The organism is Amycolatopsis sp. NPDC004079, assembly GCF_040610415.1.
GTDB classification, from domain to species: Bacteria; Actinomycetota; Actinomycetes; order Mycobacteriales; family Pseudonocardiaceae; genus Amycolatopsis; species Amycolatopsis halotolerans.
Map to the genome: position 1 here is coordinate 1 of NZ_JBEXMH010000030.1, position 56512 is coordinate 56512.

Here is a 56512-nt window from a genome sequence, read left to right on the forward strand (position 1 = left end):
TTTCAGGTGAAGGTGCGGGGGCATCGGATCGAACTGGGCGAGATCGAGTCGGTCCTGGAAGAGGACTCCCGTGTGACGCGTGCGGTCGCGGAGGTTGTCGGCTCGGGGAGACTGGCTGCGGCGGTGACAAGTCATGGGTCCACTGTGGATGGTCTGCTGGAGCACGTGGCGGCTCGGCTTCCGGCGTACATGGTGCCCGAGCGAATTGTGGCGGTGGAAAGACTTCCGCTCACCGCTAACGGCAAAGTCGACCGCGACCGGCTGCGGCAGCTCCTCGGCGTCGATCCCGGGACCGACGCCGGATCGGAAGAACCGCGCGGCTCCTGGGAACGCACCCTCGCCGGGCTCTGGACGGAACTGCTGGGCATCCCGGAGATCGGCAGGCAGCACAACTTCTTCGCCCTCGGCGGCGACAGTCTTCTCGCGACCCGGATGGCGGAGACGTTGCGGCGGCGCTTCGGGATCGAACTCTCGCTGCGGCAGGTGTTCGGCGCGCCGACCGTCGCGGAGCTGGCCGCGCGCACCGCGGGCGGCCAAGACCTGCAGGACGTCGAGTTCGAGGAGGGCGTGGTATGACGGTCGGTGGACTCGTGACCGAACTCGAGGCTGTCGGCGTGCGGCTCTGGGAGGAGTCCGGCCAGCTCCGTTTCCGCGCCCCGCGAGGCGTGCTGACGGAGGAACGCAAGCAGGCGCTGCGCGCGCGGAAGGCCGAGGTGCTCGCCCACCTGCGCGCCGACGAGGTCACGGTACAGCCGCGGCCGGAGGCGTGGCACGAACCGTTCCCGCTGACCGACGTGCAGGCCTCGTACCTGTTGGGCCGGCACAGTTCGTTCGCCTACGGCGGCACCGGCTGCCACGGCTACGGCGAGCTGAGCTACCGCGAGCTGGACGCCGCCGCGCTGGAAACGGCCTGGCGCAAGGTCATCGAGCGACACGACATGCTGCGCGCCGTCGTGCGGGCCGATGGGGTCCAGCAGGTGCTGCCTCAGGTCCCCGAGTATCGCGTGGAGGTCGACGATCTGCGCGGCGCCGGCGAGGAGCGGCTGGCCGAGATCCGTGCCCGGATGGACCACAAGACCTACGACCCGGGCGTCTGGCCGCTGTTCGAACTGCGGGTCGTCCGCACCGGCGACGCGGACCTGCTGCTGTTCTCGATCGACTTCATGATCTGCGACTTCGTCAGCATCCAGCTGCTGCTGGACGAACTGCACCGGTACTACGCCGACCCCGCCTTCGAACAGCCGCCGCTCGAGATCACCTACCGGGACTACCTGTTCGCCGACCGGGGCCGGGGCGGCGGCAGCCGGTACGAACGCGACCGGGCCTACTGGACGTCCAGAGTGGGCGAGCTTCCGCCGGCCCCGGATCTGCCGTTGCGGGAGGATCACCGCTCGGCGCCGCCGCGTTTCCGCAGGCTGGCGACCGCCCTCGATCCGCGGGAGTGGGCGGAGTTGCGGCGCCGGGCCGGTGCGCACAGCGTCAGCCCGTCCGGCGCGGTCCTGGCCGCCTACGCGGAGGTCATCGGCCGGTGGAGCCGAAACCCCAGGTTCACCCTCGATCTGACGCTGCTGAACCGGCCGCCGGCGCATCCTCAGGTGAACAGCCTGGTGGGCGACTTCACCTCGGTGAACCTGCTGGCCGTCGACCCCGCTCCCGAGGCGGTCTTCGCTGAGCGGGCGGGCGCGTTGCAGGCGCGGCTCTGGCAGGACCTCGACCACGCGTTGTACTCCGGCATCGAGGTGATCCGGGAACTCGCCCGGCGGCGCGGGGCGGCCGAGGCGTTGATGCCCGTGGTGTTCACCAGCGCGATCGGGCTCGGCGCCCAGGACGACCCGGACGATCCGGCGGCCGACGGCCGCCTGGTCGGCGGGATCAGCCAGACCCCGCAGGTGTGGATCGACTGCCAGAACATCGAACGCGGCGGCGGCCTCTCGACGAACTGGGACGTCCGGGAGGGCGTCCTGCCGGAGCAGGTCGTCGAGGACATGTTCTCCGCGTACGAGGCGTTGCTGCGGCGGCTCGCGACCTCCGACGACGCCTGGGCGGACGTTTCGCCGCTGGAACTTCCGCGCGCTCAGCTCGACCGCCGCGCGGAGGTGAACAGCACCGCAGGCCCGTTGCCGGAAACCCTGCTGCACGAACAGGTGCTGGCGCAGGCGAAGCGCACCCCCGAACTGCCCGCGGTGATCACCGGCGGAGTTTCGGTGAGCTATCGCGACCTGAGCCAGCGGGTGCACGCCGTGGTGAACTGGCTGCGCGCGGAGGGGACCGAACCCGGGGACCTCGTCGGGATCGTGATGGACAAGGGCGTCGAGCAGGTGGCCGCCGCACTGGGCGTGCTGTGCGCGGGTGCGGCTTACGTGCCGATCGACACCGTGCAGCCCGCCGCGCGGCGGGACGCGATGCTGGCCAACGCGGGCATCCGGCGGGTGCTGACGCAGTCCTGGCTCGCGCCGGCCGGCGGCTGGCCGGAGAACGTCCGGCTGTGCGCGGTCGATTCCCTTGCCCCGCAAGCAGAACCGGAAGAGCCGCTGCCGCGGCGAAGCCTCGACGACCTCGCCTATGTCATCTACACCTCGGGCTCCACCGGGACGCCCAAGGGCGTGATGATCAGCCACCGCGGCGCCCGCAACACCGTGGACGACCTCAACCGGCGGTTCGAGGTGACCGAGCGGGACCGGGTGCTCGGCCTCGCCGGCCTGGGCTTCGACCTATCGGTGTACGACATCTTCGGCCCGCTGTCCCGGGGCGGCTGCCTGGTGCTGCCCGATCCGGGGCGGCGCGGCGACCCGTCGCACTGGGCGGATCTCGTGGCCGCGCACGAGGTGACGATCTGGAACTCGGTGCCGGCTCAGATGCAGATGCTCCTCGACTACCTCCGGGTGGCGCCGGGCCTCGGACTGCCGTCGCTGCGGTTGTCCCTGCTGTCGGGGGACTGGATCCCGGTGACCCTGCCTGCCGAGCAGCGGGCGCTGCTGCCGCGGACGGCCCAGATCAGCCTGGGCGGCGCGACCGAGGCGTCGATCTGGTCAATCTGGCACCCGATCGGGGAAGTCGGCCAGGACTGGCGCAGCATCCCGTACGGAACCCCGCTGACCAATCAGACGTTCCACGTGCTCGATTCCGCGCTGCGCCCCCGGCCCGATCTGGTCCCGGGGCAGCTGTACATCGGCGGAACCGGTGTCGCGCTGGGCTATCTCGGCGATCCGGAACTGACCTCTGCGCGGTTCATGCGGCATCCCCAGACTGGCGAACGCCTCTACGCCACCGGCGACCTCGGCCGCTACCGGCCCGACGGCGTCATCGAATTTCTCGGCCGGGAGGACTTCCAGGTCAAGATCCGCGGCCACCGGATCGAACTGGCCGAGGTCGAAGCCGAACTGTCCCGGCATCCCGCGGTGGGCGGCGCGGCCGCGCTGGTGCACGGCAGGCGCGAGGCCGAGCGCCGGCTGGTGGCCTTCGTCCAGACCGCGGTGGCCGCCGATTCCCCCAGCCCGGCCCCGGACTTCCGGCGGACCGTCCCGCCCGCCGGCGACCGGCTGCTGGCGGACGTCGATCTGGAGCGCTACCAGGAGTACATCGCGGCGCTGGACCGGGTCGCCCTGCTGACCATGTTCGACGTGCTGCGGGCAGCCGGTCTGTTCTCCGCCGCCGCAGAGGGACACACCGTCGACGAGATCCTGACGACGGCCAAGGTCACGCCCGCCTACCACCGCTTGGTGCGCCGCTGGCTCGCCGCTCTTCGCGAAGCGGGGATGCTGCGCCGGGAAGCGGAATCGGGACGGTTCTTCGCCGACACACCGGAACCCCGGTTCGCGCCGGACGCCGAATGGGCGCGCGTCGACCGGTTGCGCGAGCACTGCGGCGAGAGCGCGGCTCTAGTCGACTATTTCCGGCAAAGCGGCGATCGCCTTCCCAGCCTGCTGCGCGGCGAGCTGGACCCCGTGCGCCTGCTGTTCCCGGAAGGCCGCGTCGAACTGTCCTCGACCCTGTACGGGGAGGCGCTGTTCAACCGCTGGGCGAACGAGGCCGCCGCGGCGGCGGTCCGGGAGATCGCGACGGCCGCGCCGGGCGTCCCGGTCCGGGTTCTGGAGGTAGGTGCGGGCACCGGCAGCGCGAGCGCTCCGGTCCTCGACGCGCTGGCCGGTTTCGACGCGGACTACTTGTTCACCGACCTCTCGCAGTTCTTCCTGAACACAGCGGGCAAACGGTTCGCCGACCGCCCGTGGGTGAACTTTCAGGTGTACGACCTGGACTGTCCGTATCGGACTCAAGGGTTGCGTTCCAACAGCTTCGACGTGGTGTTCGCCGCGGACGTGCTGCACACCACGACCGACGTGGACCGCGTGCTCGTGTCGCTGCGGGAGCTGCTGGTGCCCGGCGGGTGGCTGGTGTTCGTGGAGATGGTCCGGGACCACAGCCAGATCATGACCTCGCTCGAACTGATGACCAGGGTGGACGAATCGGCCGGGGACTTCACCGACGAGCGGCGAGGGCGGGACCAGACGTTCCTGAGCCGGAAACAGTGGGAACGGGCCCTGGCCGCGGCCGGGGCCGAGCTGTGCGCGTGCCTGCCCGAAGACGGCGTGCTCGCCGAGCTGGGCGTGACCGTGTTCGTCGCGAGGATGAAGACCGATCGTGTGCCGCTCGAGGTCTCCGAGCTCGGCGAGCAAGTGGCCGAGCGGCTGCCCGACTACATGGTTCCGGGCGACATCCAGGTGGTCGACGCGCTTCCGCTGACCGGCAACGGGAAGATCGACCGCGCCGCGTTGCGGTCCTGGCTGCCCGGCGAAGGCGAGGCCGCCGCCCCCGCCGGAAGCGTGGAACCGCGGGGCGACCTGGAACGCCGGATAGCCCGGCAATGGTGCGAACTCCTGCGCGTCGACCGGGCGGGACGGACTGACGACTTCTTCGCGCTCGGCGGCGACTCGCTGCTCGCCGCCCAATTGGCGGGACAGCTGGTCGAGCGCGTCCCGGAACTGTCCGAAATGTACTTCGACCAGGTGCTCCGGCTGATCCTGGAGGGCCGGACGATCGAGGCGCTGGTCGGACACCTGGACGGGACCGAATCCGGCCCGGCGGTCGAGACGGGCGAGCCGCGCGATCCGCTGGTGACGCTCAACGAAGGCGACGGGGTGCCGGTGGTGCTGGTGCCGGACACGGCCGGCGGCCTGCTGCCCGCGACCGCGTTCGGGACGCGGACCCCGTCGCTGGGGCTCGTGATCACCGACCGGGCCGGCTGCCTCGCGCGGGATCCGGCGATACTGCTGGAAAGCCTGGCCGCGGACTTCGTCCGCGCGCTGCGGGAGGCCGGGCATTCCCGGGTGCGGCTGGCCGCCCGGCGGGCCGGCGCCCCGCTCTGCGTCGAGGTGGCGCGGCAGCTGGTCGAGGTCGGGGCCGAGGTCGAGCAGGTCGTCCTGGTCGCCGCCGATCCGCCGGCCTGCGAGGTCGACGACGAAATCCTCGCCGAATACTTGTTCGCCGCCGAGCAGGGGATCGCACCGGAGAAGCGGGGCGCCCCCCTCCCGGAGGCGATGGCCCAGGCGATCCGGACAGTACTGGCGGAGACCCCGGGACGGGTGCCCGCCGACCGGCTGCGGGACCTCGCGGGCACTCCGGAACTGGACGCGGTGGCAGCCTGGGCCCGCGACCAGTCGGCGCGGCCCCGGGAGGAGCGGCTGGCCGCGCTCGCGCCGGGAAGCGACGGCCTGGTCGAGCGCTGCGATCTGTTCTGGCAGTTGTGGTCGGCCGCGGTCGAGCACGAGATGTCTTGGTACGCCGGGGATCTGACGGTGTACTCGCCGCGGGAACCGGAGCCGCTGTGGCAGGCGGTGACCAGGCCGGCGGAGGGCTACTGGGCCGAGCGCTGTCTCGGCGACGTGCGGGAAACCGAAATCGGGGGCACCGCCTACGAGCCGCGGCTGCCCGAGGCGATCGGGGAGACGCGATGAACACGATCGGCATCGTCGGCGCGACCGGGGCGGTCGGCCGGGTCGTCGCCCGCACGCTGGACGCGTGGGGCCTCGGGCAGCTGCGGATCGGCGGGCGGGACGAGCGCCGTTGCCAGCGGCTGGTGCGGACGGAACTCGGCGGCCGGGGACAGGCGTACCGGGTGGACGCGCAGGATCCCGCTTCGCTGTCCGCGTTCGCCGAAGGCTGCCAGGCAGTGGTCAACTGCGCGGGCCCCTCGCTGCGGATCCTGGACCGGGTCGCGGGCGCGGCGCTCGCCGCGGGCGCGGACTACGTGGACGCTGCCGGGGACGACGCGGTGCACGAGTTGCTGCGGGGCCAGGTTCCCGCCGGACGCGCCGCGCTGATCTCCGCGGGCATGATGCCGGGGCTGTCCGCCCTGCTGCCGCGTTACCTCGCCGGCTCGTGCGGCGGATTGACCGCTCTGACCGGGTTTCAGGGCGGGCGGGACCGGTTCACCGCGGCCTCGGCAGCCGACTACCTCGCCGCGCTGCGCTCGGGCTACGGCGAATCCTTCGCCGCCTGGCGCGGCGGCACCCGGGTGGACAACGCACTGCGGCCGATGGTCGACGCGGTGATCCCGTTCTTCCCGCGGCCGGTGACCGCGCAGCCCTTCCTGAGCACCGAGGCCGAGCGCGTCGCGCGAAGCCTGCGCCTGGACGAACTGTCCTGGTACACCGTGTTCGACGGGCCGCAGGTGCAGCTCGCGCTCGGCCGGATGCCGGCGCGGGGTGCGCCGGCCGCGGTCTCCGAGCTCGCCGAAACCCTGTGCGCCGCCGCGGAACTCGATCTGTTCGGCCACGAGCCCTATCAGCTTTTCGTCCTGCACGCCGACGGGGAATCGGGCCGGCGGACCCTGATCCTGCGCGGTGGCGCCAGCGCTCTGACCGGCGCTACCGCGGCGGTCGCCGCCCGTTGCCTTCTGGAGGGCGAGCGGCCCGACGGCGTCCGGTTCGCGGGTGAGTTCCTCGACCCGGCGCGCACGGTGGACCTTGTCCGAGAAACCGGCGCGGTCGATGCCTTCGACGTGGTCGCGGCCGTACCGGGCGCCGAAGCCGTGGAGGAGGGGGCGCTGTGAACCGGCCGCTGCGCGTCGTGGTCTGCGGCACCGGGTTCGGCCAGCTGTACCTCGAAGCGCTGCGGGCTCCTCGCCTTCCCCTGGAACTCGCGGGCGTGGTGGCGCGGGGGAGCGACCGCTCCCGCGCTTGCGCGGCCGACCACCAAGTGCCGCTCTACACCGCGATCGGCCAATTGCCCGCCGACATCGACATCGGGTGCGTCGTGGTGCGCGGGGGGCTGGTCGGCGGAAACGGCAGCGAGCTGGCCAGGGAGCTGGCGGCCCGGGGCGTCCACGTCCTGCAGGAGCATCCCGTCCATCACGACGAACTCGCCGAAACCCTGCGCGAAGCCCGCCGGCACCGCGTCGCCTACCGGCTCAACTCGTTCTACGTCCACCAGGCGCCGGTGCGGCGGTTTCTCGCCGCCGCCCGCGAATTGCTGGCCCGGCAACGGATCCGATACCTCGACGTGGCCTGCGGATTCCAGGCCGCCTACTCCGCGCTCGACATCGCGGGCCGGCTGCTGGGCGCCGTCCGACCATGGGAACTGGCCGCGGCGGTCTCCGGCGGCGGGCCCTTCGGCACGATCGACTGCACCCTTGCCGGGGTCCCGACGACCTTCCGCATCCACCACCAGCTCGACCCGGCCGACCCGGACGCTTCCGCGCACCTGCTGCACCGGATCACCGTGGGCGCCGAGGGCGGCAGCCTCACCCTGGTCACCACGCACGGTCCGATCGTGTGGAACCCGCGACCCGGATTCCCGGCCCGCGTCCGCGCTTCGGCCGGAACGGCGAACTTCTACGCCGGCGGCGCGGGATCCGAGGAGGAGCTGGACGTGTCCAGTGGACATCTGGTAGGGCCCGCCGTGGCTCCCAGTCATCGGGAGATCTTCGGCGCGGTGTGGCCGGCCGGGATCGAGCACGCGCTCGGCGAGCTGCGCCGGGACATCGTGAGCGGCGCGAGCCCGATGGCCGACGGGCAGTACCACCTGATGCTGTGCCGACTGTGGCAGGACATCGCCGCGCGGCTCGGGCCCCCGCGACTGGTTCGCGAGGAACCGTCCGGCCCGTTGACGGCCGGGGATCTGCTGGCGATGGCCGAAGCGGGCGAGCGGGCGGTCTCCGCCGAGCCGGTCCGGGAAGGAAGTTCGCGATGACCGCCGGACTGCGCACGCTGCTCGCCGATCTGCAGCGGCTCGCCGACTACGCGGTCCCGCTGGCCCTGCGCGCGGTATGCGAGCTGCACGTGGCCGACCACCTCGCTGCCGCGCCGAGGCGCGTCGAGGACTTGGCCGAAGCCACCGGCACCCATCCCGCGTCGCTGTACCGCGTGCTGCGCGCCCTGGCCTGCCGGGGAGTGTTCACCGAGACCGAGCCCGGTCGCTTCGGGCTGACACCGATGGGACAGCTGCTGCGCGGGGACCATCCGCTGTCGGTTCGCGACGCCTACCCGCTGATCGGTGCGGACCTGCGGGCGTGGACGCGGCTGCCGGAGACGTTGCGGACCGGCCGGGCGGCCTTCGAGGAAGCGCACGGGCAGGGCTACTACGACTACCTCGCGGACCATCCGGAGGACAGCGCCCGGTTCGACGGTTCGGTGCGCGCGCAGAACGCCCTTGTCCTGCGCGCCCTGCTGAGCGCCTACGACTGGGCGGAGTGCGGGCACCTGGTCGACGTCGCCGGCGGGGACGGCACGTTCCTAGCCGGGCTGCTCGCGAGGTTCACTTCGTTGCGCGGCACGGTGTTCGACCTCCCGCACGTGGTCGCGCTGGCGCCGGAGGCGTTGCGGCGGGCGGGAGTCTCGGACCGATGCGAGGTCGTGTCCGGCAGTTTCTTCGACGCGGTGCCCCGCGGCGCGGACACCTATCTGCTCAAGACGATCCTGCACGACTGGGACGATCGGCGAGCCGGGAAGATCCTGCGGGCGGTGCGCGAGGCCATGCGGCCGGACAGCACGGTGCTGGTGCTGGAGGCGCTCCTGCCGCCGGGCGACGAGTTCCACATCGGGAAGCTGCTGGACGTGCATTCGCTGGTTCTGGCGGGCGGCCTGGACCGGTCCGAAGCGGACTACCGGGAGCTGTTCGCCGCTTCGGGCCTCGCCGCGGTCCGCATCCGGCCGACGCCGGTCCTGACCGTGCTGGAGGTGCGGCGAGACGACACGTGAACCCGGTGTCTCAGTGCCGCGGTGCCGCGTTGCCCGCGCCGAAGTACCGTTCCCGCAAGGTCTTCTCGGCCGGATCATAGGACGTCCGGAACAGGCCGCGGCGCTGCAGTTCGGGGATCAGGAGGTCGCAGACGTCGTCCACTCCGGATCCCGGCGGGCAGGGCAGCAGGTTGAACCCGTCGATCCCGGTGCGCTCCAGCCATTCCTCCATCCGATCCGCGACCTGCTCGGCGGTGCCGAACAGCGCGGTCGTCCTGGTCGGCGGCGGGAGCCTGCCGATGAACTCGCGCGCGTCGCCGACGGTCGCGACCCCGCTGCCGGAAGCCCGCTGCACGAAGCTGAGCGCGGAACGCACGGCATGGTGGGGAATCTCGTCCAGCCGAGTGTCGTCGGGATAGCCGTCCACGTCGATGCCGGTCCAGCCGCACCATTTCGTCAGCAACGCCTCGCGGTCGGCGAGCGAGGCGTAAAGCCGCGCTTTGGCCCGCGCCTGTTCCTCGGTCTGTCCGACCATGACGAGCATGCCCTGCAACACTTTGACCGAGGCGGGATCGCGGCCGCTCTCTCGCACCGCCTGGCGCAGTTCGGCCACCTGCGCGCCCCCGCGCGCCGGACCGGTGAGCGTCATGAACACCACTTCGGCGTGCTTCGCCGCGAAGGCAAGCCCCCGCGAGGAGGCTCCGGCCTGGTACAGCACGGGCGTCCGCTGCGGCGAGGGCTCGCACAGATGCGGGCCGCGTACCGTGAAGAACTCGCCCTTGTGATCGATTTGGCGGACCTTCGCCGGATCGGTGAACGTCCTCGCCGACCGGTCCCGAACCACCGCGCCGTCCTCCCAGCTCCGTTCCCAGAGTGCGCGGGCGACCTCGACGTACTCGTCGGCCCGGTCGTAGCGGGAGTCGTGGGCGAGGTGCTCGCCGAGCCCGTTCTTCGCCGCGGAACTCAGGTAGGAGGTCACGATGTTCCACGCGATGCGCCCGTCGGTGACGTGGTCGAGCGAGCTGAACAGCCGGGCACACTGGTACGGCGGGTGATAGGCGGTCGAGTAGGTGACCGCGAAACCGAGATGGTCGGTGACCGCCGCCGCGGCCGGGAGGACCGTGAGCGGATCGATCGCCGGGACCTGCACCGCGTGCTGGAAGGCGGGTTCCCAGGAATCGCGGTACACGTCGTAGACGCCGTGCACGTCGGCGAAGAACAACGCGTCGACGCAGGCTCGTTCGAGTTTGCCCGCCAGGTCCGTCCAGTACCGCAGGTTCCGGTAACCGGAGGCCGTGCGGTCCTCGGGCGCGGCCCACATGAATTCGAAGGTGGGGGCCGGGCAACACTGGGTGAGCACGTTCAAGTGCATGGGGAAAGGATATTCCGGCGGTCGCGCGCGCGGTTATGACAATGCGCGCGGCCGCTTTTGCATGGCCCGGACCCGATGTTCCTGCCCTAGTTTGGGAGCAACGGGATTCTGCGGGGTGAGCGATGTCGCGCAAGCTGCGGGTCGTGGTCTGCGGCACGACCTTCGGCCAGATGTATCTCGAAGGGTTGCGGCAATGCCGGGACCGGTTCGAGCCGGTCGCCGTGCTCGCGCGGGGCAGCGAACGTTCGCAGCGCTGCGCGCAGCGGTACGGGGTCAAGCTCTGCACCGGATTGGACGAGCTGCCCGGCGACATCGACGTCGCGTGCGTGGTGATCCGCTCGGGACTGCTCGGCGGCCGGGGCGCGGAGCTCGCGATGGCGCTCATGGAACGCGGAATCCATGTCGTTCAGGAACATCCGCTGCACCACGACGAGCTGGCCGCGTGCCTGCGCCAGGCGAGGGCGCACGGGGTGATCTATCAGCTGAACCCGTTCTACGTGCACGTCGAACCGGTCCGCCGGTTCATCGCCGCCGCCCGGGAACTGCTGCGCCGGCAGCAGCCGCTCTACATCGACGCGGTCTCCGGTTTCCAGCTGGTGTACTCGTTGTTCGATATCATCGGTTCGGTGCTGGGCGTGCTGCGGCCGTGGAAGTTCTCGCCCGGCCCGGTCAACGAGGAACTGCGCAGGCTGTCGGCGACCGGGGAACTGCCGTTCCGCACCGTCGACGGAGTCGTCGCCGGAGTGCCGATCACGTTGCGCCTGCAGAACCAGCTGAACCCCGCTGATCCGGACAACCACGCACACCTGGACCACCGGATCACCTTCGGCACCGAGGGCGCCAACCTCTCCCTGCTGAACACGCACGGCCCGATCGTGTGCGGACGGCGCGCGCGATACCCGCACGAGCCGCGGGATCCGGCTTCCCGCCCGCATTTCGAGACCTCCGCGCTGGCCGGCGATCCGCCCGGCGCGGTGCTGCTCGGCCCCGCGCGCGCCCCCGGGTTCCTGGAGAGTTTCGAGCGGCTGTGGCCGTTCGCGATCCAGCGGGCGCTCGGCCGGCTGGACGAGGCGATCCGGACCGGTGCGGATCCGTTGGTGCTCGGGCAGTACCACCTGACGCTGTGCCTGTTGTGGCAGCAGCTCACCGCGTCGCTGGGGTCGCCGGAGCTGATCTCGCGCGAACTGCCCGAACCGCTGTCGGCCGCGGACGCCGACGCGCTGGCCGCGGCCGCCGCCGGCGCGACATGACGAGCCGAGAGGAGCGACCATGACGGACGTTTCGCTGCTGCCCAGATTCGATCCGACGGATCCGGCCCTGCTCGACGACCCGTACCCGATCTACGCCGCGCTCCGCGCCGCCGGGCCGCTGTCGCGCGGCGCGCCCGGGCAATGGGTGGTGCACCGGTACGACGATGTGCGGGCAGCGCTGCGGGACCGCCGGCTCGGCGCTGAGTTTCCCGCGCGCTACCAGGAGATCTCCGCCGGCACCGGTCCGAGCTTTTCGTTCCGCCGCCGGATGGTGCTCAACCTCGACCCGCCCGAGCACACCCGGATCGTGCGGATGATGTCCAAATCGGTCTACAGCAACCTTTCGCACGACGGGATCCGCGTTCTGGTCGACGACCTGCTGGAGCACGCGCTCGACCGCGGCGAGCTGGACGCCATGGCCGACTTGGCGCTCCCGCTGGCCTCGACGGTGATGTGCGAGCTGATCGGCATCCCGCAGATCGACCGCGACCAGCTGCGGCAGCGAGTGCTCGACCTCGGCGCCGCGTTCATCCCGTACGTCCCGCCCGAGCGCCGGGACGCCGTCGACGAGACGGTGACCTGGCTGCGCGGCTACCTCAGCGAACTGCTCCGGCAGCGCCAGCGCGACCGGCGGGACGATCTGCTGTCCAACATGGCGCAGCTGCAAGCCGACGGTGCCGAGCTGACAGACGAGGAAGCGGTGGACCACGCGGCCTTCCTGTCCTTCGCCGGGTTCGAGACGACGGTCAATCTGATCGCCGCCGGATGTTCCTTGCTCGCCGGCGATCCGGACTCCTGGCGGCTCCTGCGCGCGGATCCGGCGCTGGTGCCCGGGGCGGTCGAGGAGATGCTGCGGTACGAGTCGCCGATCCAGATGACCGGGAGGTTCGTGCGCGAACCGGTCGAGGTCGGCGGCCGCACGCTCCGGGCGGGGCGCATGGTCCTGCTGCTGCTCGCGTCGGCGAACCACGACGAAAGCAGGTTCCCGGAACCCGGGCGGTTCGTGGTGGACCGGGATCCGAACCCGCATCTCGGCTTCGGCGGCGGCGCGCACGTGTGCCTCGGCGCGCAGCTCGCCCGGGTCGAGGCGCGGACGCTGTTCGGCAGGCTGGTCGAACGGGTCGCCGAACTCGGGCAGCCGGGACCGCTCGAACGCGACCGGCGGCCGGTGTTCCGGGGCATCCGCCGGGCCCCGGTGGTGGTCCGCCCGGCCTGACCGGAAGGGGTCAGAGGGCGGTCCAGACGTTCTTGGGCCGGGTGAACTCGCGGATCCCGGCCGCCCCGCCGACCCGGCCGTGCCCGCTCTGCTTGGTGCCGCCGAACGGCATCGAGGGCGGGATCCCGGCGAACCCGTTGACCCAGACGTTCCCGGCGTGCAGGGCCTGGCTCACCCGGTGGGCACGGCGCACGTCGCCGGTGTGGACATAGCCGGCGAGGCCGTAGGGCGAGGCGTTGGCCAGTTCGATCGCCTCCCGTTCGGTCTCGAACGGGAGGAACGACAGCACCGGTCCGAAGATCTCGCACTGCGCCAGCGGACTCTCGTTGTCCACGTCGGCGAAGACGGTCGGCTCGACGAAGTACCCGCCGGCCAGCTCCCCGTCGAGCCGCCCGCCGCCGCTGACCAGCCTGCCGTGCCCGGCTCGTCCGGCCGCGTCGATCGTGGACAGGATGCGCAGGCAGGCGGCCTCGTCGACGACCGGGCCCATCGAGGTGCCGGCGGCGAACGGGTCGCCCATCGGGATGTGCCGCAGGCGGCCGCTCGCGAGCCGCAGCACCTCCTCGTAGACCGCTGCCTCGACGAGCACCCGAGTCCCGTTCGCGCATCCCTGGCCGCTGTTGATCACCAGCCCGGCCAGCGCCTGGCGCGCGGCCATGCCGAGGTTCGCGTCGGCGAAGACGAGATGCGCCGATTTGCCGCCGAGTTCGAGGCCGACCGGCGTGAGGTTGTCGAGGGCCGCGGCGAGGACCTTCTTCGCGGTGGCGCCGCTTCCGGTGAAGTGGATCTTGTCCACCATCGGGTGCCGGACCAGCGCGTCCCCGCCCTCGGGCCCGGCCGGAACGACGTTGACCACGCCCGGCGGCAGACCCGCCTCGAGGCACAGTTCGCCGATGCGCAACGCGGTGAAGGGCGCGCGTTCGGGCGGCTTCAGCACCACCGTGTTGCCCGCCGCGATCGCCGCTCCGGCGATCTGCGCGAGGGAGACCATGGCACCGTTCCACGGCACGATCACGGCCACCACGCCGTACGGTTCCGGCAGCGTGTAGTCCAGAGCGCGCGAGGGCCAGGTCTCGATCAGGTCCCCGGCGAGTTTGTCGGTCCAGCCCGCGTAGTAGCCGAAGAAATCCGCGGCGGCGACCGGAAAGGACGCGGCGAATCGTTGCGGCACCGAGGTTTCCAGCGTCTGCAGGGCGCTGAGAGTTTCCGCGTGACCGGTGACGAGCTGGGCGAGCCGGAACAGCGCCGCGCGTCGCTCGTTGGCCGGCATCGCGCGCCACCGGGGCAACGCGCGGCGGGCGGCGCGCACGGCGGCGTCGATCTCGTCCGCGCCGGACAGCCGGACCTCGACCGTCGGGCGGCCGGTCGCCGCGTAGACGTGCTGATAGCTGCCGCCGCCGGTGCTGTGCAAGCGTTCCCCGCCGATCAGCGCGGCGGGGCCGGGCAGCACGTCCAGCGGGGGCTCGGTGATCGGCACGAAGCGCTCCTTTCCCGCGCCGGCGCGATGCTCAGCCTTGCGGGTTCTCCGACAGCATCCGCACCACGATGTCCTCGACGTCTTTCACCGTGGTGATCCCGCGCGCGGTTTGCTCGTCGATCGGCTGCAGGTCGAATTCGTCCTCCAGCGTGAACGCGAGTTCGAGCAGCGCCAGTGAGTGATAGCCGAGCCCTTCGATCAGCACGGTCTCCGGCTCGCAGCTCTGGTCTGATTCCGGCGCCATCGACACCACGATTCCGCGGATCTGCTCGCGCAGTTCGTTTTCGGAGCGATTCTGCACGCCGGTCGAAGTGGCCGAGTCGGTCATGTTCTTTCCTCCAGAAGGGGCCCGCCTTGCCTAGCCTGCGTCCAGGCTAATCCGTTCCGCGCCCGAGGCAGGAATGCCGAATTCCCTTTTCCGGGAGCGTGAAGAATCATGACTCGGGCCACCCCGCCGGCCGGCGGGAACTGCGAGACTGGCCGCACGCGGACGAGACGGCGTCGGAGGGCGTTCCGGATGGACTTGGCGGGCGACTGGCTGCGGATCTACCGGCCCCGGCTGCGGGGCGGGATCCGGTTGGTGTGCTTTCCCCACGGCGGGGGCAGCGCGGCCTTCTTCCGTCCGTGGCTGCGGGACCTGCCCGACGAGGTCGAACTGGTCGCCGTGCAGTACCCGGGCCGCGCCGACCGGTTGTCCGAGCGGCCCCGCCACGAGCTGGCGCCGCTGGCGGCCGAGGTGGCCGGTGCGCTGCGCCGGTACCTCGACCGGCCGATGGTGCTGTTCGGCCACAGCCTCGGCGCGGCGGTGGCCTTCGAGGTCGCTCGCAGGTTGCGCGGCCGGGTCCGGCTGCTCGCGGTGTCCGGACGGCAGCGGCCCGCGGTCGCGGGTGTCGTGCACCGGCAGCCCGACGAAGTGGTGTGGAACGAACTCCGGCGGCTTGGCGGCACGGACGCCGAGCTGCTGGAGAATCCCGAGCTGCGGGCGATGATGCTGCCTGCGCTGCGCGGCGACTACGCGATGAGCGAGACCTACCGGCCCGGCACCGGAAAGGTCGACTGCCCGGTGCTCGCCTGCGTCAGCGACGCCGATCCGGAGGTCGGGGTGCCGGCCGCGCGGGCATGGGCCGAGGCGACCGGATCCGATTTCGAGCTGAAAGTCTTTCCCGGCGGCCATTTCTACCTCGTCCCCGAGCAGTCCCGGGTGATCGCGGAAATCCTGCGCGCCTCCGGCGTCCGGTCGGTGCTCTGGTCGGCCACGCCTTAAACGCCGAGTCGTTCGGCAAGCACCGCGCGCTGGGCGACCGGACCGCCGAGCAGCTGGGCGCCCGCTCGCGCGCGCCGGTAGTGCAGCTGGGCGTCGTGCTCCCAGGTGAACCCCAGCCCGCCGTGCAGGTGCACGGTATCCGCAGCGATCCGGCAGTAGGCATCGGCGGACCGGAGTACGGCCACCCGCGCGGCGACCGGGGCTTCGGCGGGCAGCAGATCGGCGGCGCACGCGGCGTGCCAGGCCGCGGCCTCGGCGAGCTGCGCGGTGACATACATGTCCGCACACCGGTGCTGCACGGCCTGGAAGGACCCGATGGGGCGGCCGAACTGCTCGCGGCGGCGCACGTGCGCCACGGCGAGGTCCAGACAGGCGGCGGCACCGCCGATCTGTTCGGCGGCCAGCAAGATCGCGGCCAGGTCTTCGATCTCCTCGACCAGGCGCGCGGGGTCGGCGGCGCCCAGCCCGCGCGCGGGAACGCCGGACAGTTCGAGCGCGCACGCCGGGCGGGTAGGATCCATTGTGGACAGTTGAATCCGGGTGAGCCCGGGACTCTCGCCGGGCACCAGGTACACGTCGCGGGCTCCGGGCACCAGCAGGACTTCGGCAGCCGCGCCGTGCGGCACCAGACGGACCCGGCCGTGCAGCGCACCGTCCCGTTCGGACACCTGCCCGCCCGGAGCCCAGAGCACCAGCGACCGGCCCGCCAGCAGGCCGGGCAGCAACCGGTCCCGGTCGGCGCCGCGCGCGAGCGCCCGGGCCGCGAGCGCGGCGCCGAGAAACGGCACCGGTGCCAGCGCCCGGCCCAGTTCGGTCGCCACCACGGCGAGTTCCCGGACTCCGCCGGGGAATCCGCCGTATCCGGCGGGGATCCCAGGGCCGAGCACGCCCAGTTCCCCAGCGAGCCGTTGCCACAGCGGACGGTCCCATCCCGGCGGTTCCGCTATCACCTCGCGCATTCGGGCGCTGGGGCAGTCCGCGCGGAGCAGGCCGCGCAGCGTGTCGCCGAAGCTTCGTTGTTCCGCGGTCGGCAGGAGATCCATGGTTTTCACCGTCCCTTCGGCAGTCCGAGCACGCGTTCGGCGATCAGGGTGCGCTGGATTTCGTCGGTGCCGCCGGCGATCCCGGTGGACAGCGCGACGGCCATCGCGGTACCCCACCGGCCGCCGTCCGGGTCGTCGGCGGGCCAGCTGACCGCGTCGGCGCCGAGAAGCTCCGCGGTCAGTTCGGCGGCGAACCGGTCCAGCTCGGCCCAGGCGAGTTTGGCCGCCGAGCCGCGGGCCCTGACCGGGCGACCGGCCCTGATTTCCTGGTCCAGCCGCACCCGGAACAGTTCGAGGGCCCGCTCCCGCGCCGCGAACTCGGCCAGCCGCTGCCGGGTGTGCGCGTCCGCCGGCCGCCCGGCCCGCCGGAGGGCGTCGGCGAGCCGGCCGAAGGTGACGCTGCCCCGGTCGGCGCGCAGCCCGGTGCTGGTGCCCCGGCGCTCGTGCTCGAGCATGGACATCGTGGCCGCCCAGCCGCCGCGGAGTTCGCCGATCACCTGGCCCGCGGGAACCGCGACGTCGTCGAGGAAAACCTCGTTGAACACCTCGCGGCCCGCCATGTCGCGCAGCGGCCGGACGGTGACGCCGTCCGCGTGCATGTCCACGATGATCAGGCTGAGCTGCCGGTGGCGGCGCGTCTGTCCCGGTTCCGGAGTGCGGGCCAGGAGCACCCCGAAGTCGGCCCACTGCGCCCGGGAACTCCAGATCTTGTGCCCGTTCACCCGGAAACCGCCGGAGTCGACGGCGGCGGCCGTGCAGGACACCGCGGCCAGGTCCGATCCCGCGCCGGGTTCGGACAGCAGCTGGCACCAGATCTCGTCCCCGCCGAGCAACGGCGGCAGGTACCGGCTTCGCTGCCGCGGGGTGCCGAGGTCGAGCAGGGTGGGGCCGACCATGCTCAGCCCGATGGCGAACGGTTCGGTGGGCAGGCGGTGCCGCCCGGCCTCCTCGTCGAAGATCCGCCGGTGGCCGGTGTCGAGGCCGCGGCCGCCGTACTCGGCGGGCCAGTCGATCCCGGCCAGCCCGGCGCGGTGCAGTTCGCGCTGGAAGCGCCGGGCGGAGGTCAGTTCGGGCACGTCGTCGCGGAAGGCGGCGGCGGCGGTCGCGGCGTGCTCGCGCAGCCAGTCGCGGACGTACGCGCGAAACGATTCGGTCATCCGGCCCGCCCGCGGCCCAGCCGGATCGGCAGCGACTTGATCCCGTTCATGAAGTTCGACTCGAGCCTCGCCGCCGGTCCGGCGGGCCGGAGTTCGCGCAGCCGGGGGCGCAGGAGTTCCAGCACGGTGGCGATCTCCAGCCGGGCGAGCGCGGCGCCGAGGCAGAAATGCGGGCCTACCCCGAAGGCCAGATGGGGGTTGGGGGAGCGGCCGACGTCGAACCGGCCGGGTTCGGCGAAAACCGTCTCGTCCCGGTTGGCCGAGACGTAGTACAGCACCACCTTGTCCCCGCCCGGAATCGGCTGTCCGGCCACCGTGACGTCCCGGGTCGCGGTGCGCCGGAACTGCATGATCGGGGTCGTCCAGCGCAGGATCTCCTCGGTGGCGGCGGGCACCAGCTTCTCGTCGGCGGCGAGCCGGTCCCGCTCGGCGGGATGCTCGAACAACGCCTGCAGGCCGCCGGAGAGGGCGTGCCGGGTGGTTTCGTTGCCCGCGACCACGAGCAGCATCCAGAACTGGCCGTACTCCTGCTCGGTCAGCCGGCGCCCGTCGACCTCGCTGGTGACCAGCAGGCTGACCACGTCGTCCGCGGGGTTCCGGCGCTTTTCCTCGGCCACTTCGAGCGCGTACCGGATGGCTTCGGAGAAGGTCGCGCGATAGACGTCCACGTCGCCGCCGCCGAACTCCGGATCGTCGAATCCGACCAGCCCGTTGCTCCACCGGTACAGCAGGTGCCGGTCGGCGCGCGGGATGCCGAGGAGATCGGCGAGGACGACCAAGGGCAGTTCAGCGGCCAGATCGCGCACGCCGTCGAATTCCTCGCGCGTCAGCGCCTCGCGCACGATCCGGTCTGCGTTGCGGCGCACGGATTCCCGCACCGCGCGGACCGCGCGCGGGCCGAAGGCGGCGCTCACCAGCTTGCGCGCGCGGCTGTGTTCCGGCGCGTCCATGTTCACCAGCAGCCGCCGTGTCCGCTCCAGTTGTTCCGGTGTGCTCGGATCGGCGAGGAACGCGCCGCGCGCGGCCGAGGAGAACGTTTCGGGCGCGCGAGAGGCCGCGGCGACGTCGGCGTGCCGGGTGAGGGCCCAGAAACCGCTGCCGGCCGGACGGCCCGCCCTGGCCGGTTCCTCGACCCACGCGACCGGCAGATCGCGGCGCAGCCTGGCGAATTCCGCGTGCGGCACCCCGTGCGCGAATCCCGCCGGATCGGCCAGCGGATGCCCGGCGTCGCGCGTGTAGCGGTCGGTGAGCCGCGCGCGACGCAGTTTTCCGGTCTGCTCGCGGGGAATCGAGTCGACGAGCCGGAACCGGCGGGGGACCTTGAACCCGGCCAGATGCGCGCGGCAATGCCGGTCCAGCGCCTCGGGCACCTCGTCCTCCCGGCCCGGTTCGGCCTGTACGAGCGCGAGCAGCCGTTCGCCGAATTCCTCGTCCGGCACGCCGAGGACCGCGGCGTCGGCCACCGCGGGATGCCGGAGCAGCACCGCCTCGATTTCGCTGGGATAGACGTTGACCCCGCCGGTGACGATCTTCTCCGAGGAGCGTCCGGTGAGGAACAGGAAGCCGTCCTCGTCGAGGAAACCCTCGTCGCCGTAGGTGAAAACCCCGGGTTCCAGATGCGCGGCGGCGGTCTTCTCCGGTGCGTTGTGGTAGCGGAAGTCTTGTTCCGCCGGCCGGCGCAGGTAGATCCGGCCCGGTTCGCCCGGCGGCAGCGGTCGGCCGGCCGGATCCGCGACGAGCAGTTCGTTCGGCGGGATCGGCTTGCCGACGCTGCCGGGTTTGCCCAGCCAGGTCTCCGAGTCGATGAGCGTGGCGATGCCGCCCTCGGTCGCCGCGTAGTACTCGGTGAAGACCGGGCCCCACCAGTCGATCATGCGGCGCTTCACCTCGACCGGGCAAGGACCGCCGCCGTGCCAGACCCGGGTCAGGCACTTCGGGCTGAACCGCGCGCGTTCGGGTTCGGGCAGCCGCAGCAGCCGGACGAATTGGGTGGGGACCAGATGGCAGCTGCCGACCCGTTCGGCCTCGATCGCGCGCAGCGTGTCGCTCGGCGAGAAGCGTTGGCGCAGGATGAGCCGGTTTCCGGCGAGCAGCGGGAACATCGAGAAGAACAGCTGCGCGGAGTGGTGCCAGGGCCCGACCAGCAACGCCGGGCCCGCGCCGGCGAATCCGAGCCTGGAGCCCAGCCGGTCGACCAGCGCGGCCACCCGGGCCAGCGGCGCGCCGAGCGTGAACAAGCCGTTGACCACGCCCTTGGCCGCCCCGGTGCTGCCCGAGGTGTACAGCAGCACGCCGCCGCAACGCTGGTCTTCCGGTTCCTTGTCGTCCACAGTGGACAGCAGCGGTTCGGCCGCGGCGAACCCGGCGGTTTCCCCGGCCCCGGTCACCAGCCGGGCGGCCGGGGCGACGCCGGTGCGGCGCACGGCCTCGGCGGTCGCCGGTGCACAGGCTGGATCGGCGAGCACGCCCTTGGCCTCGCAGTCGCGCAGCAGGTAGCCGATCTCTTCGGCGGTCAGCTGCCGGTTGACCGGCACCGCGACGATGCCGGTGTGCAGACAGGCGAGCACCGCCGCGAAGGTGTCCCGGCCGTTGCCGGTCACCATGGCCAGCCGGTCGCCGAGCCCGAGTCCCTGCCCGCGCAGCACCGCCGCCCAGCGGTTGACCCGTTCGTCGAGGGCGGGCCAGGCGAGCTCGCCGGTCTCGTCGCCGAGCGCGGCCGTGTCCGGCCGGAGTTCGGCGAAGCCGCGCAGCAGTTCGGCCATCGGGATCGCGCCTCCTGATCAGTCGAGCAGATCGGGTTGTTCGTGGACGATGTGGTCGTAGAGCGGCCGGAAGTTGAGCCGGGCGAGGTCGTGGCTGCCGATCTGCGCGCGGGTTTCCCTCGCCCGCTCCGGATCGATGAGCACCGGGGCGCCCGCCGCCTCGACGAGCAGCTGGGCGTGGCAGCAGCCGTCCATCGACATGAACCACCAGGCGGCCTCTTCGACGGTGTGCCCGACGGTGAGCAGCCCGTGGTTGCGCAGGATCGCGGCCTTGCCGCCGCCGAGGGCGCGGGCGATCCGGTCGCCCTCGGCGGTGTCGAGCACCACGCCGGCGTAGTCGTCGAACACGACGTGGTCCTCGAAGAACGCGCAGGCGTCCTGGCTGATCGGGTCGAGCGGCCTGCCCAGTGCGGACCAGGCCCTGCCGTGCAGTGAGTGGCTGTGCGCCGCGGCGACCACGTCCGGGCGCGCGAGGTGGATCCGGGAGTGGATGGCGAAGGCCGCCGGGTTGATCTTCCGCTCGCCCTCGACCACCCGCCCGGTGTGGTCGACCAGCAGCAGGTCCGAGCAGCGGATCCGGCCGAAGTGGACGCCGAACGGGTTGACCCAGAAATGGTCGTCGAGGATGGGGTCGCGTGCGGTCAGGTGCCCGGCCGCGCCCTCGTCGAAGCCGTACGCGGCGAACAGCCGGAGCGCCGCGGCCAGACGCTGGCGGCGGCGCAGCCGTTCCTCTTCCGGGGTGCGCTCTCGCATGCAGCCCGCCTTTCCCCGCGGTTTCAGCCGCAGCCGCCCGCGGTGTCGGTGTCGTAGGCGCCGACCGGCACCTGAGCTTCCACGAACTGCACCCGGTCCGGCGCCGGCGAGGACGAGGCCGCGGCGCGGTACTCGGCGACAAAGCCCTCCAGCCGGTCGAGACCCCAGAAACGGTGCCGGCCCAGCCGGAAGTACGGGATGCCGAAGATATCGTCAAAGTAGGCCGCGACCAGGCAGTCCGCCGCCTCGTCGCGGATGCTCGGATCCTTGGTCGCCCCCGCGAGCAGCGCGCCGTCCAGCCCGATCGACGCCGCCAGTTCGGCCACCGCCTCGAGGGTGCAGACGTCCCGCCCGTGCCCCCACCGCGCGTCGCACACCGCCCGGTAGAACTCCTGTGCCGCGCCGAGGCGGCGGGCCCGCAGCCAGGCCAGGTGCGGCACCTCCCACCACGGGTCGCGGTCGACCGGCCAGCGCATGGAAAGCCCGAGCCGCTGCGCCTGGCGCTTGGTGTCCTGCAGGATGTAGAGGTGCTTGGCCTTGCTCATCTGCACGTAGTGGAACTCGGCGTCGCGTTCGGCCAGCATCTCGGCGGTGCACGGGTCCGGGTCCCAGAACGGGATGAATTCGAGGGCGGCGAAGGCGTCCGGGATCTCGTCGAGCAGCCGCTCGATCGCCATCCAGCTGAACGGGCTGCGGAAGGAGAAGTGCACCCGGGGCCTGCCCTTCACGATCGGCTCCCGGTCAGCGCGCCGAGCACCCCGGGGTCGAGCCGGGCGAGCGTGCCCGCCTGTTCGCCGCGGCTGATCGCGTAGCCGTGCTGGATTCGCGCGGCGGCAACGCGCAGCAGCCGCGGGCCGCGGCGCACGTAGCAGTCCATCGTGGCGTCGTAGGTGGTCTCCTTGAGCACGTCGCGCACCTGGAACGCGGTGTGCACGATCTCGTCCATATGCGCGTCGGCGGTGAGGGTCACCCGCGCTTTGGAGACCACCGGGATCCAGCCGCGCTCGGCGAGCATCCGGCTGACCGACAGGCCCCGCGAGTGCAGGAACCGGTCCACCACGTCCTCGAGCGTCCGGACGTAGGCCGAGTGCTGGACGCGGTCGGAATAGTGGCAGTACACATAGGACGCGCGGAAGGAATGGCGGAAGGCCGGGGCGAGCAACGCGGAAACCTCCTCGTCCGTTCCGGCCGGATGCTCGACCCGCTCCGCGAGATCGTCCACAGCGGACACCGCGAGCGGAGCCAGCTCGGCTGGCGGCGGCCGGTCGCCGGGGGCGTCGCGTTCGCGAACCAGCGCGACAGTGAGCTTGCCGCGCAGCGCCACCTCTTCGCCGCCGGCCCGGCGCACCCGCAGTCGCACGGCGAACCGGCTCGGCGTCTGCCGCCGCACCTCGGCGGCGACCGAATCGTCCACGTCGAGCACTGCGGGCAGCAGCACCGAGGAATCCACGATCTCCAGCCCGAGGCCGTGCCGGTGGTAGAGCGACCCCGGGGCGAAACCGTTCTGCCGGAACCATTCCAGCACCGCGTCCTCGGCGAGGTACATGAAGTGCTTGAAGCCGATCCAGGTGCGGATGTTCGCACCCTCGTAGCGCGGCCGCGCCGTGGCGGTGATGGCGCGTTCCTCGACCGTGGTCATCGGGTTCCGTCCTTTCGTGCCAGGGGCTCGGCCGGCCCGGAGAGGCTGTCCTCGACGAACTCGACGACAGCCAGTGCGAGATCGTCGGCTTGCCGTACGTGGCAGAAATGCTCGTAGTGCTCGCGCATCCGGAGGGTCGCGCTGGGCATGCGCGCGGCCAGCGATTCGGCCCGGGCTCCGCTCAGCGCCGGATCGCTGGCGCCCGCGGTGATCAGGGTCGGCACCGTGACCGGCTCGAGCGCCAGTTCGGCGCTGTCCACGAACTGCTCGAAGAGGGCGAGGAAGCCGACCGGGCCGATCCGGTCGATCATCTTCCGCGCGATGGACCGGCGCAGTTCCCCGGAGACGCTCGCGGCGCGCTCGCCGAGCCGCACCGTGAGACTTTCCCGGATGACCTGGTCGAAGCTCTCCTGGGAACGTTCGAACGTCCGCCAGGTCACCGCGAGTTCCGGTTCGCGGACGAACGGGGCGATGGCCACCGCGGCCCGCGCGCGTTCCCCGCCGGGCAGGGTCAGCCGCTGCAGGACCGCGTTGGCGCCGAAGGAATGTCCGATCAGCACGTCCGCCTGGGCGCCGAGCAGGTCCTCCGCGCGGCGCAGCCAGGCCCCGCCGCAGGCCTCGCGGCGCCACCGGTAGTCGTTGCCGCCGCGCCAGGGCAGGTCGGCGGCGGCGATCCGCCAGTTCGCGGGCAGCCGGTCGCGCAGCGGCAGCCAGCTCCGCCAGTGGTCCTCCATCCCGTGCGCCAGCAGCACGACGGGGCCGTCTCCGTCGGGCGCGCCGAGTTCGTGCAGACCGATCGCGGAGTTCATCGCGGCGCCCCGTGAACCTCGGCGTCGCCGGTCTGCCGCGGACAGGGGAGGTTCGCCGTCCGGGCCACGGTGACCGCCAGTTCCAGCACGCCTCGTGCGCCGTAGGTGTCGGCGGCGAAATCCTCGTCGACTGAGGGTGCGGGATCTTCCGGCAAGACCATGATCGGCTCGTGGGCGTGGTCAGCAGGCCGCAGCAAGACCGCGGCCGCCGCGGCGCGCAGGACACGCCCGGGGCGGCTCGCCGCATACAGGGCGGCTGCCACCGGGTCGGACGGCTCGCAGCCCACCACGACGACCTGCTCGGCACGGTTGGCGCGCAGCAGCCGTCCGCCGATCGCGAGCGCGTCGAATCCGCTGCGCTCGCCGGAACACACCAGCAGATTCGGGCCGCCCCAACGGAACCACATCCCGACAGCGCTGGCGACGACGTTGCTGGACGCGTTCGGCGCCTGCAGCGGGCTCACCTCGTGGCCGCCGCGCGCGCGGACCGTGTCCGTCACTTCCCTGACCAGGCCGACGTTGCCGAGGTTGCAGCTTGCGACGACCGCCGTGCGCGGATCCGGCGGCCCGGCCGGCCGCGGCGCGCGAGGCGGCCGGCGCAGCAGCCGGTGCACCGCGCAGAGCGCGAGCCGGGTGGCCTCGTCCTTGTAGAGCAATCCCTTGCGGCCGAGCAGTTCGTGGGCGCGACCGGCCGGTTCGGCGGGGGAGGAGCCGAGACCGGGAGCCAGTGTCGCGCCCGCGACGCCGGGGAGGTGCACACTCCACGCGGCGACCCCTGCCCGCTCCGGACCGGCCGCGGTCATGCCGCCGCCTCGAGCAGGGTCACCGCGTTGACCCCGCCGAACCCGAACGCGTCCACTTGTGCCAGCCGGGCGCTCGCCGGGATCGCGCGGTCGCGGACGAGGCGCAGCGCCTCCGCTTCCGGGATGGGGCGGCGCAACCCGGCGATCGGCGGCACCACGCCTTCGCGAAGACAGCGCAACGCGACGTCGAGGCTGTGGAGGGCGGAAGCGCCCGAGGTGTGCCCGATCGCGCCTTTCAGCGCGGTGACCGCCGCGCCGGGCAGCAGGCCGCTCAAGACGGTGGCCTCCGTCGGATCGTTGAGCGAAGTGCCGGTGCCGTGCGCGAAGACCAGTTCGACATCCCCGGGTTCCCGGCGGGCGCGGCGCAGCGCGTCCTCCATCGCGCGCCGGATTCCGGCGGCGTCCGGAGCGGTTTCGTGGAACGCGTCGCAGGACAAGCCCGTGGACAGCACCCGGCCGAGGCCGCCGCCGCGGCCCTCCCCGGCCAGGACCAGGGCCGCCGCGCCTTCGCCCAGGAGCACGCCCTGACGCTCGACGTCGAACGGGCGGATCCGGTCGGCGGGCCGGTCGGCGACCCGGCCGATCATGCTCAGCATGGACTCGGTCATCCCGTCGGCGCCGCCGACGATCACGATTTCCGCGTCGCCGAGTTCGAGCAGATCCAGGGCCAGCGCGAGCGCGTGCCCGCCGGCGCTGCACGCGGCGGACACCGTGAGCACCGATTCCAGCCCCGGGGCGACCTCGCGCAGCGCGCTCTCGAAGTGCAGCCGTTCGGCCGGGACCTCGCGGGAGCGTTCGACCTCGTGCAGTTCCCGCAGCCCGGTGCCGACGATCGCGGCGGCGCGGTGTTCGTCGAGCCGGAGGCCGGAGGCGGCGACAGCCTCGGCCACGCAGCGAGCCAGCCAGTGCGTCGCGCGAAACGGCCGTTCCGGGTCGTCGAGGACGTGGTAGCCGCGGCTGACGTTGAGCCGTTCCGGAGCTCCGCAGCGCAACGGGCCAAGGCCGTCGCGGCCGTCGAGCAGCGCGCGGAAGGTGGCTTCGCCGTTGCCGAGGCAGGTGCGCACCGCGCTACTCAGAATCGCTGCCGGCACGGCTCCACCCCCTCAGCACGGCTGCGGCCATCCCGCCGTCGGCGTCGTGCGCGACGAGCAGGGACCGTCGCCCGTCGCGGCCGGGGTCCTCCCGGTGCAGCGCGAGCACCGCGGCGGCCTGCAGGGCTCCGCTGGCGGCCTGGCATTCGCCGAGAAGTTCGTTGACGTCAAGGCGTTCCGGTCCCCGGGGGCCCAGTACCGCGTCCAGTTCCCGGTCCTCCGAGGTGCCGGAGGTGACTACCAGATCGAGTTCGTCCGGGCGCGTCTCCGCGAGGTCGAGGGCCTGCCGGAGGCAATTCGCGACCACCGCGGACGCCTCCGCGCCACGCGACTGGAACGCCGTGGCGACGCTGAGGACCTCGGCGTCCGCGGGCCGTCCGCGGGCTTGGGCGTCTTCGGCGCGTTCCAGGGTGAACACCGCGGCGCCCTCTCCGGCCGGACTGGAACCGTCGGGGTGCAGATGGTGGGCGAGCCACGCCGACAGCGGGCTCAGCTCTTCGGCCGCGCCGGCGAGCATGGCGTCCACGGTCCGGGTGCGCAACGCGTTCGCGGCGTAGCGCAGCACGTTCAGGAAGGTCGTGTGCCCGCCGGCGACGGTGGTGTTGGCACCCTTGAGCCCGAACCAGATCGCGGCCTGGCCGCTGGCGCAGTTGATCACTGTGTTCGGGAACAGCACCGGGTTCACCAGATAGGGCTTCTCCTGTTCCAGAGTTTCCCGGCTGTAGTCGCTCGTGGAACGAAAACTGCCCAGGGTGGTGCCGAGTGTGATGCCGACGCGGTGCCGGGACGAGTCGTCCAGCGGGAGCCCGCTGTCGCGCAGCGAGGCGCCGCAGGCGGTCAGCGCGAACGCGGTGACCCGGTCGAAGAAGCGGGTTCCCTTGCGGCCCAGCGCTTCCCGGCGGTCGAACTCGCTGAGGACATGCGGGGTCGGCCGCGGCAGCGCCGCGCCGTCGAGCTCGGCCACCGGCTCCCGGGAAGGTCCGGCACCGTCGCGAAGGCACCGGGTCCACGCCTGGTGGTCGAGCCCCGCCGAACTGAGCCCGCCCCAGCCGGTCACCACGATGCCGGTCATGAGCACGCCCCCAGGATCGTGATCGCGTTGTTGCCGCCGAAGGCGAACCCGTTGTTCTGCACGATCCGCACCTTCGCCGCCCGCGCGGTGTTCGGCACCGGATCGAGACCGCCCAGCTCCGGATCCGGGGTGTGCCAGTTGATGGTGGGCGGCAGGAAGCCGTAGGCGATGGCCAACGCGCTGGCGATCGCGCCGAATCCGCTCGCCGCGCCCATGGTGTGGCCGAGCATCGATTTGATCGAACTGATCGGCGGCATCCGCGCGCCGAACACCTCGGCCGCCGCGCGCGCCTCGACCGCGTCGTTGGTCGGCGTGCCGGTGCCGTGCGCGCTGATGTAGTCGACCTCGGCCGGTTTGACTCCCGCGTCCCGGTGCGCCAGGCGCATGCACTCGGCGATCGTCTCCGCGTGCGGGGCGACCATGTGGTTGGCGTCGCAGTTGATGCCCTTGCCGAGCAGTTCGGCGTAGATCCGGGCGCCGCGCGCGGTCGCGTGGTCGAGTGTCTCCATCAGGAGCACGGCGCCGCCCTCGCCGGTGATGATGCCGGAGCGGTTGAGGTCGAACGGCGAACAGGCGTCCGCGGTGAGCGCGCCGAGCCGGTAGAAACCGGCGTGCGCCCACCGGCACACCGAATCGGCGCCGCCGGCGAACATGACGTCGGCCTCGCCGTGGGCGAGGCAGTCGTAGGCATAGGCGATGGCGTAGTTGCTCGCCGAACAGGCGGTCGCGAGCGTCAGCGATTCACCGGTCAACCCCAGTTCCTCGCACACCGCGGCGGCGAGACGCCCGGCGGGAGCCTGGGCGAACAGCTCCCCGGGGACGGCTTCGAAGGAGTTCTCCAGCAACTGTCCGGTGATCGCCTCGACCACCTGGGACTCCCCGCTCGTGGTGCCCAGCACCGCGCCGCCCCGGCCGGCGCGGATCTCCCCGGCCGGCAGCCGGGCGTCGTCGGCGGCCAGCCGCGCGGCGGCCGCGGCGAACTGGCTCGACCGGCCCCAGCGGTCCGGGACGAGCCGCCGCAGCAGCCGGTCCGGGGCGAAGCCGGGGACCTCGCCGCCGTTGACATGCGGGAAACCGCTCGGGTCGAAGCTGGTGATGCGGCTGATCCCGGACCGCCCCGCCCGCAGGGACCGGCGGAACGCGCTCGCGCCGATCCCGATGCTGGACACGGGGCCCAGCCCGGTGATCACCACCCGGTGCACGGCTCAGGCCTGCCATCCGGCGTGCCGGGCCAGCACGTCGTACACCTGCCGCAGGTTCCGCATCTCGGCCAGCTCGGACTGCGGTATCTCCACTTTGTACTTCTTCTCGATGCGCGCGAGGATCTCGATGGCGCGCAACGAATCGCCCTCGTACTCGTCGACGAAGTCGCCGGTGTCATCGAGTTCGCCGGGCTCGAGTTCGAGCACCTCGGTCACGATCTCCCGGAGCTCGCCGAGCCGGTCGGTCACGTGTGTCATCTCTTGCTCCTATCGGGTCGAACTGTCGATCGGCAGGCCGCCGGGCGCGGGCAGCCGGCTCGCCGGTCTGGTGACCGCGGCGAAAGAACCCATCCGCGCGATGCGCCGCCGCCCCGCCCAGGTCTCGCCGGTCGCGAACGCGGTGCCGGGCAGCACATGGTCGAGCCGCACCTCGTGCCGCAGGACATCGCCGGGAAAGGCGCTGCCCTCGAACTCGCAGTCGCGGGCCACCGCGAACATCAGGACTTCGTCGGGCTCGCGTGCCTCTTCGCCGAGCAGCCACAGCACCGCGGCGGCCTGGCCGAAGGACTCCATCAGCAGCGAGGTCGGGTACGCATAGCCGGACGCGGGGGTGCCGGCAGGCAGTTGGGCGAAGCATGGCTCGCAACCGGAGATCGCCTTGACGGCACTGAGCGACGCGCCCGGGACGTGGTCGAGCACCTGGTCCAGCAGCACCACCGGCCAGCCGTGCGGCAACAGCGCGCGGATCGCGTCGTGGCCGAGGCGGGGGAGTTCAGCCATCGCGGTCACCGGCGCGGCCGAACTCCACGGACAGGGTGGCGACCTTCCGGTCGTCGCGGAAACAGCGGGCGCGCACCTCGAAGACAGCCCCCGGGCGTTCCGGTTCGACCATCGCGTCGACGCGCACGGTGTGCCCCTCGAAGACCGGGCTGAGGCATCGGATGGAGCGCACGCGCCGGATCCGCGGCAGCGCGCCGTCGTGTGTCTCGAGCACAGCCTGGTGCAGGGTTTCCAGCAGGAACAGCCCGGGGTAGATGGTCAGCCCCGGGAAGTGGCCGCCGAGATAGGGATCGGCCGCGGTGACGAGCTTCCAGGCGCGGACGAGCCGCCCGCCGGCCGCGACCGGCTCGATTTCCAGCCGGTCCACCGCGCGCAACGGCCGGGCCAGGTCAGCGGCGGTCACAGCGTCATCCCGCCGTCGACCCCGAACACCTGACCGGTGATGTATCCGGCGCGTTCGGAGGCCAGGAACGCGACGAGTTCCGCCACGTCGGCCGGCGAGCCGAAACGCCGCAGCGGAATCTTCGCCAGCGCCTGATCGCGCTTCTTCCCGGAAAACTCGTCGGTCATGTCCGTCTCGATGAAGCCGGGGGCGACCACATTCACGCGGACGCCGTATCCGGCGACCTCTTTCGCCAGGGATTTGCTCATCCCGATCAGACCGGCTTTGCTCGCCGCGTAGTTGCTCTGGCCCGCGTTTCCGTACAGCCCGGCGATGGACGACATGTTCACCACCGTGCCGCGGCGCTGTTTCAGAAAGGCGAATACCGCGGTCCGGCAGAAATTCCAGGAACCGGTGAGATTGGTGTCGAGAACGGTCCGCCAGTCCGTTTCGGACATCAGGACCAGCGACCGGTCCCGGTGCACGCCGGCATTGTTGACCAGCACCTCGGGCGTCCCGAGTTCGGCGGACGCGGCACGGAACCACTCCTCGACCGCGGCGGAATCCCGTACGTCGCAGGGTGCGAAATAGGTGCGTACTCCCAGTTCCTCGATTTCGCCCCGGGTCTTCTCCGCCCGTACGCCCGCGGCGGTCGAACACCCGGCGACGTGGTAGCCCTCGCGCGCGAGGCGGAGGGCGACACCGCGGCCGATGCCCCGCGAGGCACCGGTGACGATCGCGAATCGTCCTTGCACAGTGTCCCTCCAGACCAGTCGTTCTCCGCGCACCGCAAGGAAAAACGGTCGAATTCGCGGTGATTCCGACTGTAACGAGCGGCGGGAGAAGCCACCAAGGAGCGAATCCGATCGTCATATGGGCGGCGCCTGTTGTCATACGTCGAACCCTGTGGGGTCGCGAACGCATGGCCTAACGTCGTCGGCGGGCGAGCCGAGAAGACGACGGCCGGGTGGGAGTCCGATGAGCGAACCGGTGACCCCGGCCGATCCGCGCGCCGCGCCGGAGAGTTCCGGGCTCGGCCGCCTCGCCGAGGTCGACATCGACGACATGCTCGGCTATCTGCACCGGGACCTCAAGAACCTGCCGGACTACCCGGCGCTGTACCGGCGATACCTGCGCCAGCGGTGGGATGTCTACGAACTGGACTTCACCGCCGACCGGCGAGACTGGACCGACCGGCTGACCGAGGCCGAGCGCACCGCCTTCCTGTCGGTGGCCGCCGGATTGCACCACGGCGAGCGGCAGGTCGAGGCGGAGCTGCCGGTGTTCCTGCTCGGCGCCGGCGAGGAAGAGAAAGTTTTCCTGGCCAGCCAGCTCGAGGACGAAGCGCGGCACACGGTGTTCTTCGACCGCTTCTGCACGGAGGCGGCCGGGTTGCCGGGCGAGAACATCCTCGCCGTGCTGGACACGACGTTCGGGCGAGTCGCGGAGACGTTCGCCGGTCCGTTCGGGCTGCTCGCATACCAGTCCGACGAGCTGCGGCGGCGGCCGGACGACCAGGCGGCCCGGGTGCGGTTCGGCACCACGTACTTCCTGTGGATCGAGGGCGTGCTCGCGCTGTCGGTGATGAAAGTGACGCTGAGCTTCTGCCGGAACCGGGGAGTGCTGCCCGGGTATCGCGCGGGGTTCACCGCGGTGTGCCGCGACGAGGCCCGGCACGTGCAGGCGGGGATGCGTTTCCTGCGAGACAGCGTCGCCCGCGATCCGGCGACGGCGGTGGAACTGCATCGCACCCTCCGGGTGATCTTGCGGCTGGCCGCGGCGGCCAGCAGGCACTTCGACTACGAACCCCTCGGCTGGACCGGCGAGGAGGTCCGCCTGCTAATGATCGGGCAGTTGCGGAGAAAGCTCCGCGACGTCGGAATCGCCTTGCCCTTCGACCTTTCGCTGCTGCTGGACGCGGTCCAGCCGGAACTCGCCGGAGGCTGAGATGCGGACCCAACCAGGTGTCGCCGCTTTCTTCACCGCTGACTGGGCCTGCCGGGTGTGCGCGGCCGTCGACGCCGGACCCGGTCCGGAGGACCGGTGCCGGGCGGTGCCGAGCTATTGGGAGTGGATCGACCGCGCCCGGGCAGGCTTCCGCGCGCGCTGGGCATTCGGGGTGCGCGACGACGAAGGGCGCGGTTTCCTGCTGCTGCACTGGGATGCGGGCAGGTGCGTCCGCGGCGAGATCGTGGACCGGGAGGCAGCCGAACAGGCGGAGTACCTGATCACGGCGACGGCCCAGGGCTGGCGGGAACTCTTCGCCGGGTACCCGCCGGCCCGCGCGGTGATGTACCGGATGTTGTTGCTGGAACGTGGTTGCGTGCTCGGCTTCTTCCGCGTGCTGTACCTGTTCGTGGAGTCGATGGCCTGTCTGCTGACCGTGCCCACGGCGTTCGAGCCGGCCGCCTGACGGGTTCAGACCGGCCTGGCCTCGATGATGCTCGACATCCGCAGGCCGCTCCACCGGGTCCGCACCGCTACGATGTCCGAGACCGCGAAGCCGTTGTCACGCAGGAGTTTCCGGTACTCGGTCTCGGTGCGTTCGCGGCCGCCGGTGTGCACCAGCATGTTGACGTCGCTCCCGGTCGCCATCCGGCTCTCCGCGGACGGTTCGGCCGATTCCGGGCGGAGCATTTCGACCAGGAGCAGCACGGCGTCCGGCGGCATCGCCTCGCGGCAGTTCGTCAGGATCTTCCCGCTGCTGCGGTCGTCCCAGTCGTGGATGACGCTTTTCAGGACATACGCGTCCGCGCCGGAAACGACGGAGGTGAAGAAGTCGCCCGGAACCGGTTCGAGGCGATCGCGTACCGGGCGGCCGCGCAGCTTTTCCCGCGCCTGGTCGATCACGTGCGGCAGGTCGAAGAGGATCCCGCGCAAGTCCGGACACGATTCGAGGATCGCGGTGAGCAGGGCGCCGTGCCCGCCGCCCACGTCGGCGACCGTGCCCAGCCCGGAGAAGTCGTAGGACTCGGCCACCTGGCGGGCGACCCCGGAGGCGAAGAACGTCATCGACCGGTCGAAGACCGCGGCTTCCGCTGGATTCGCCGCCAGGAACGCGAAGACATCGGTGCCGGTCGCCTCTTCGAAGCCGGACCGGCCGGTGCGCACGCTGTGCTCCAGCGCGTTCCAGCTGCGTTGCTGCCACGGCGTGGCGAACTGCAGCACGACATCCCGCAGCGAATCTTCCGCGCCTGCGCGCAATCCGTCGCCGATGTCGGTCAGCGAGAAGGCTCCGGATGGTTGTTCGTCGAGCACCCCGGCCGCGACCAGCAAGCGCAGCAGCCGGAGCAGCGCGGCGGGATCGGCGTCCGCTCGGCGGGCCAGCTCGCCGTATTCGACGGCACCGGCGGCCAGTTCGTCGGCCAGGCCGAGCCGCGCGGCCGTGTAGAGCGCGTTGGCCGCGTAATATCCGGTGGCCAGCTCGAACAGGCGCAGGCGTGGTGTCGGATCGGCGGTCATCGTTCCTCCTCGCTCCGCTCTGACCGTCCACATGAGACCGGGCGGTTCAGATCGCCCGTCGCTCCCGGAGCCGGTCCTGCTCCCGGTCGCTCAGCCCGATGCCACGCAGCACCTCGCCGGTGTCCGCACCCGGGCGCGGTGCGGCGCTGCGGACCCCGGTCGGGGTGCCGGAGAACTTGACCGCGGGCCCAGTCAACGGCGCGCGCTCGCCGGTGCACAGTTCGGTGTCCACCAGCATGTCCCGGGCGCGGACATGGGCGTCCGCGGCGACCTCGCCGAAGGTGCGGACCCGTTCGGCGATCAGCCCGGCCGCGCGGAGCGTATCGACGACATACCGGGCCGGATGCCGGGCGCACCACTCGCTCACCACGGCGTTCACCTTGTCCCGGTGCTCCCGGCGGTCCTCGTTGGTCGCGTAGCCGGCGGCCCGGGCCAGTTCCGGGCGCCCGATGACCTCGGCGAACTGGCGCCAGTGCTTGTTGAGCGTGATCACGAGGTAAATGTCGGTGTCCGCACAGCGGAAGAGCCCGGCTGGGACCGCGAAGTCGGTCTCGTTGCCCCATCTGCGCGGCGTGGCGCCGGTCGCGCCGAGGGTGAGGAAACCCGAACTCTGGAACAGCAGGGAGTCCAACATGGACACATCCACGTGCTGGCCCTCGCCGGTGCTGTCCCGATGCCGGAGAGCGGCGAGCGCGCCGAGCGCGCCGTGCAACCCTGCGAGGTCGTCGGCGAGGAAGGTCGGCGCGCGGACCGGACCCCCGTCGGCGTCGCCGTTGAGCGACATCCACCCGCTCGCGGCCTGGGTGATGGGGTCGTAGCCCGCTCGGTCGGCGTCCGGCCCGTATTGGCCCCAGCCCGAAATGGACACGAAAACGAGGTCCGCGCGCACCTCGCGGCAGGCGGCGTAGCCGACGCCCCAAGCGTCGAGGGTGCCCGGCTTGTAGTTTTCCAGCACGACGTCGGCGGTGGCGACCAGTTTGCGGAACACCGGGCGTGCCTCGGGCACCCGCAGATCGAGCCCGACGCTGCGCTTGTTGCGGTGAACGGTCTCGCGGAACCAGGACAGGCTGGTGCCGGGGATGTGCGGCGGCAGCGTGCCCTCGCGGTTTCCGGGCATCTCCACCCGGATCACCTCGGCGCCGAGGTCCGCCAGCACGCAGGCGGCCATCGGCCCGGACCACACCTTGGTGACGTCGAGGACCCGGACGCCGTGCAGGGGACCGGTCCGATCGGTGCGCGCGTGGCGGTAGAACTCGTCGGCGTCCATCGGGTCAGATCCGCTCGAGCAAGGTGCCGGTGCCCAGGGAACCGCCGCAGCACATGGTGATCCAGGCGTGTTCCGCGTCGATCCGCTCCAGTTCGTGGAGGGCGGAGGCGATCAGCCGTGCCCCGGTGGCGCCGACCGGATGCCCGAGCGCGATCGCGCCGCCGTGCACGTTAAGCCTGCCGGGGTCGGCGCGGAAGGCCTTCGCCCAGTTCAGCACGACCGCGGCGAAGGCCTCGTTGACCTCGTACCGGGCGATGCCGGACAGGCTCATCCCGCTGCGTTCGAGCATCTTCCGGGTGGCCGCGACCGGTCCGTCGAGAAGGTAGTAGGGATCGGCGCCGGTGACCACCATATGCCGGATCCGCGCCCGGGGACGCAGCCCGAGCGCGGCCGCTTTCTCCTCGGACATCCACAGCACGGCCGCGGCGCCGTCGGAGAGCTGCGAGGTCGTCCCCGCGGTGTGCACCGCGTCCGGAACGTTGGGCCGCAGGGCCGCCAGTCCCTCCAGGGTGGTCTCGCGGATGCCCTGATCATGGCGCACCTGCCGGGTGGCGCCGGTGGGCTTCCCGTCCTCGTCCAGGACCGGAGCCTCGATGGGCACGATTTCCCGATCGAAGATCCCGGCGGAGCGCGCCTTCGCCGCTTTTTCCTGGGACCACTGGCCGAACTCGTCGACGTCGGCCCGGGTGAAGCCCTCCCTCGCAGCGATGCGCTCGGCGCCGCCGAACTGCGCCTTGGGCGGGTCGTCCCAGGGGTAGTCGGCGGTCTTGTAATGGCCCGGCCCTTGGTAAAGATTGGCCCCGAGCGGCACCCGGCTCATCGACTCGACCCCGCACCCGATGCCGACGTCGACGGCCCCGCAGGCGATCAGCCCGGCGACCATGTGGTTGGCCTGCTGCGCCGAACCGCAGGAAACGTCCACAGTGGAGCAACCGACCCGGAAGTCGGCGCCGGTGTTGAGCCAGGCGTTGCGGGTGATGTTGAGGCTTTGCTCGCCGGCCTGGGTCACGCATCCGCCGACGATCTGGTCCACCTCCTCCGGTTCGAGGCCGTTTCGCCGGATCACTTCGAGCTGGACATGCCGGAGCAGCTCCACCGCCTTCAGCCCGGCGAGTTCGCCGTTGCGCTTGCCGAACGGCGTGCGCAGCGCGTCGATGATCACGGGTGTCCGCATTCGAACTCCTCGGCAGGGGACACGGCGGTTTCCGACGCTACCGGCGGCCGAGGAGCGGCGGGAGTTCTCGGCTATGCATATTCGCCCGGCGGGCAAGGCCGCCGGGGCGCATCAGCGGACGTACACGGTGGCGTCGTCGATGTCGGCCTTCGAACGATCGGGCAGCGCGATCACACACAGCACGGTCACCACGACCGAAGCGACGATGTAGATCGAAATCGAATACGGCGTGCCGGTGGTGTGCAGGAGCCAGACAGCCAGCAGAGGTGCGGGGCCGCCCGCGAACACCGACGCCAGTTGGTATCCCAGCCCCGCGCCGCCGTAGCGCAGATGCGTCGGGAAGCTTTCCCCGATCAGCGCCGCCTGCGGGCCGTACTGCATCGAGTGCGCCACCAGGGACACGATGATCGCCAGGAAGATCATCGCGTGGCCGCTGTGGGTCAGCACGGTGAAGTACGGGAACGCGATCACGCCGGTCAGCACCGCGCCGGTCAGGTACACCTGTTTGCGGCCGATCCGGTCGGAGAGCTGGGAGAACAGCGGGATCAGCAGCAGTTCCGCCGCCGCGCCGACCAGGACCGCGTTGAGCACGAACGTTTTGCTGAATTCCGGTCGTTGCACGACATAGAGCAGGACGTAACTGGTGAACAGGTAGAACGGCATCTGCTCGCTGAACCGCAAACCGGCCGACAGCAGGATTTCCCGCCAGTGGTGGCGGACGACGTCCTTCACCGGCGCTTTCGAGGTGCGGTTGGCCGCGACGGCGGCGGCGAACATCGGCGTTTCCAGGATGCGCAGCCGGATGACCAGGCCGATCGCCACCAAAACGAGGCTCAGCAGGAACGGGATCCGCCAGCCCCACGAGGAGAAGGCGTCCGGGGACAGCGTCGCGGAAAGCAAGGTCATCCCGCCGGTTCCCAGTACGAGTCCGACCGGAACGCCGACCTGCGCGAAACTTGCCAGCAGCCCGCGCCGGCGCTGGTCGCCCCATTCCATGGCCAGCAGCACCGATCCGCTCCACTCGCCGCCGATCGCGATGCCTTGCACCAGCCGCAGCAGGACCAGGATCAGTGGGGCCGCGATGCCGATCGTCGCTGCGCCCGGAAGCAGGCCGACCACCGCCGAGGACAGGCCCATCAGCAGGAGCGTCACGATGAGCGTCGCCTTGCGGCCGAGCCGGTCGCCCCAATGGCCGAAGATCGCCGCGCCGATCGGGCGGGCCGCGAAACCGACCGCGTAGGTGGCGAACGACTGCATGACCCCCGCGTACGAGGAGGAAGCGGGGAAGAACAGATGGGGAAAGACCAACGCGGCGGCGGTGTTGTAGAGGAAGAAGTCGTACCACTCGATGGTGGTGCCGATCGAACCGGCCAGAGCCGCCCGGCGTACCTGCACCCGGCGGTCGCCGGAGGAAGCTTGGACTGACTGGGTGACCTCGTTGTCGCCTAGAGTCATGGTCGTGCACCTCTCGTGACGGTCGTCACACTACAGTGTGAACGACCGGCAGAGGTTTGACGATTCCTGACGCCTGCTCCGGACGGGTTGTTTCCGACCCTCCGGCACGCCGAACCCACCTGGATCGGGCGCCGCGCGGGCAGGACGCGCGACTACCATCACAGCCGTGACCGAGGACAAACCGCTGCGCGCCGACGCGCGGCGAAACCGCGCCAAGGTGCTCGAAGCCGCCGAGACCGTATTCGCGGCGAAGGGCACCGGCGCGCCGACCGAGGAGGTCGCGCGCGAGGCCGGCGTCGGCATCGGCACCGTGTTCCGGCACTTCCCCACGAAAGAAGCGCTCCTGGAAGCCGTGCTCTACGCGCGGCTGAACCGGTTCGTCGACGAGGCGGACGCGGTCGTCGCGCAGAACGCCGAGGACGCCGGAGCCGCGTTCTTCACCTTCCTCACCAGCTGGATCGAGATGTCCAGCGCCAAAAACGCCTACTTCGAGGCGCTCACCTCGGCCGGCGTGTGCGTGCCCAGCACGGGTTCGGTGATCGGGGAGCGGCTGCGGGAATCGCTCGGCGTGCTGCTGCGGCGCGCTCAGGAGAGCGGCGCGGTGCGCCGCGACGTCACCACGACCGAGCTGATCCCGGTGATCATCGGCACCGCGAAGGCGGCCGAGCACGTCGGGGCCGATCGCGAACTGCGCGACCGCACCATCGCGATCCTGTTCGACGGCCTCCGCACCTGAGTCAGCGAAGCACGGCAGCCAGCAGGTCGGTGCCCAGCGCGGACAGCTGCGGCAAGGCGAGGGAGTAGCGGACGTACCGGCCTTGGCGCTTGGCGGTGAGCAGGCCAGCCCGGCGCAAAACCGCGAGATGCCGGGACACCTCCGGCGCGGACAGATCCCAGTTGTGCGCGAGTTCGCTGGTGGTGTGCGGGCTGCGCGCCAGCGTGCGGACCAGGCGCAGCCGCACCGGATGGGCCAGCGCGTCGAGCCGCAGCTCGACCGTTTCCAGCGGCACCGGAGCGGCCGCGTCGGCGACCGGGTATTGCACCACCGGCCGCCAGCCGGAGGCGTGCACCACGACCAGGTGCGGGCTGCCGAAGACGCTGGGGATGAACGTGACGCCGTCTTGGGCGGAGGTCGCCTTGTCCTGCAGCTTGTCCACGACGATCCGGGACCCGTCCCCGGACAACGCGACCGCGCTGGACACCGCATCGAGAGCTGTACGGATTCCCTTGTGCCGCAGCAGGTCTTGTTTGTGTCGCAGGTCCGCGGCGAGCTGAGGTTCGAGTCCGGTCCAGGCGCTGTCGAAGAACGCTTCGGCGCATTGTTCGAGGGTGTCGCGGACGCGGGCTCGCGTGGCTTCGGGGTCCGTCAGGAGGCTTTCAGCGAATGCTTCCTGGCGAGGGCCGCGTGCCTGGGCGAGGTCGAGGGCACGGTCACGCGAGTTCGGGTCGGCGAGCGGGGAACGGGTCGCGATCCGGGTGCTGCCGCAGGTCGAGACGAGCGCCGCGGTCGCGTACGTTTCGTGGTCGATCGCGTCGACATCGGCCAGTTCCTCGGCGAGAGTCGGGCGCGGACGTCCGGGAAGCAGGAAATCGGCTTGCGAGGACCGCCAAAGGGAATCGGCCTCTCGCACGCGTTCGGCCAGCTCGGGCCGCATCCCAGCCCAGACTTCGCCCGCCCGCGCGGCGAACCGCGGATGATGGCCCGGCTCGGCCAGCACGTGCAGCATCGCGGTCAGCTCCGCGAGCGGCGACGCGGCGAACCGCACCTGCTCGGCCGGCAGCCCGGCGATGTCGATCCTCAACGGCACCACACCAGCATCGCCGATCGCCCGGCCCGGACCTTCGCCGGTTGACGAAAACCGCGAATCGGCGTGCTCCGGCCGAGGCGGGCACGGGAGCGTCGAGCGCCATGACCACCAAGATCCGGCCGAGCGTGTTGATCCGCGTCTCCGGCGGCCCGCGCTACGCCGCCGCGATGGCCGTCGACGCACTCGGCACCGGCCTGCTGCGCCCGTTCCTCCTGATCTATGGAGTGACCGTGCTCGGCCTGTCCGCGCCCGCGACCGGCGCCGCCATGACCGCAGGCGTCGTCGCCGGGCTCGGCTGCATGCCGTTCGTGGGGCGGTGGCTCGAGCGAGGCGCGCGCACCACCGTGGTGGCCGCTTCGATGCTGGTGCGTGCGGTCGGCGTCGTGCTGCTGCTGGCCGCGCCGCCGGGGGAGCTGTGGCCGTTCGTCGGTGCCGCGATTCTTCTCTCTGCGGGCAACCAGGCTTGGCCAGCGGCGCACGCGGCGCTCGTCGCGACGCTCGCTGAAGGCAGGCAACGCGACGCCGCCCTCGCTGCCGGTCGTTCGCTCCGCAATGCCGCGCTCGGCATCGGCGCGCTGCTGGCGACCGCGTGTCTCGCCGGCGGCTCGAATGCCTTGCGCGCCATGGCGATCGGCACCGGGATCGCATATCTGATCGCCGCCGTCCTGGCGTGGTCGGTCCGCTTGCGAGCTCCGGCCGCCGTGGCGGAACCTGGTGCCGAGAGCGCGCCGCGGATGGGTTCGCTGCTGGCCGCGAACGTCATCTACGCGTTTTGCCTCAACGTCCCGGAGATCGCGTTGCCGTTGGTGCTGACCGCGTATCTGCACGCGTCCCCGGTGTGGTCGGCGGCGATCTTCGTGGCCAACACCGTGCTCGTCGTCGCCTTGCAGGTGCCGGTCACCGTGCTGCTGGCGCGGGTTTCCCGGCGGACCGCGCTGGCGGGCGGCGGAGTCGTGCTCGCCTTGTCGTATCTCGGCTTTCTCGCGGCGACCTTGCTCGGATCCGGTTGGGCGGCGCCCGCGATCGCCGCGGTTTCGGTGGTCTGCACCATCGGCGAGATCATCTACGCGGGCAGCGCCGCCGCGTTCGTCATGGCCCTGGCGCCCGCACGCCTGCTCGGCCGGGCGGTGGCCCGCTTCGAACTGTCGACCGGCGTCGGGCTGGCGGTCTCCCCGGCGGTGCTCGCCGCGCTCGCGCCGCTCGGCCCCGGCGTGCTCTGGGGCGGCCTCGCCGGAGCTACCCTGGTGTCCGCGGGCGCCGTCGCGAGGGGTGGGGGAGCCGGGCCTAAACTGAGCCAATGACCAACCGCTTAGTCTGTATTGGCGATTCGTTCACCGAAGGCGTCGGGGACGACGATCCGTCCGCGCGCAACGGGGTGCGCGGCTGGGCCGACCGGGTCGCCGAGGTGCTGGCCGCCGGGGAGCCCGGGTTTCGCTACGCCAATCTGGCGGTGCGCGGGAAGCTCCTGCCGCAGGTGCTGAACGAGCAGGTCGAACCGGCGCTGGCGATGAAGCCGGACCTCGTCACCGGCTACGCGGGCGGCAACGACCTGATGCGGCCGCGCGTCGATGTCGACAGCCTCGCCGATTCGTACGAGCGCGCGGTGGCTCGGTTCCGTGCGGCCGGCGCGCAGGTGCTGTTGTTCACCGGCGTCGACGGCGTGGAAGACGCGCTGTTCCGGCAGATCCGCGGGCGGGTCGCGATCTACAACGAGCACGTGCGCGGCATCGCGGCCCGGCACGAGACGCTGCTGGTGGACATGTGGTCGATGCGCCAGCTGCGCGACCGTCGCATGTGGTCCCCGGATCGCCTGCACCTCAACGCGGCCGGGCACACCGAAATCGCCATCGCCGTCCTCGACGCGCTCGGTGTCCAGCACAGCGTCACGCACGCCGCGCTGGGTCCGCGGCCTCGCCTGTCGACGCGGGAACAGCGCGCGGCGAACCTCCGCTGGGGCCGGGAACACGCGCTGCCGTGGATCGGCCGCCGCCTGCGCGGCGAGTCCTCCGGCGACACGATCGCCCCGAAATACCCGGAACTGCAGTCGTTCGAAGCGGCCGACTGACCTGCCGCTCAGCCCACCAGCTGCCGCGCGCGATGGTCGGCGACGTTGACCCGCGTGCCGCAGCGAGTGGAGCAGAACCGGCGGCGCCCGTTACGCGAGGTGTCCACGAACGCGATGCCGCACCCTTCGCGCGCACAGACGCCGAGGCGGTGCGGCTCCTCGCACACGAGATGCGCGAGCCCGCCCGCGGTGTAGGCGTAGAACCGCTCGACCACGCCCGCGCCTTCGCTGGAGTAGTGCAGATGCGGCGCTTTCCCGTCGTGACTGGCGATGTTCGGCCGACACGCGGCGACCGCGAGCAGCTCGTTCAGCAGATCGATCCGCTCGGCCGTCGTCTCCGCGACGAACACCTGGTGCAGCCGCCGCCCCCACGCGAGGATCCGCTCGGCTTCGTCCGCGGCGATGCGCGGCAGCACCATGTCGCGCGCCTGCCCCGCGGCTCGCACCTCGGCGGCCGTGACGCCGTCGCGCTGGGCAAGGGTGGCCAGGTCGGCGGCTACTTGCGCGCCCGCGCCGCCGTAAGGATTGAAGTGCACTCGACCATTACAACACGATCCGCCGCCCAGGGAAATGCTTCTCCGGAAAATAAGATTGACGCACCGCTTCGGCGTAGGTGAAGATGAATGCACCAAAGCGGATGAAGGAGCGGACATGACGAACAGGCGACAGCGGGAGACGCGAGGCCAATATCCGGCCGCGGTCCGCGCTGCCCAGCGTTCCGTTCATCAGCGCCGCACCTGCCGAAAAAGCGGCCTCCTCGCCGGTATCCGCTCCCTGACCTGACGCAACAGCCGTCGAGCACCGGGAGCCGCCCGTCGGGAAACCGACCTGGGCGGCTTCTTTCGTCAGGGCCTCCAAACACACTTAATTGCGCCTGTTATTTCCGCGCCAGCATTTCCTGCTGCCCATTTGGCGGGCGCGGTCCTTTGACAACTGCACAGCGGAGCAAGACATTTCCGAGACTCGTCCCCGTCGCCTCACCCGCGGCCAGGACGAGCGCCGGGTCCGGCAGCCACGCGCCGCCGGACCCGCACGGTGAAGACGGGGCGGTGGCGGCCCCACCCGGCTGTAACCCGGGCGCCCTTGCGGGCAATGAGGGTTCGACTCCCTCCTTCACCACTGCGCCCTGGCCAGGGCGCGTCCTGCGGTCGTGGTGAACTCGGCGGACACGTCGGTCTTCCAAACCGAAGAAGAGGGTTCGATGCCCTCCGGCCGTTCGCGACCGGCCCCGAAGCCGGACGCAGACCCCTGTAGCTCATCGGGAAAGAGCGCCGCGCTACGAATGCGGAGGCACCAGGTTCGAGTCCTGGCAGGGGTACGGCCCCGGCGCCGAGGGGGCGCCGGGGCCTGCTCGTGCGGGTCCGGCCCGCACTCCCCGGATGCGAGGGGCATCGGCGACCCCGCCTGGTTCGGGACCAGGAGACACCGCGTTCGACCCGCGGGCATCCGACTGGCTACGGCCCGTTCCCGGTTGGTGTAACCGGCAGCATCGCGGATTTTGGATCCGCGGGCCCAGGTTCGAATCCTGGACCGGGAGCCCATGCCCGTTCGTCCAACTGGCAGGACGCCGCGCTCTGGACGCGGAAACCGAGGTTCGAACCCTCGACGGGCAGCGCCTTTCCCGCCTCGCCGCGGGTCGTTAGCTCAATCGCGCAGAGCAGCCGGCTTTTACCCGGCGGGTTCAGGGTTCGAATCCCTGGCGGCCCACTTTCTGGCCCCAGGTCGCCGGTGTTGGTGACCTGGGGTTTTGTTTTGTTCGGACGATGTCCTCCTGGCACTGCACTGTCCATTGTGGTCTCTTGCGAGCGAGGGGAGCCCTAGAGCGCGGGCACGGTGCACAGCGGCCTGCCGGGGGATCGCCGACGCCAGTCTCTGGGCGGCGTCGGCGGCGACTTCCTGGGCGACGTTCGTGTAGAGGTCCATGGTGACCTTGATCGAAGAGTGGCGGAGGATGTGCTGGATCACCTTCATGTCCACCCCGGCGGCCAGCATGAGCGTTGCTGCTCCGTGGCGGAGCCCGTGGAGAGTGATCGGGGGCAAGCCAGCTGCCCGGACCAGGTACGTGAATTCGTCCGAGACGTCCGCGGGGTGCAGTGGGCTGCCGTCGGGGCAGGTGAAGACGAGGTCGTGATCCTGCCAGTCCTCGCCGAGGCGGGCCTTCGCCTCGTCCTGACGCGCCAGGTGCTGCGCGAGGACCAGGACGGTGTCGGGATCCAGCGGGACAATTCCCTCGGACGACGACGTCTTGGGCTTGGACTGCCCGGTTTCCCACCCGTACTGGACGATCTGGTTGGTCACCTCCAGCGACGCCGCGTCCAGGAACGTGTCCGGCGCCGCTGCTCGCACGCCTCGCCCCGACGCAGCGCTGAGTGGGCGATCAGGTGGAAGAGCCGATACAGCGGATGACCGACTGCGAAGTCGAGGAACTGGCCAGTCTGTTCCCCGGTCCACACCATGACCGGGGACGGCACCTCGCCAGTGCGGTGCCATTTCGCGACGCGTTCCGGCGTCCAGAGCTTCGGTCTCGGCCGGTCCGGCGTCGGCAATTCCACCAGCACGGCCACGTTGACGGTCAGCAGCCCTTCCTTCACTCGCCGGTTCAGCAACGCCCGCAAAGCTTCCCGGATCCGCTGCAGCGACATCAGGCCGACCGGGCGCTGCCACTTCACCGCCGCGACCTTGTCGGGGTCGCCGCTTGCCCGGTACTCCTCAATCAGGTCGTTGTGCTCCACGATCGCCTCGAACATCGCGTCCAGATGCCCGCCCCGGAGCTTGTCGCGTCGGATCTTCTCCAGATACAGGCGCACATACGACTCGTAGGAGCGGTAGGTGTTCCGGCTCACCGTGCGCTTCTTCACCGCGAGGAACTCGTCGAACTCCTGGTCCATCAGCGGATGCTCCAATTCGGTCGCCGCGGCGCGCACCAGCCGTCGCACCGCCTCGACCTCCGGCAACGGGTCCTTCTTCGCGATCACCTTCACGAGCAGATCGCCGATCTTGCGCAAGGTCTCGTCATCACCCTCCTCGGCGAGCCCGAGCAGCTCTCGGACCGAGGCTGAGACCGCTCTCGGCCTCGGTCGCGTACCCGCCGCGTCGCCGTGGCCGGCGGTTGCCCTCCGCGTCCGGCGGCAGCTCTATGCGGAAGAACCATTGCCCGTGCCGCTTGTTCCGCAGCTTCGGGCACTCGTCGCCCAGCGATTTCTTGTTGTTGTCCCGGCACGAACACCGCCAGAACACCGATCCCTTCGGCACGGTCACACCTTGCTCCTTTGCCACGTCACCTACCAGGGCGCTTCTCGGGCGTGAATACTCGCGCTGCGACCACCTCTCGGGGAACCCCGAGACCTGCGAAGATCACCTCATCAGGTGGTCGATCTCCAGCAGTCGCAGCAATCCGGCCGTCGGCACCCGGTATGCCGCGCCGACGCGTACAACGGGGCATGGGAACGAGCCAGCCCGGGCCAGCGCGTACGCCTTCGTCCGGCCGATCCCCAGCGCACGCCGTGCAGTATCCAAATCCACGATCGCGGGCAAAGCCTCCACCTCGCCCAGTGTCAGCACATCCACATCGACGGTCATGCTCGCTCACCCGCCAGTCCCAGCCGCGTCAGCGCAATCTCGTGACACCGCGGATCGGCGTCGATCCCGACGAAACGGCAGCGCTGCTCGCGCGCTGCGAGACCGGTCGCCCCGGTACCCGAGAACGGGTCCAGCACCGTGCCGCCCGTGTCACATCCCAACCGCACGCACCGCCGCGCGATCTCCCGCGTTCCAACTGCCGGATGGCGCAGACGGGCGCGGTCCGACGAGACTGTCCACACCTCGGGTCCGGCAGCGGTCTCGTTCGTCTCGTCGCGGTCTCGCCCTAGCTCGAAGATGGTCTCGTAGCGATGAGCGAGGCGATCCCGCACACTTTCCGGTCGCGCGTTCGGCTTGTGCCACACGATCTCCCTCCGGACCGCCCAGCCACGCTCGCGCAGCGGGAACGCGACACGCCACGGCACACCGACCAGATCCTTCGCCTGGCACTTGGACTGCGGCGGGCGATGCCACCCGTAGCGCGACCTTCGGACAGCCGAACCCTCGGCGACGTAGCCGCCCCACGAACCGCCGTAGCTGTCGCCCAGGTTCAGCCATGCCGAACCGTCTGGAGCAAGAACCGGCACGAGTTGCTCGAGGACCGCGACCACGTCGGCGACAGTAGGCTCGGTTCCCAACTGGCCCGCGATCCGGTAGTCACGGAGACCCCAGTACGGCGGCGACGTCACCACGCAATCGACAGAACCGGTCGGCATGTTTCGCAGTTCGGCGGCGGCATCGCCGCAACGAAGCGCCACCTGACCGTCGTCGTAGACCAACATCACGCCTCCCGCGGGTCGTCGGCCGGAAGAACTCGTGTCCCGATTTCAAGAATCATCGCGATCCTCCCGTGCCCAGTAAAGTTCCTGAGACACGGAACGAACGACACAATCTGATACAACACTGCGACGCTGGACCCGGGCTTTGCGAAATTAGACGGAAGCTCGATCGCGAAGATATTACCGCTGCGACAAAGTCGAAACCGCAACAGCGTATGGGAATGGGGTGCAGGTCGTCTTCCCGTGGAAACGCATTCCGTCTGGAGTGTTCCGTTTTTGCCAACTATGCTGACGGGTCGAAAACGTTCTCGATCCGCAATTACTCCAGGGTCTTAATGGAGTTTTTTGCATCCGGTGCGGACGTCTCGCGCAGGGGCAGTTCTGAGGCTGGACGTTCGCGGTCGAGTGCGACGGGCCGAGCGGGTACCTGGGCTGGCGGCGCGAGCTGCTGACCGCGCTGTCCGCGCGGGCGGTTTCGCCGGGACGGCGCTGTACCTGCCGAATGTGCAGGAAGTCTGTGCCGCCGAGGGCGGACAGGTGGTCACGGTGCCCGAGCCGCTGCACACCTACCGCCGCTCGGGCACGGACCCGGACCGGATGCGCGAACTCGGGTTCCGCACCGACGACGAGGACGATCTCGCCGGCGTCGCGCTGGACGCGTCCGTACTGGAGGGGTCGTGGCGGGGCGGGTTGATGCGGTTCGACGAACGCGGAGCCACGATCAGCCTCCCCTCGGATTGATGCGCTACAGGTTCTCGTACGGGCCACTCGCGGGCCTGTCGCAGGCACGTGCCAAAGAATTTCATTCGGGCGAAACGTATGGCGGGAAGATCGCCGAGGAAGAAAAGGTGCAGTCAAGGGAAGCGCGCGGGATTTCCCTGGCCGCGCTCTCTTTCGGCCTGCTGGATTCGTGGTCGTCATTTCGTGCGACCAAATGAGACGCTACAGGGTCGTCCAGTTGGTGAGCTAGCTGAATTATCGATCTGTGGAAATCCTTTTCGTGACTTGACGGTGCCGACAAGTTCGCTTCCGGCTGTCCGGAAGGCGGCCGCTGGTGGATGTTGCACCGGCTTTCGGCTTTCGGCCGCGGGCGGTTCACCTGCTGTTCGTCGGGTCCTGTTGTGGAGTTTCCCTTTTTTGGGTCTGTTCGGTGGTTGCCGGACGTTTGTCCGGGTGGTTGCCTCGCTGTGGTGATCAGCCGAAGGGGCGGGGAGGCTCTCGGTGCGGAAGAACCGTGGTGGGGTGTGCGTCGCTGGTTTGCTGGCGGTCGTGGTTTTCGGGAGTGCTGTTCCCGCGGCCGCTGTTGCTGTTCCCGCAGGGAAGACGGCTGCCGCAGCGGCGGTCGTCGATCAGGCTGCGAGCGACCGTGCGTGGGTTCGCCATCTGGCGGGGAAGCATCCGTTGTGGACGGTGCGCACGGATGCCTGGGTGGCGTTGATGAGCGATGCCGGGAACGAAGCGATCGCTGCTTTCCTGGCTTCAGGGTTGGCGGATGCCATCGCGCGGGCGTCGGAAACCGGGGCGATGAACCGGGATTTCGTTGTTCGTGTGCTGGATGCCTATCCGGCGAAGTTCGCGCCGGAGGTGCACGCTGCTGCGGAGCGGGCGCTGGCCGGTACTGATTCCGAACGGGATTTGTTCGTGCGGGAGGGTTTCGCAGCGGCCGAGCAGCGGGACCGCCGCGCGCGTGAGGCGGACGGAAGCCAGGCACGCGCACTGGTCGAAGCCGATCGGAAGTTCGTGCGGAATCTGTCGCTGGCCGATCCGGGCGCGCAGGTGCGTGCTGCGGCGGCGTGGGCGTTGCGGCCGGGTTCCGGTGATGAGGATCTGGTCGAGTTCTTCAGTTACGGCTGGGCGCACGCGGCGCTGCTGGATCTGGAGGTCTCGCGGTTGCGGGGTGTCGAGGAGCAGGCGCGGTGGAGGGTGGCGGCGCGGCGGCTGGCGGCCGACGCGGATGCGGCGGAGCGAGCGGCGCTGGCGACGTCGGGCGAGGCGGCGCGGGAGGCGCGCGCTGCGGCGGTGAAGGCGTGGCGCGCCGCTGCGGACGGCACAGCAGCGCCGAAAGCGTCGTTGGTCGAGGCACAGCAGGTCGCGCAGTGGGAGGCCGAAAACTGGCACGCGATCGCCGCGGCGGCCGCGAGTGCGAGCGGCCCGAACTGGCAGGCGATGGCCGGGCCCGCTGCCCGGACCGAAGCGGAGTGGGCAGCGGACCGTCAGCAGGCGTCCGAACAGTTGCAATTCTGGGACAGCTTGTTGCGGCAGGCGCTTGAAGGCGAATCCCGCATGTCTGTTTAGGACTCCGAGCGGTCGTGCGCGCTTGCGCCCGATCCGGTTTTCACGTGTGCGGCCTGATGTCACAACGGGGGAGGGCTTTGTCATGGTGCGCGGAGCTGCGCGGAGAGCGATGTCGCTGTTGCTGGTGTTCGCCGTGTTTCTCGGCACGGTCGAACCGGCGGCGGCCGCTCAGGGCGCGACGAAAACGGTCGCCGTGCGAAGTCCGGCCCGGCCGATTCCAAAGACGGACTACCCGGGCTGGGACGGCAAAACCGGCGTGGGCAAGGAGATCGACCCGCGGTATCGGGGCTTGGTGGCCGACATCGCGGAGCTGTCGGAGGAACCGGAGGTTCGCGAAGCAGCTGCGGTCGCATTGGCGGCCAACACCGACGAAGCGATCCGTACTTTTCTCGACGTCGGCGAGTCGGAAGCACAAGCGCGGGCGAAAGCCCGCCGGGAGGACACCGCGCGCCGCGACCGGGCGGCTGTTCTGGCTTTGAAGGGCACCGGCGGTCCGGTATTCAACGCCGAGGTCGAGCGTGTGCTGGCGGGCTCGGATGCTGATCGCGCGGCATTTCTGGACTACGGCAGGGGCATCGCGCAGGACCGGGACCGGCGCGCCGCGGCTTCGGCCCAGGCTCGGGCGGCGGAGCTGAGAACCCGGGTCCAGGCGCTGACCGGGGCCGGTGGTCCCGAGGTGCGGCAGGCGGCGCAGGCAGCGCTCGCGGCCGGGGACGCCGCGATCGTGGCGTTTCTCGACGGCGGGTATCTGGCGGCGGCCAAACGCGACGCGGAGGCTCGCGAGGCGTATCTGAAGGATCTCGAGGCTCGGGAGAAGGCTGCCGATCAGCTCAGCGAGCTGGCGAAGAAGACGGCGCGGGCGAACGCGGCGCGCCGGAATCTGCTGATCGCGAACGGCCAGGGCGTGCGGACTCTGGAGCAGGCGTCGAATGCGATGGTGTCCGCGGGCAATGCCGCCCGGCAGGCCGCGCAGATCCTCGCCGCCAACGCCGCGAGCGGGCAGCATTCCCCGTCGTCGTTCAGCCTGGTCGTGCGGGAGGCCGATCGGCAGCTGGGCTACGCGAATCAAGCCGTGACCGACGCGCAGAACGCGGCTGCCGCCGCCGAAGCCGAGGCCGGCATCCTGGTCGACACCGGGTTGACTTACGGCACTCAGTGGGCGCAGCTGGCCCGTGGGGCGGCGGAGGCAGCCCGCGCCGCGGCCGGTGCCGCCCAGACGGCCCGGCAAGCGATCGACGCGACGATGGCGACCGACGCCGCGCGCAACGATCAGGACAAGGCCGAGAAACACGCTGCCGAAGCCCAGGTCTGGCGGGTTCACGCCGAGGAACACGCACGGGCGACAGCGGTCATCGCCGAGTCCGCCCGGTTGCAGTCGGCGGCGGCCAAGGACGCCGCAGCGCGCGCTCACGAGGCCAGGGCAGGAGCCGAACAGGCCGACCAGCAGGCGCAGGCAGGCGCCCAGCGGACGCACGACGCACGGCTGACCGCCGAGGCCGAACAACGCGGTGCCGCCAACAGCCGTCGGATCGCCGAAACAGAGCGCGCGAACGCCGCGGCGTGGCGGCAGCAAGCCGACAGCGACACGGCGACCGCCTGCGCAGCGAGAGGCCAGGCCGACACGCAAGCACGGTACGCCGCGGAAGCGGACCGGCGGGCGCACGAGCAGGAACGGATCTCAGCGGACGCCGCCACCGCCGCGCAGAACGAGGAACGGAACTCGGCGACGGCGCGCGACGCCGCGATCGCCGCCGAACAGCGCAAGGACACGACCGAGGCCCGGGCCCAGGCCTTTGAGCAGGCGGCTGCCGCGGCGCGTGGCACCGAGCACGCGGCGAGGGCAGACCAGGCCGCCCGGCAAGCACGGCTGGATGCGAACGCTGCGGCTGCCGCTGCGGTCAACGCCCGCGACGCGGCCAATCTCGCGACCGGAGCGGCGGCGCGAGCGCGGCAGGCGGCCACGGAAGCCACCCGTGCTGCTGCGCGGGCCCGCGCAGCAGCCGAGGATGCGAAAGCCCACGCGGCACAAGCAAACGCGGCCGCGGGACGCGCCGAGTCAGCCGCCGCCGATACCCGCGTGTCAGCGGCCACCGCCGACGTCAAAGCGGCCGAGGCGACCGCCGCGGAGGTGCAGGCAGGGGTGCACGCTCGCGCGGCAGTCGAGCTGGCGGAGCGATCCGCGGACGAGGCCGTCCGGTCCGCGCGCGGGGCCGATCGCACCGGAGCGGAATCGAATGCGGCGTTCGCCGAGGCGGTGTCCGCCGCGACGCAGGCCGGATTCGCGGTACAGGCGGCGTTGGCGGCGCGGACCGCGTCGGCTGCGATCGCCGACCGTGCGAACACCGCGATCACCGTGGTCGCCCCGTTCACCGGGACCGACATCGACGCCGATTACGTCGTCAAGGTCGCCGACGAAGCCAGAAAAGCCGGTGCGGAGCAGGCACGCGCCGCCTTCGGCCGGGCCGCGGAGGCGAAAGCGGCCGCCGACTTGGCACGAGAGGCCGCCGACCGGGCGCACGGCGACGCCGCAGCGGCCTACCGCGCCGCGTCCGCCGCGTCGTACTCGACCTACGCGGCTGCCCAATCCGCGGCGGAGGCACAGCAGTCGGCGGCGGACGCGGCTACCGACGGTGCGGCCGCCCGCGCCGCCGCCGCCCGCGCGGCTCAGGCTGACGCTCAGTCCCATGTGGACGCTGCGGCAGCGCGGCACGCCGCCAACGTCGCCGCCGACGACGCGGCCATCGCCGGGCGGGCCGCCGACGCGGCCGAGCAGGACGCTGCAGCCGCACGGCAATCAGCCGCATCGGCAGAACGCGCCGCCGCCGCGGCACGGCAGTCTGCCGAGGACGCGGAACGATCAGCCGCCGACGCCGTGGCCGCCGCCGACCGGGCGAAGGCGAACGCCGATCGCGCCGCCGCGGCCGCGGCGCACGCCCGGGACATGGCGATCGACATCCAGACCGCCGCGGACCGCGCCGAGCAGCAGCAACGTCGCGAAGCTGCCGAACACCGGCGATACGAGGCACAGCAGACCGCCGCCTGCCTGGCCGACATCCCAGAGGAAGACCTGGCGACCCTGCTGTGGGAGGAGGAAGGCGTCGCCGCTCAGACGGAGCACGACCAGATCAAGGCCCAGTGCTCCAACGGCGGCGACTTCCTCGCGTTCATCGCCGAGATCGGCGCCGGCGTGCTGCTGGAGGTGCTCGGCGTCAACGACGCGATCCGGTGCTTCGGCGAAGGCGACATCGGAGCCTGCCTGTGGACGCTGGTCGACGCCGCCTCGTTCGTACTCCTCGTCACGAAGGCAGTTCCCATCGGGGAAGCGATCGTCGCCGTGATCAGCAACATCGGCAAATACTTCGCCAAATCAGAGCGCATCCAAAAGATCAAGAACAAAGTGACCGAGCTCCTCGGCCGATTGCGGGGCAACCCGGCGTGTCCGGTGATGGAGCCGGCGAGCCTGGCAGCCGGCGGTGAACCCGTCGGCGATCCGGCCATCGGGGCGACCGCGGCTGCGGGCAAGAAGAAGTGCTGGGGCGCGGGTCAGGCGGAGTACACTTCCAAAACGCACCGGACAATAAGGAACATCCATCTTGATTCGGAGAACCCGCCCGGCCGGGACGGCCAGATCCACCTTCAGGTGGAACACGGAAACGGAAAGAACAGCAAGTATTACTGGGATTTTGAGAAGCGAAGGTTTGACGACATCCCCAAAGATGTATGGAAAGAGATCCGTGCGAATTGGCAGGACTGGAAGAATGCCCTTAATAATGCCCTGCAGGCATTGGGTCAGAGGCCGGTGAAGTGATGGATGCGGTGGAGTCCAACCCGATGCGGCTCCTCATGAACGAGGAGATGGCAGCGCTGGTGGCGGGCGTTGACCTTGATTCGTACCGTGACATGCGCTGGGTCGCGGACGTTGATCGGGCCGGGTGGGCCGGCGACCTCCGGTTGATCACGCGGGAAGGCTGGGTTCGGCTGCCCGCGGGCGCTCTGGTGCTGAAGTGGAAGGTCGAAAGCGTCGGCGAGGAGCGCGATGGCTGGAGCCTCATCGATTACGAGAGGAACGCGAACCGCACGCACATTCCCGGCGATGGGGTGGACCTCTTGTCCGAGCAGGCTCTCGCGGTGCTGTCGGCGAGAGGCTACGCGATGGCGTGGAACTTCTTGGCGCGGATCGACCGCGCCCTTTGTCCCGGCGAGGTGGTGGGCATGGTCAGTGTTTCGCGGGACATGGACGGCAACGCCGTAGGAACCGTCAATTTTCACGAAAACCGCGAAAGCGAACCGGCCCTGGGAACGGACAGCGTGGACAGATACCAGTCCGAGGCCGTGATGGCGCTGGTTCCCGGCACCGGCTTCGACGGTGCGTGGGTGGACTTGCCTCCGCTGCGTGACGGAACGTCGCCCGTGCAGCGCCTCGCAGCGGTCGAGGAGAACGAACAGCGACGGTTGCTGGACCTTGCCCGCAGAGCCGCTGTGAGCCTGCAGCGTGCCGGTGTGCCCGTCGCGGCCGATGCTCCGGCCGGAGACCAAGGCGGTGCCGAAGTCGAGGTCCGGAGTAGCGATGATCCCGCCCCAGGGGTGTATGTGACATGGAAGGCCTCGCGGGAATGGGAATCCTGGCTCGACGGGCTCTCCGGAGATCTCTTTCACCCTGATGTCGAGCGGGCTTGGCACGTCGAGGCGGCGATGAGCCGCGCGATCGCCTCGATCCTCGATGCCTTCGGCTTGGTCGCCGTCGTCGGGCGGGAAGGCCGACCGCTGGAGATCGAGGTCCGCGACCCCGAGCGGAACGGTGTCCGGCACAGGGAAAACGGCGGCTCGCACGCAGCCGCGGAGACCTCGTGACGCGGCCAGGCGTCGGCGACACCAGGTAACTGCACAAGCTCCCGCAGCGGGTCGACCGAGTTCGTCGCGCGCTGTGTACTCGGCGAGGGAAAGGCTGAACAGCGGGGATGAGAGTTGTCAGGGGCGACGCGGCGGAGATCCGGATGAACGAGGCGATGGCTGCGCTTGTCGAGGGAGTTGATCTGGTGTCGGCGCGGGACTTGGGGTGGCTGGCTGACCTGCGGGAGACGGAGTGGGCAGGCGATCTGTGGTACTTGCTGACCGGCGGATGGATTAGGCATTCCTCCGGTGCGCTCGTTCTCGCGCACGGGCGGGTGGTCGACGACGTCAAACCCGTGGACCTGACCGGAAGGGAAGACCTGGCCAACCGGTCCTACCTCCCGCGCAGCGGCCTCGATCTTTCCGCCGATGATGCGATGACAGTCCTGGCTGTTCGCGGCGACTCCCTGGTGTGGGACCTGCTCGCCCGGATCGACAAGGGGCTGAATCCCGGTGTCGTGACCGGCTTCGTCGGGGTGCACCGCAGGCCGGACGGCGCGCCCGACGGTTCGCTGGGCATCCACGAACACCATGACGGCGAGCACGGGCTCTGGGCTCTCGACGACCTGGAGGGCTATCGAGAGGAGGCCGTGCTCGCGGTGACCGTGACTCCCGATTTCACGGCGAGTCCCGCGATCCTGCCGCCGCGGGAATCGCTCTATCCCGATGAACCGGCCGAGTGCGCTTCGTCGCACGAGGAGGAAACGGTGCAGCACAAGGAGCGGGAATCGTCCTGACTGTTCGCTGAAGGGAAGGGGAGGGACCCAGCCAATGCGAAATGTAAGCCACCACTATGCCCGGCAGATCACGCCGGGCCAGCGACGTCGGGCCATGCTGCGGTTCGCCGTGTTCGTGGCCGCGGTCGCCGTCGCCACGGCGGTCACCGGGGCGGCGCCCGTGCGCGCTGCCGAACCGATTGCTCGCCCGCGTTCGGTACCGTCCTGGGGGACAGCCGCAGCTCCGGATCCGGTGGCAGCGGAGGTCGAGAAGGCGAAAGCCGCCGCGGCGCTGGGCATCGTCCCCACCGACGAACAACTGAAGCTGCGGGACAAAGAGTTCGTCATCGCGCTGTGGCGGGTCGCGACCGGGCGTGAGGTGAGAGCGTCGGCCGAACTCGCCTTCACCGGCAGCGATCTGGAATGCACGGAATGGATCAAACACGGGATCCACGAAGCCCGTGCACGGGACCAGGCCAACAAGATCCGCGACGCAGAAGCCGCCGACGCGGCGCGGGAATCCAAGGAACGGGCGTTGGTCGTGCTGGGCATTGTTCCGGACACGTCGGTGACGATGCTCGGGACGCGCGACTTCGTCTACGCGATCGTCCAGCGCCAGACCGGGCCGCGCGTCCATGCCGCCGCGCTGGCCGCCTTCGGTGCGCCGGAGGCGGCGCAACAGGAGTTCATCGCGACCGGGATCCGCACGGCCCATGCCCAGGACCAGCAGGACGGGATAGACGCGGACCAGCACGCGGACGCGGCGATGAAGGCACGCCTGGCGGCCGAGGCGGCCCGGGGACGCGCCGTCTCCGTGGTCGGCGTGCCTGCGACGCCGGACGTTGTGAGCCGTCCGGACGATGACATCTTGCGCATCATCGCCAACCACGCGAAGCCGGGCAGCGAAGTCGAGAAGGCCGCGGTCATCGCGCTGCGCAGCCTCGACCGCGCGGACTGGACCAATTTCGTCGTGACCGGTGTCTTCGCGGCCAACCGCCGCGACCTCGACGCCGTCCTCCAACGGAAAGCCGACGCCGACCGTGCCCTCGTGCAGCAGATCAAAGACCACGCTGTCCAGACCGGCGTCCAGCCCAGGCTGGCCAAAGCGGCCGCCGCGGCGCTCACGGGCGGCGTCACCGAAGTGAGAGACTTCCTTCGGAAGGACCGGGTCGACGCACTGACGCAGTCGCTGCTGCCCAGCCCTCTGGCGAATCCTCCCGGCCAAGGTCCGGATCCCGCCCACGGCGCGAAGTTCCTCCGCGACGTCGATGGCGTCGCGATAGCCAAGGCCGGAAGCCTCGAACCAGGCCCCGCCGACGGCCTGCCCGCCACCTGGAGGGTAGGACCAGGCCTGATCCGCCCCGAGGAGTGCGTGTCGCTGGAATCGGTCACCAAACCGAACCATTACCTCGCGCATGTCGGCGACGCCGCCGCACCGGTGCGGATCGCTCCCATAGACGGCACCGCGGGGTTCGCGGAGGCGGCCACCTGGTGCCCCGACCGCAGCGGCGCTGAGGGCACCGTGAGGCTCGAGGAGCCGATGATCGCCGGCGTGCTCGGCGTCCGCGCGGACGGAACCGCGGTGACCGGCAATCCGGCGAGCTCTTTCGACTGGTGGGTGATGGACCCGAATCCGGACTCGACCGCGATCACCGCGAGGTGGATCGAACGGTGGCTCGCCCCCACATTGCCGCGTTACGACCCGTACCAAGACCTTGTGTATTTCCCATTGGAGCCGGAACAGGTCGACGGGCCGGTGCGCTTCCGCGATTTTTACGACAAGGGCACGACTGGCAAGCCGAGACGGGTGGTCCGGGTGTACTGGTCCGCGGCGACCGGGGCGCACCAATTTTCCGTGGCAGGCACATTCGCGTCTCCTTGTCCGGCACCGGATCTCCTCGACGCCTACCTGGCGCTCGGCGGGCACCGAGCCGGGCCGCTGGGGCCGCCGAGCAGCGAGTCGCAGTGCACAGCGGGAAACACCGGGGTTTTCAAGGACTTCGCCGCGGGCGGATCGATGTACTCCAGCACCCGCAGCGGCGCCCACATCATCTACGGCGCCATCAAAGCGAAATGGATTTCGCTGGGCGCGGAGAAGTCCTCCTTGGGCTTCCCGACCAGCGACGAGTTCGCGATCCCCGGCGGCCGCCGCAGCACCTTCGAACACGGCCGCATCGACTTCGACGCGACCACCGGCGTCGTCACCGCCTATCCCGCCTGAACCACACCGGCAACGCCAAGGAGCGCACACTCATGGGAAGAACCGCAGTCAGAAGACACGGACTCGTCGCTGTCGCGACTCTCACCCTGCTCGCGGGAATGACCGCGCCGGCCATTGCCACGCCCGTCGAGACGCTGTCCGCTCCTGAGGTCGCGCCGCGCACGGCGACGCAGGACGAGAAGGTCAAGGCCGCTGCCGCGCTCGGGATCGTCGCGGGTCCTTCGCTGCTCGTCCTCAACGACCGGAACTTCGTGTTCGCCTTGTGGGAACAGGCGTCCGGCACCGAAGTGCGGGCGTCGGCAGAGCTGGCGTTCGCGGGAGGCGACCTCGAGTGCACCCAGTGGATCAAAACAGGAATCCACGAAGCCCGAGTCCGGGACCAGACCAACAAACTCCGCGACGACGAGACCGCCCGTGCCGCCCGCGAGGGCAAAAAGCGCGCCGCCGCCGTCAACCTCGTCGTCGCCGGACCGGAACTGCTGATTCAGGGCGACCGCGACTTCGTGTACGCGATGTGGGAGCGAGCCTCCGGCCCGCGGGTGAAGGCAGCCGCGCGGGCCGCGTACGAGGGGAGTGCGACTGCGCTCAAGGAGTTCATCGAGACCGGGATCTTCCAGGCCCGCGCCCAGGACCAGCAGGATAAGGTCGTCTCGGACGACCGGACCAGCAAAGAGCAGAAAGCGGCGCTCGCGGCGAAAGACGCCCGCACCCGGGCTGTGGCAGTGTTCGGCGTCATCGCGACCGAGGCGATGCTGGTGGAACCGGACGACAACTTCGTGCTTGAACTGTGGGTCCGGGCCGTTCCCGGCTCGGAGATCGCCGCGGCCGCGGAGGACTCGTTGCGCAGCAGCGACCCCGGCGCGTTGCGACGGTTCATCGACACCGGCATCTTCGAGGCCAACCGCCGCGACCGCGACAACAGGCTCAAGAAGAAGGCCGCCGCCGACCGGCTCCGCGCCTTCGAACTGCGCACCCGCGCCTCCAACAGCAAAGTGCACCCCGCGCTGGTCGCAGCCGCCGACGCCGCGCTCGCCGGCACCGACCACGACGTCGACGTCTTCCTCCGCGTCGGCCAAACCGAGGACCGCGCCCTGGTCCAAACCGTGCGAGCCCTCACGCCCGCTGTACGCGGGTACTACCTGCGCGGGACCCGAGACGTCACGATCAGCGTCGCCGGTGGCGGTGCCGACGCGAACTGGCGCATCCTGCCCGGGCTGGCGGACCCCTCCTGCCACTCGCTCGAATCGGTCGCCCAGCCGAACCACTACCTGCGACAGCAATCCGACGTGGTGACCCTCGCACCGACCGACGGCACCGACGCCTTCTACACGGACGCGACCTGGTGCTCGACCCCCAGCGCAGACGGGACCGGCGCCTCGCTCGTCTCTTTCTCTGCAAGAGGACGGGCACTCCGACACCTCGGCACCGAGGTGTGGGCCGCGCAACGCGGCGGCAGCACACAACGCTACGACACCCCCGACCAGTACGACCAGAACACCTCCTGGCAGATCGACACCCCGACAATCCTCATCCAGTCGTGATTTCGGCAGGAAGCG

General features: G+C 70.7%; 51 protein-coding genes and 5 tRNA genes. 26 read left to right on the forward strand and 30 right to left on the reverse strand.

The genetic code is table 11. The annotated features are described in order from the left end of the window. The 5 genes from ABZX37_RS27565 to ABZX37_RS27585 form a co-directional block, all read left to right on the forward strand. The coding region (locus tag ABZX37_RS27565; protein ID WP_354744271.1) for a phosphopantetheine-binding protein at positions 1-576 on the forward strand (576 nt) is incomplete at its 5' end. Continuing rightward, a complete protein-coding gene (locus tag ABZX37_RS27570) occupies positions 573-5951 on the forward strand; it encodes an amino acid adenylation domain-containing protein (RefSeq protein WP_354744272.1) in 5379 nt (1792 codons plus the stop codon). The genes ABZX37_RS27565 and ABZX37_RS27570, both read left to right, overlap by 4 nt. Next, positions 5948-7048: a saccharopine dehydrogenase NADP-binding domain-containing protein gene (locus ABZX37_RS27575; protein WP_354744274.1), complete on the forward strand. Its 1101-nt coding sequence runs from the start codon at positions 5948-5950 to the stop codon at positions 7046-7048. Before ABZX37_RS27570 ends, ABZX37_RS27575 begins: the two co-directional genes overlap by 4 nt. Continuing rightward, positions 7045-8187, forward strand: coding sequence for a Gfo/Idh/MocA family oxidoreductase (locus ABZX37_RS27580; RefSeq protein WP_354744276.1), 1143 nt, complete (start codon positions 7045-7047; stop codon positions 8185-8187). Before ABZX37_RS27575 ends, ABZX37_RS27580 begins: the two co-directional genes overlap by 4 nt. Next, a complete protein-coding gene (locus ABZX37_RS27585; RefSeq protein WP_354744278.1) occupies positions 8184-9194 on the forward strand; it encodes a methyltransferase in 1011 nt (336 codons plus the stop codon). The genes ABZX37_RS27580 and ABZX37_RS27585 overlap by 4 nt, the downstream gene beginning before the upstream one ends. A gap of 10 nt (positions 9195-9204) precedes the next feature. Here ABZX37_RS27585 and ABZX37_RS27590 read toward each other — a convergent pair whose 3' ends face one another. Further along, entirely contained in the window at positions 9205-10545 is a 1341-nt protein-coding gene (locus ABZX37_RS27590) for an LLM class flavin-dependent oxidoreductase (protein ID WP_354744280.1), read from the reverse strand. A 122-nt stretch (positions 10546-10667) separates the two neighbouring features. Between ABZX37_RS27590 and ABZX37_RS27595 the strand changes: the two genes are divergently transcribed. Together ABZX37_RS27595 and ABZX37_RS27600 are read left to right on the forward strand one after the other, a co-directional pair. Continuing rightward, the gene (locus ABZX37_RS27595; protein WP_354744282.1) at positions 10668-11795 is read left to right on the forward strand and encodes a Gfo/Idh/MocA family oxidoreductase; all 1128 of its coding nucleotides are present in this window, start codon (positions 10668-10670) and stop codon (positions 11793-11795) included. Positions 11796-11814: 19 nt separating this feature from the next. Continuing rightward, the gene (locus tag ABZX37_RS27600) at positions 11815-13011 is read left to right on the forward strand and encodes a cytochrome P450 (RefSeq protein WP_354744284.1); all 1197 of its coding nucleotides are present in this window, start codon (positions 11815-11817) and stop codon (positions 13009-13011) included. Between the two features lie 10 nt (positions 13012-13021). Here ABZX37_RS27600 and ABZX37_RS27605 read toward each other — a convergent pair whose 3' ends face one another. Together ABZX37_RS27605 and ABZX37_RS27610 are read right to left on the reverse strand one after the other, a co-directional pair. Beyond that, on the reverse strand, positions 13022-14488 hold the full coding sequence (locus tag ABZX37_RS27605; RefSeq protein ID WP_354744286.1) for an aldehyde dehydrogenase family protein: 1467 nt from the start codon (positions 14486-14488) through the stop codon (positions 13022-13024). A 31-nt stretch (positions 14489-14519) separates the two neighbouring features. After that, complete coding sequence (locus ABZX37_RS27610; RefSeq protein WP_354744288.1) at positions 14520-14816, reverse strand: acyl carrier protein; 297 nt, start codon at positions 14814-14816, stop codon at positions 14520-14522. A gap of 189 nt (positions 14817-15005) precedes the next feature. Here ABZX37_RS27610 and ABZX37_RS27615 point away from each other — a divergent pair, with 189 nt between their 5' ends. Continuing rightward, a complete protein-coding gene (locus ABZX37_RS27615; RefSeq protein WP_354744289.1) occupies positions 15006-15752 on the forward strand; it encodes an alpha/beta fold hydrolase in 747 nt (248 codons plus the stop codon). Here ABZX37_RS27615 and ABZX37_RS27620 read toward each other — a convergent pair. Genes ABZX37_RS27620 through fabG form a run of 15 tightly spaced genes read right to left on the reverse strand, consistent with a single transcriptional unit; the run spans position 15749 to position 30000 of the window. Further along, positions 15749-16795 (reverse strand): acyl-CoA dehydrogenase family protein, encoded by a 1047-nt coding sequence (locus tag ABZX37_RS27620; protein WP_354744291.1) that lies wholly within the window; start codon positions 16793-16795, stop codon positions 15749-15751. The genes ABZX37_RS27615 and ABZX37_RS27620 overlap by 4 nt on opposite strands. 5 nt (positions 16796-16800) lie before the next feature. Then, positions 16801-17952: an acyl-CoA dehydrogenase family protein gene (locus tag ABZX37_RS27625; RefSeq protein ID WP_354744293.1), complete on the reverse strand. Its 1152-nt coding sequence runs from the start codon at positions 17950-17952 to the stop codon at positions 16801-16803. Beyond that, on the reverse strand, positions 17949-20714 hold the full coding sequence (locus ABZX37_RS27630; protein WP_354744295.1) for a cytochrome P450: 2766 nt from the start codon (positions 20712-20714) through the stop codon (positions 17949-17951). Before ABZX37_RS27630 ends, ABZX37_RS27625 begins: the two co-directional genes overlap by 4 nt. Positions 20715-20732: 18 nt before the next feature. Then, positions 20733-21467 carry a class II aldolase/adducin family protein gene (locus ABZX37_RS27635; protein WP_354744297.1) on the reverse strand — a complete coding sequence of 245 codons (735 nt, stop codon included), beginning with the start codon at positions 21465-21467 and terminating at the stop codon, positions 20733-20735. 23 nt (positions 21468-21490) lie between these two features. Continuing rightward, positions 21491-22195, reverse strand: a complete 705-nt coding sequence (locus ABZX37_RS27640) for a DsbA family protein (protein WP_354744299.1) — start codon at positions 22193-22195, stop codon at positions 21491-21493. Beyond that, positions 22192-23106, reverse strand: coding sequence for a thioesterase (locus ABZX37_RS27645; RefSeq protein WP_354744301.1), 915 nt, complete (start codon positions 23104-23106; stop codon positions 22192-22194). Before ABZX37_RS27645 ends, ABZX37_RS27640 begins: the two co-directional genes overlap by 4 nt. Beyond that, positions 23103-23915: an alpha/beta hydrolase gene (locus ABZX37_RS27650; protein WP_354744303.1), complete on the reverse strand. Its 813-nt coding sequence runs from the start codon at positions 23913-23915 to the stop codon at positions 23103-23105. The genes ABZX37_RS27645 and ABZX37_RS27650 overlap by 4 nt, the downstream gene beginning before the upstream one ends. Further along, positions 23912-24718, reverse strand: coding sequence for a beta-ketoacyl synthase N-terminal-like domain-containing protein (locus tag ABZX37_RS27655; protein ID WP_354744305.1), 807 nt, complete (start codon positions 24716-24718; stop codon positions 23912-23914). The genes ABZX37_RS27650 and ABZX37_RS27655 overlap by 4 nt, the downstream gene beginning before the upstream one ends. Then, positions 24715-25809 (reverse strand): beta-ketoacyl synthase N-terminal-like domain-containing protein, encoded by a 1095-nt coding sequence (locus ABZX37_RS27660; protein WP_354744307.1) that lies wholly within the window; start codon positions 25807-25809, stop codon positions 24715-24717. The genes ABZX37_RS27655 and ABZX37_RS27660 overlap by 4 nt, the downstream gene beginning before the upstream one ends. Further along, complete coding sequence (locus ABZX37_RS27665; RefSeq protein ID WP_354744309.1) at positions 25787-26881, reverse strand: beta-ketoacyl synthase N-terminal-like domain-containing protein; 1095 nt, start codon at positions 26879-26881, stop codon at positions 25787-25789. The genes ABZX37_RS27660 and ABZX37_RS27665 overlap by 23 nt, the downstream gene beginning before the upstream one ends. Next, a complete protein-coding gene (locus ABZX37_RS27670) occupies positions 26878-28083 on the reverse strand; it encodes a beta-ketoacyl-[acyl-carrier-protein] synthase family protein (protein ID WP_354744311.1) in 1206 nt (401 codons plus the stop codon). Before ABZX37_RS27670 ends, ABZX37_RS27665 begins: the two co-directional genes overlap by 4 nt. Positions 28084-28086: 3 nt before the next feature. Then, positions 28087-28341: an acyl carrier protein gene (locus ABZX37_RS27675; RefSeq protein ID WP_354744313.1), complete on the reverse strand. Its 255-nt coding sequence runs from the start codon at positions 28339-28341 to the stop codon at positions 28087-28089. 9 nt (positions 28342-28350) lie between these two features. Continuing rightward, on the reverse strand, positions 28351-28863 hold the full coding sequence (locus tag ABZX37_RS27680; protein WP_354744315.1) for a beta-hydroxyacyl-ACP dehydratase: 513 nt from the start codon (positions 28861-28863) through the stop codon (positions 28351-28353). Further along, positions 28856-29266 carry a 3-hydroxyacyl-ACP dehydratase gene (locus tag ABZX37_RS27685; protein WP_354744317.1) on the reverse strand — a complete coding sequence of 137 codons (411 nt, stop codon included), beginning with the start codon at positions 29264-29266 and terminating at the stop codon, positions 28856-28858. The genes ABZX37_RS27680 and ABZX37_RS27685 overlap by 8 nt, the downstream gene beginning before the upstream one ends. Next, positions 29263-30000 carry a 3-oxoacyl-[acyl-carrier-protein] reductase gene (gene fabG, locus ABZX37_RS27690; protein ID WP_354744318.1) on the reverse strand — a complete coding sequence of 246 codons (738 nt, stop codon included), beginning with the start codon at positions 29998-30000 and terminating at the stop codon, positions 29263-29265. The genes ABZX37_RS27685 and fabG overlap by 4 nt, the downstream gene beginning before the upstream one ends. Before the next feature lie 223 nt (positions 30001-30223). On the opposite strand from fabG, the gene ABZX37_RS27695 reads away from it, so the two are divergent. Both ABZX37_RS27695 and ABZX37_RS27700 read left to right on the forward strand, forming a co-directional pair. Further along, positions 30224-31192 carry a ribonucleotide reductase gene (locus ABZX37_RS27695; RefSeq protein ID WP_354744319.1) on the forward strand — a complete coding sequence of 323 codons (969 nt, stop codon included), beginning with the start codon at positions 30224-30226 and terminating at the stop codon, positions 31190-31192. 1 nt (position 31193) lies between these two features. Beyond that, positions 31194-31658 carry a hypothetical protein gene (locus ABZX37_RS27700; RefSeq protein ID WP_354744321.1) on the forward strand — a complete coding sequence of 155 codons (465 nt, stop codon included), beginning with the start codon at positions 31194-31196 and terminating at the stop codon, positions 31656-31658. A gap of 5 nt (positions 31659-31663) precedes the next feature. Here ABZX37_RS27700 and ABZX37_RS27705 read toward each other — a convergent pair whose 3' ends face one another. From ABZX37_RS27705 to ABZX37_RS27720, 4 genes are all read right to left on the reverse strand, one after another. Next, complete coding sequence (locus ABZX37_RS27705; RefSeq protein ID WP_354744323.1) at positions 31664-32707, reverse strand: methyltransferase; 1044 nt, start codon at positions 32705-32707, stop codon at positions 31664-31666. 46 nt (positions 32708-32753) lie between these two features. Next, positions 32754-33974, reverse strand: coding sequence for a CaiB/BaiF CoA-transferase family protein (locus tag ABZX37_RS27710; RefSeq protein ID WP_354744325.1), 1221 nt, complete (start codon positions 33972-33974; stop codon positions 32754-32756). Positions 33975-33978: 4 nt separating this feature from the next. Next, the gene (locus ABZX37_RS27715) at positions 33979-35148 is read right to left on the reverse strand and encodes a steroid 3-ketoacyl-CoA thiolase (protein ID WP_354744327.1); all 1170 of its coding nucleotides are present in this window, start codon (positions 35146-35148) and stop codon (positions 33979-33981) included. Between the two features lie 111 nt (positions 35149-35259). Then, on the reverse strand, positions 35260-36603 hold the full coding sequence (locus tag ABZX37_RS27720; RefSeq protein ID WP_354744329.1) for an MFS transporter: 1344 nt from the start codon (positions 36601-36603) through the stop codon (positions 35260-35262). A 166-nt stretch (positions 36604-36769) separates the two neighbouring features. Between ABZX37_RS27720 and ABZX37_RS27725 the strand changes: the two genes are divergently transcribed. Continuing rightward, a complete protein-coding gene (locus ABZX37_RS27725; protein ID WP_354744331.1) occupies positions 36770-37339 on the forward strand; it encodes a TetR/AcrR family transcriptional regulator in 570 nt (189 codons plus the stop codon). A 1-nt stretch (position 37340) separates the two neighbouring features. Here ABZX37_RS27725 and ABZX37_RS27730 read toward each other — a convergent pair whose 3' ends face one another. Further along, the gene (locus tag ABZX37_RS27730; protein ID WP_354744333.1) at positions 37341-38411 is read right to left on the reverse strand and encodes a DUF5937 family protein; all 1071 of its coding nucleotides are present in this window, start codon (positions 38409-38411) and stop codon (positions 37341-37343) included. 101 nt (positions 38412-38512) lie between these two features. Between ABZX37_RS27730 and ABZX37_RS27735 the strand changes: the two genes are divergently transcribed. Both ABZX37_RS27735 and ABZX37_RS27740 read left to right on the forward strand, forming a co-directional pair. Then, complete coding sequence (locus ABZX37_RS27735; protein WP_354744335.1) at positions 38513-39712, forward strand: MFS transporter; 1200 nt, start codon at positions 38513-38515, stop codon at positions 39710-39712. Continuing rightward, a complete protein-coding gene (locus ABZX37_RS27740; RefSeq protein ID WP_354744337.1) occupies positions 39709-40476 on the forward strand; it encodes an SGNH/GDSL hydrolase family protein in 768 nt (255 codons plus the stop codon). The genes ABZX37_RS27735 and ABZX37_RS27740 overlap by 4 nt, the downstream gene beginning before the upstream one ends. 8 nt (positions 40477-40484) lie before the next feature. On the opposite strand, the gene ABZX37_RS27745 is transcribed toward ABZX37_RS27740, so the two are convergent. After that, positions 40485-41012, reverse strand: a complete 528-nt coding sequence (locus ABZX37_RS27745; RefSeq protein WP_354744339.1) for a CGNR zinc finger domain-containing protein — start codon at positions 41010-41012, stop codon at positions 40485-40487. Positions 41013-41019: 7 nt separating this feature from the next. Next, complete coding sequence (locus tag ABZX37_RS27750) at positions 41020-41334, reverse strand: hypothetical protein (protein WP_354744341.1); 315 nt, start codon at positions 41332-41334, stop codon at positions 41020-41022. A 286-nt stretch (positions 41335-41620) separates the two neighbouring features. On the opposite strand from ABZX37_RS27750, the gene ABZX37_RS27755 reads away from it, so the two are divergent. From ABZX37_RS27755 to ABZX37_RS27775, 5 genes are all read left to right on the forward strand, one after another. Beyond that, positions 41621-41693 (forward strand) — tRNA-Gly (locus ABZX37_RS27755). Between the two features lie 27 nt (positions 41694-41720). Beyond that, positions 41721-41794 (forward strand) — tRNA-Arg (locus ABZX37_RS27760). A gap of 147 nt (positions 41795-41941) precedes the next feature. Continuing rightward, positions 41942-42013: transfer RNA gene (locus ABZX37_RS27765), tRNA-Gln, on the forward strand. A gap of 4 nt (positions 42014-42017) precedes the next feature. Next, positions 42018-42089: transfer RNA gene (locus ABZX37_RS27770), tRNA-Gln, on the forward strand. 20 nt (positions 42090-42109) lie between these two features. Next, positions 42110-42183, forward strand: a tRNA-Lys gene (locus ABZX37_RS27775). Here the strand turns inward: ABZX37_RS27775 and ABZX37_RS27780 are convergent. From ABZX37_RS27780 to ABZX37_RS27800, 5 genes are all read right to left on the reverse strand, one after another. Further along, positions 42145-42822, reverse strand: a complete 678-nt coding sequence (locus ABZX37_RS27780; RefSeq protein ID WP_354744459.1) for a site-specific integrase — start codon at positions 42820-42822, stop codon at positions 42145-42147. The two genes, ABZX37_RS27775 and ABZX37_RS27780, sit on opposite strands and share 39 nt — an antisense overlap. Continuing rightward, positions 42771-43481, reverse strand: coding sequence for a hypothetical protein (locus tag ABZX37_RS27785; RefSeq protein WP_354744343.1), 711 nt, complete (start codon positions 43479-43481; stop codon positions 42771-42773). The genes ABZX37_RS27780 and ABZX37_RS27785 overlap by 52 nt, the downstream gene beginning before the upstream one ends. 10 nt (positions 43482-43491) lie before the next feature. Next, positions 43492-43734, reverse strand: a complete 243-nt coding sequence (locus ABZX37_RS27790; RefSeq protein ID WP_354744345.1) for a hypothetical protein — start codon at positions 43732-43734, stop codon at positions 43492-43494. 96 nt (positions 43735-43830) lie between these two features. After that, positions 43831-44055 (reverse strand): DNA-binding protein, encoded by a 225-nt coding sequence (locus tag ABZX37_RS27795; RefSeq protein WP_354744347.1) that lies wholly within the window; start codon positions 44053-44055, stop codon positions 43831-43833. After that, positions 44052-44837, reverse strand: a complete 786-nt coding sequence (locus ABZX37_RS27800) for a site-specific DNA-methyltransferase (protein ID WP_354744349.1) — start codon at positions 44835-44837, stop codon at positions 44052-44054. The genes ABZX37_RS27795 and ABZX37_RS27800 overlap by 4 nt, the downstream gene beginning before the upstream one ends. A 402-nt stretch (positions 44838-45239) precedes the next feature. On the opposite strand from ABZX37_RS27800, the gene ABZX37_RS27805 reads away from it, so the two are divergent. The 8 genes from ABZX37_RS27805 to ABZX37_RS27840 all read left to right on the forward strand — a co-directional run bounded on the left by ABZX37_RS27805 (position 45240) and on the right by ABZX37_RS27840 (position 56497). Further along, positions 45240-45575 (forward strand): hypothetical protein, encoded by a 336-nt coding sequence (locus ABZX37_RS27805; RefSeq protein ID WP_354744351.1) that lies wholly within the window; start codon positions 45240-45242, stop codon positions 45573-45575. After that, the gene (locus tag ABZX37_RS27810) at positions 45575-45772 is read left to right on the forward strand and encodes a hypothetical protein (RefSeq protein WP_354744353.1); all 198 of its coding nucleotides are present in this window, start codon (positions 45575-45577) and stop codon (positions 45770-45772) included. The genes ABZX37_RS27805 and ABZX37_RS27810 overlap by 1 nt, the downstream gene beginning before the upstream one ends. Before the next feature lie 283 nt (positions 45773-46055). After that, positions 46056-47129, forward strand: coding sequence for a hypothetical protein (locus tag ABZX37_RS27815; protein ID WP_354744354.1), 1074 nt, complete (start codon positions 46056-46058; stop codon positions 47127-47129). Between the two features lie 109 nt (positions 47130-47238). Continuing rightward, positions 47239-50937, forward strand: a complete 3699-nt coding sequence (locus ABZX37_RS27820) for a hypothetical protein (protein WP_354744356.1) — start codon at positions 47239-47241, stop codon at positions 50935-50937. Further along, a complete protein-coding gene (locus tag ABZX37_RS27825; protein WP_354744358.1) occupies positions 50937-51980 on the forward strand; it encodes a hypothetical protein in 1044 nt (347 codons plus the stop codon). The genes ABZX37_RS27820 and ABZX37_RS27825 overlap by 1 nt, the downstream gene beginning before the upstream one ends. A gap of 107 nt (positions 51981-52087) precedes the next feature. Next, the gene (locus tag ABZX37_RS27830; protein ID WP_354744360.1) at positions 52088-52756 is read left to right on the forward strand and encodes a hypothetical protein; all 669 of its coding nucleotides are present in this window, start codon (positions 52088-52090) and stop codon (positions 52754-52756) included. Positions 52757-52790: 34 nt separating this feature from the next. Further along, positions 52791-54956, forward strand: coding sequence for an AbfB domain-containing protein (locus ABZX37_RS27835; protein ID WP_354744362.1), 2166 nt, complete (start codon positions 52791-52793; stop codon positions 54954-54956). 32 nt (positions 54957-54988) lie between these two features. Beyond that, positions 54989-56497, forward strand: a complete 1509-nt coding sequence (locus tag ABZX37_RS27840) for an AbfB domain-containing protein (protein ID WP_354744363.1) — start codon at positions 54989-54991, stop codon at positions 56495-56497. Positions 56498-56512 lie beyond the last annotated feature (15 nt).

Coding starts and splice junctions, on each gene's coding strand:
- ABZX37_RS27570 (WP_354744272.1), top strand. CDS start 573: ATGACGGTCGGTGGACTCGTGACCGAACTCGAGGCTGTCGGCGTGCGG.
- ABZX37_RS27575 (WP_354744274.1), top strand. CDS start 5,948: ATGAACACGATCGGCATCGTCGGCGCGACCGGGGCGGTCGGCCGGGTC.
- ABZX37_RS27585 (WP_354744278.1), top strand. CDS start 8,184: ATGACCGCCGGACTGCGCACGCTGCTCGCCGATCTGCAGCGGCTCGCC.
- ABZX37_RS27590 (WP_354744280.1), bottom strand. CDS start 10,545: ATGCACTTGAACGTGCTCACCCAGTGTTGCCCGGCCCCCACCTTCGAA.
- ABZX37_RS27595 (WP_354744282.1), top strand. CDS start 10,668: ATGTCGCGCAAGCTGCGGGTCGTGGTCTGCGGCACGACCTTCGGCCAG.
- ABZX37_RS27600 (WP_354744284.1), top strand. CDS start 11,815: ATGACGGACGTTTCGCTGCTGCCCAGATTCGATCCGACGGATCCGGCC.
- ABZX37_RS27610 (WP_354744288.1), bottom strand. CDS start 14,816: ATGACCGACTCGGCCACTTCGACCGGCGTGCAGAATCGCTCCGAAAAC.
- ABZX37_RS27615 (WP_354744289.1), top strand. CDS start 15,006: ATGGACTTGGCGGGCGACTGGCTGCGGATCTACCGGCCCCGGCTGCGG.
- ABZX37_RS27620 (WP_354744291.1), bottom strand. CDS start 16,795: ATGGATCTCCTGCCGACCGCGGAACAACGAAGCTTCGGCGACACGCTG.
- ABZX37_RS27625 (WP_354744293.1), bottom strand. CDS start 17,952: ATGACCGAATCGTTTCGCGCGTACGTCCGCGACTGGCTGCGCGAGCAC.
- ABZX37_RS27630 (WP_354744295.1), bottom strand. CDS start 20,714: ATGGCCGAACTGCTGCGCGGCTTCGCCGAACTCCGGCCGGACACGGCC.
- ABZX37_RS27635 (WP_354744297.1), bottom strand. CDS start 21,467: ATGCGAGAGCGCACCCCGGAAGAGGAACGGCTGCGCCGCCGCCAGCGT.
- ABZX37_RS27645 (WP_354744301.1), bottom strand. CDS start 23,106: ATGACCACGGTCGAGGAACGCGCCATCACCGCCACGGCGCGGCCGCGC.
- ABZX37_RS27650 (WP_354744303.1), bottom strand. CDS start 23,915: ATGAACTCCGCGATCGGTCTGCACGAACTCGGCGCGCCCGACGGAGAC.
- ABZX37_RS27655 (WP_354744305.1), bottom strand. CDS start 24,718: ATGACCGCGGCCGGTCCGGAGCGGGCAGGGGTCGCCGCGTGGAGTGTG.
- ABZX37_RS27665 (WP_354744309.1), bottom strand. CDS start 26,881: ATGACCGGCATCGTGGTGACCGGCTGGGGCGGGCTCAGTTCGGCGGGG.
- ABZX37_RS27675 (WP_354744313.1), bottom strand. CDS start 28,341: ATGACACACGTGACCGACCGGCTCGGCGAGCTCCGGGAGATCGTGACC.
- ABZX37_RS27680 (WP_354744315.1), bottom strand. CDS start 28,863: ATGGCTGAACTCCCCCGCCTCGGCCACGACGCGATCCGCGCGCTGTTG.
- ABZX37_RS27695 (WP_354744319.1), top strand. CDS start 30,224: ATGAGCGAACCGGTGACCCCGGCCGATCCGCGCGCCGCGCCGGAGAGT.
- ABZX37_RS27700 (WP_354744321.1), top strand. CDS start 31,194: ATGCGGACCCAACCAGGTGTCGCCGCTTTCTTCACCGCTGACTGGGCC.
- ABZX37_RS27705 (WP_354744323.1), bottom strand. CDS start 32,707: ATGACCGCCGATCCGACACCACGCCTGCGCCTGTTCGAGCTGGCCACC.
- ABZX37_RS27710 (WP_354744325.1), bottom strand. CDS start 33,974: ATGGACGCCGACGAGTTCTACCGCCACGCGCGCACCGATCGGACCGGT.
- ABZX37_RS27715 (WP_354744327.1), bottom strand. CDS start 35,148: ATGCGGACACCCGTGATCATCGACGCGCTGCGCACGCCGTTCGGCAAG.
- ABZX37_RS27720 (WP_354744329.1), bottom strand. CDS start 36,603: ATGACTCTAGGCGACAACGAGGTCACCCAGTCAGTCCAAGCTTCCTCC.
- ABZX37_RS27735 (WP_354744335.1), top strand. CDS start 38,513: ATGACCACCAAGATCCGGCCGAGCGTGTTGATCCGCGTCTCCGGCGGC.
- ABZX37_RS27740 (WP_354744337.1), top strand. CDS start 39,709: ATGACCAACCGCTTAGTCTGTATTGGCGATTCGTTCACCGAAGGCGTC.
- ABZX37_RS27795 (WP_354744347.1), bottom strand. CDS start 44,055: ATGACCGTCGATGTGGATGTGCTGACACTGGGCGAGGTGGAGGCTTTG.
- ABZX37_RS27800 (WP_354744349.1), bottom strand. CDS start 44,837: ATGTTGGTCTACGACGACGGTCAGGTGGCGCTTCGTTGCGGCGATGCC.
- ABZX37_RS27810 (WP_354744353.1), top strand. CDS start 45,575: ATGCGCTACAGGTTCTCGTACGGGCCACTCGCGGGCCTGTCGCAGGCA.
- ABZX37_RS27820 (WP_354744356.1), top strand. CDS start 47,239: ATGTCGCTGTTGCTGGTGTTCGCCGTGTTTCTCGGCACGGTCGAACCG.
- ABZX37_RS27825 (WP_354744358.1), top strand. CDS start 50,937: ATGGATGCGGTGGAGTCCAACCCGATGCGGCTCCTCATGAACGAGGAG.
- ABZX37_RS27830 (WP_354744360.1), top strand. CDS start 52,088: ATGAGAGTTGTCAGGGGCGACGCGGCGGAGATCCGGATGAACGAGGCG.
- ABZX37_RS27835 (WP_354744362.1), top strand. CDS start 52,791: ATGCGAAATGTAAGCCACCACTATGCCCGGCAGATCACGCCGGGCCAG.
- ABZX37_RS27840 (WP_354744363.1), top strand. CDS start 54,989: ATGGGAAGAACCGCAGTCAGAAGACACGGACTCGTCGCTGTCGCGACT.